The sequence below is a fragment of the Rhodothermales bacterium genome, assembly GCA_040221055.1.
Lineage (GTDB): Bacteria > Bacteroidota > Rhodothermia > Rhodothermales > UBA10348 > 1-14-0-65-60-17.
The window spans coordinates 57,672-114,451 of record JAVJVN010000020.1 but is presented as its reverse complement, the minus strand read 5'-3'; the positions used below and the strand labels follow the sequence as shown (position 1 = coordinate 114,451).

Sequence of the window (56,780 nt, the reverse complement as noted above, 5' to 3'; positions counted from 1 at the left end):
ATTGCACATGGTGGCCGATCACATGGCCCGTTACGAATCCCCGGACAGCACATGGATGGTCCTGACCGCCTCCCCGGATTCCGTACGCCGGGTCGAAGTCACCTTGTTCAATGAGGCCGGCGAGTCCACGGCCGTGGTACAGGCCAATGAAGTCACCTGGTACGAAGCCGAGAAGCGGTTCACGGCCCGGGGCGATGTACAGGTGGAGACCACGCAAGGTCGGAATCTGTGGAGCGAACACCTGGACTGGAACGAGGCCACCCAGCGGGTCGGCACCCCGGGTTTTGCCACCATCCGGACACCCACGCAGACCATCCGGGGGTGGGGCCTGGATGCGGACGAGAACCTGGAAGATCTGCACATGAGCCGCGTCAGCGGAACGGTCATTCCCGAGGAAGGAACGCCGTGAGGTCGGGCCAACATACCATCAGGAAGACCGGTTCGGGTGGGCCGTCTGCCGGCCTGTTGGCCTGTATGACGGTATTTCTGTTGGCCATGATGGCCGGGACCGCGGAGGCCCGGCAGGTAGACACCCCGGCCGAAGAGGTGGACATCTCGGCCGACTCGCTGTCGTTCCGCCGGATCGGGGGGTTGGAAATCGTGGACATGATCCGGGCGCGTCTGACCCAGGGCGACACGTCGCTCCGGTCTGATTTTGCCACCGATGAGGGAAACGGATTCGTCACCTTCCGGGGAAACGTGGTCATCACCGAGCCGGGAGACACGGTCCGGGCCGACCATATCCGGTACGAGAAGGCGACCAAGATCGGGGTTGCCCGGGGGAACGTGCGTGTTTCCGACGGTGAGGTCGCTTTGACGGCCCCGTCCGGACGCTGGTATTCGCGGGAAAAGCAGACCCACTTCGAGGAGGGCGTGCGGTTCGCCGACAGCCTCTCGGTCCTCACCGCCGAGCGGGGCGTCTATCACACCGAACTGGAACGGGCGGATTTTGCAGGTACCATCCGCCTGCAGCGGGAGGATACCGATCTCTGGGCCGATTCGGTCCGGTACGAACGGACGACGCAGGAGTCGTGGGCGACGGGACGCGTGGCCGTGGTCACGCGTGACTCCACGGGGGCCGAGACCGCGCGTGTGTTCGGGGATGCCGTCTATCGCCACGAAACGGCCGATTCCACGGTCATTGAGGGCCGCGTGTTCGTGGGGCGGTTCGATGACGCGACTACCGATACATTGTTCGTGACCTCCCGGCGGGCGTGGCTGAAGGGGGACTTCATGGCGGCCATGGACTCGGTTGTGGTCTCGGCGCCGGGGCGGGCGCTCCGCGGCGACTCGCTCGCAGCCGGCGACGGGTGGAGCCGGATCCACGGCGACGTGCGGACCTGGCTGCAGTCCACCCAGGTGACCGCGGACAGCATGGCCGTGATCGAGCAGGCGCACGCATCGGTCGACTCGGTGTTTGCCTGGGGAAGCGTTTTTGTCGCCCGGGAAGACTCGGCGACGGGGCGCATCAATCAAATGAAGGCCGGTCGACTGGCCGCCGGTGTGGCCTCCGATTCGCTCACTTCGCTCTACATGACGCCGAACGCTGAGGTCCTGCTGTACCTCGTGGAGGAGGATACCGGTCGCGAATTGGCGTTCAGTGCGAGCGCCGATGCCGTCAAAACAGGATTTGCCGGCGGGGAGCCGGAGCGGCTGGTGTTCACCGGACAGACGGCCGGGACCGAATACACACGTAACTTGTTCAACCGACTGACGGATCTTGCGGGCTATATTTGGATTCCCGGCGACCGCCCGGACCGGACCCTCCTGACGGCCCGGTTCCATGCCTTGTCGGCCGAGCGAACAGGCTACTGACCCACCACCATGGCACTTTCTGAAATCGAACAGGCCCTGACCCACTTCAAGGAGGGTACGCCGGAAGCCGCCATCGGTATCCTGGAGCAGGTCACGCGGGACGTGCCGACGTTCGTGTTGGCCCATGTCCTGCTGGCACAGGCCTGTGAAGCGGTGGGTCGTGAGGAGGATGCGGCATCGGCGTGGCGGAGTGCCCACCGGATGATCCGGGATGGATCTGTCGTGGCGACGGACGACCCGGCAGCCTCGCCGGCGGCCGTCCGGCCGGATGCGTTGACGCTGTCGGCGACGGGTCTGGTGAAGCGGTACCGGAAACGGACCGTGGTCAACGAGGTGGAACTGACAGTCCGGGAAGGGGAAATCGTGGGCCTTTTGGGCCCCAACGGCGCCGGGAAGACCACCACCTTCCACATGATGGTGGGACTGGTGAAACCGGACCACGGCACGGTCCGGCTCGGGGCGGATCCGATTACGCACCTTCCCATGTACGAACGGGCCCGACGAGGCATTGGCTACCTTGCCCAGGAAGCCTCCATTTTTTCGCAACTCACGGTAGAACAGAATCTGGAGGCGGTCCTGGAGTACCAGGACCTGTCCCGGCAAGAGCGCGCGCGCCGGGTGGATGAACTCATCGGGGAATTCGGGTTGGAACAGGTCCGACGCTCCATGGGCTACATGCTTTCGGGCGGCGAGCGTCGGCGGACCGAGATTGCGCGGGCGCTGGCCATCCGTCCCCGGTTCTTCCTGCTGGATGAACCTTTCGCGGGGGTGGATCCTATTGCGGTCGAGGACATCCAATCCATCGTGAAAGGGTTGAGGGCCAAGGGGATCGGCGTCCTCATCACCGATCACAACGTACACGAGACGCTCGCCATCACCGACCGGGCCTATCTGCTGTACGAGGGCAAGATCCTGAAACAGGGATCGGCCGAGATGCTCGCATCGGACCCGGAAGTGCGCCGGCGCTATCTGGGAGAGAAGTTTACGCTTGAACGTTACATATGATATACGAAGAGTTTGAATGGCGCGGCCTGTTGTACGACAGCACGCCGGAGTTGAAGGATCTATTTGCTTCCGGACCGCAGACCGCTTACATCGGTTTCGATCCGACGGCATCGAGCCTGCACGTGGGTTCGTTGTTGCCCATCATGAGCCTGGCCCGCTTGCAGCGGTTCGGGCACCATCCCATTGCACTCGTGGGCGGTGGGACCGGTCTGATCGGCGATCCGAGTGGGAAAACGGCCGAGCGGCAGTTGCAGTCGGCCGAACAGGTCGCGGAGAACCTGGCCGGTATCCAGCGCCAGTTGGAGCCATTCCTGGATTTCAAGGCCACGGACAACCCGGCCCGCATGGTCAACAACCTGGATTGGCTGGGCTCCCTCGGGCTGATAGACTTCCTGCGCGACGTGGGCAAGTACTTCACGGTCAACTACATGCTGGCCAAGGAGTCCGTCAAGCGCCGCATTGAGTCGGAAGACGGCATTTCGTACACCGAGTTCACGTACATGATGCTGCAGGCATACGACTTCCTGGAACTCAGCGACCGGTATGGATGCCATGTGCAGATGGGCGGGTCGGACCAGTGGGGCAACATCATTGCCGGCACGGACCTCATCCGCCGCGCCCGGAGCCGGCGCGCGCACGGCCTGGTGTTTCCGCTGGTCACGAACGCGGCCGGAACAAAGTTCGGCAAGACCGAAGCGGGTACCATCTGGTTGGACCCCTTGCGCACGAGTCCCTACCGATTTTATCAGTTCTGGCTGAATGCGGACGACCGGGATGTCGTGCCGTACCTGAAGTACTTCACGTGGCTCAGCCGCGAGGAGATTGCCGCGTTGGAGAAGACGCACGAGGCCGACCCCGGGCGCCGGGAAGCCCACCGCGTGCTGGCCCGTGAGGTCACAGCGTTGGTCCATGGGCCGACCGAACTGGCGAATGCGGAGAAGGCATCGGAGGTCCTGTTCGGAGGCGCGCTCGACGATGTGAGCGTGGACAGTCTGCGGGACATCTTCGAGGATGTACCCTCGACCACGCTTGGCAGGACCGTTCTCGAAGGAGAGGGCCTCGGAGTCCTGGACCTGTTCTCGGATACCGGACTTGCGGCGTCGAAAGGCGAGGCCCGGCGGCTGGTCCGGTCGGGCGGTGCGTTTGTCAACAACGCGCGTGTGGCCGATGAAAATGACCGTGTTGGCGTCGAAGCGCTGATTGAAGGGTCGTTGCTCGTGCTCCGCAAGGGCAAACGGAATTATCACCTTGTCCACGTGGAGGGCTGATCATGGTTGTAGTCATGGAGCGCGGCGCGCGCGAAGACCAGATTGAAGCCGTCATCGCCCGGCTGAATGACTTCGGATTCGACGTCCACCGGTCCAGCGGGAGTCAGCAGACGGTGCTCGGGGCCATCGGCGTGAAGCCGGACTTCGATCGCCGCCATATCCAGCTGTTGGACGGGGTGTCCGAAGTCCATCGGGTCACGGAGCCGTACAAATTCGCAAGCCGGTCCTGGAGCCGTGAGAACACCGTCGTGACGTTGCCACATGCCGCCATCGGGGGCCCGGATCTGGTGGTCATGGCCGGCCCGTGCAGCGTCGAATCGGAGGAACAGATCCACGAATCCGCGCGGATAGTAGCGCAGGCGGGTGCGCGGATGCTGCGTGGCGGGGCGTTCAAGCCGCGCTCCTCTCCCTATGCGTTCCAGGGTCACGGCGAGCCCGGGCTCCGGTGGATGCGCGACGCCGCCACCGCGAACGGCCTGGACGTCATCACGGAGGTCATGGATGCGTCGCAGGTCGAATTGGTTGCCCGGTATGCGGACGTGCTGCAGATCGGCGCCCGGAACATGCAGAATCATACCCTGCTGCGGGCCGTCGGCCAGTCCGGCCGTCCGGTCCTGCTGAAGCGCGGGTTGTCGGCGACCATCGAGGAATGGCTCATGAGCGCTGAATACATCCTGGCTGCCGACAACCCGCACGTCATCCTGTGCGAACGGGGCATCCGGACCTTCGAGACGGCCACCCGGAACACGTTGGACCTGTCCGCGGTGCCGGTGGTCAAGTCGAAGAGCCACCTCCCGATCGTAGTCGACCCCAGTCACGGGATCGGTATCCGGAACAAGGTGGAACCGATGGCGCTTGCAGCGGTGGCGGCCGGCGCCGATGGACTCATGATTGAAATGCACCCCGACCCGCCGGCCGCTCTTTCCGACGGTCCCCAGTCCCTCTTCCCTGAGCAATTCAATACGCTCATGGAGCGCGTCCGGGCGGTTGCCCTGGCGGTTTCACGCAGTGTTCCAGCGTGAGCGACAGGCGGGAAGGATAGCGTGTTGAAACACAGGACCAACCATCCGAGTCAGCCGGAGTAATGATTCACCTGCAGCCTGATAATACAAGCGGAATCCCATGTGTGGAATAGTCGGATACATCGGGCAGCGCCAGGCCGCTGAAATCCTGGTCAATGGATTGAAACGATTGGAATACCGCGGATATGATTCCGCGGGCATTGCCATCGTCAATGGAGCCCTCGAGGTCCGGAAGAAGCTGGGCAAGGTGGCCGTGCTCGAGGCGTCTGTCGATGGTGGCATGGCCGGGACGCTCGGCATTGGGCACACCCGCTGGGCCACGCACGGATTCCCCAGCGATATCAACGCCCACCCTCACGTCAGCACGGATGGCTCGTTTGCCCTGGTGCATAACGGCATCATCGAGAACTACGCCACGCTGCGCACGTCGCTCACGGAAAAAGGGTATGTCTTCCACAGTCAGACCGACACCGAGGTCCTGGTCCGCCTGGTGGAGGACGTGCACAAATTGACCGGCCTGGCGCTCGACGAATCCCTGCGCCAGGCGCTGACCCAGGTGGTGGGTACGTACGGGATTGCCATGGTCACGGCTACCGATGACAATGTCCTGATTGCCGCCCGGAAAGGGAGTCCGCTCATCATCGGCGTGGGGGATGACGAGTACTTCCTGGGGTCGGACGCCGCGCCCATCGTGGAGTATACCCGGAGTGTCGTATACCTGAATGACGGCGAGATGGTGGTCATCCGGCGCAACGGGTTCGAGGTGCGCACCATCGACAACAAGACCCTGAACAAGGAAATCCACGAGTTGGAGTGGGATCTGGAAGAGATCGAGAAGGGCGGCTACCCCCATTTCATGCTCAAGGAAATCATGGAGCAGCCCCGCTCACTTGAGGATTGCATGCGGGGACGCGTGGGAACGGATGTCGTGCTGGGGGGACTGATTGACGTCATGGAGGGACTCCGCGGCGCGAAACGCATTGTGATTGCTGCGTGTGGCACGTCCTGGCATGCGGCGCTCGTCGGGGAATACCTGATTGAAGGGTTGGCCCGGATTCCCGTGGAAGTGGAGTATGCGAGCGAATTCCGGTACCGGAATCCCATCATGTCGGAAGGCGATATCCTCCTGGTCATTTCCCAGTCCGGAGAAACAGCCGATACGTTGGCCGCTGTTCGGGAGGCCCAGTCCCGGGATGTCCCGGTGTACGGTATCTGCAACACCGTAGGGTCGACCATCGCGCGTGAAACCGATGCGGGGGTCTATCTGCACGCAGGACCCGAGATCGGCGTTGCCTCCACGAAGGCGTTCACCGCCCAAGTCACCGTCCTGACCATGCTCGCGCTCGCCCTGTCGAAGGACCGGACGCTGTCGGATGAGGACTTCTCGGCGTATCTGAAGGAACTGCAGGCCATACCGAGCAAGATCAAGACCTTCCTGGAATCGGATACGGGCATCGAAGAGTTGGCGCGCATCTACCGGTACGCATCCAACTTCCTGTATCTGGGCCGCGGATTCAATTTCCCGGTGGCCCTGGAAGGTGCCTTGAAGCTCAAGGAAATCTCCTATATCCACGCGGAGGGCTATCCGGCCGCCGAGATGAAGCACGGGCCGATCGCATTGATTGACCGGTTCATGCCGGTGGTGTTCATCGCGCTGCGGGACAGTACCTACGACAAAGTGGTGTCGAATATCCAGGAGGTGGTGGCGCGGGACGGATCGGTCATTGCCATCACGGACGATGAAAACACGGAATTGGATGAGATGTGCGAATACGTCATCCGGATTCCGAAAACCCTGGAATTCCTGAGTCCGTTGCTCACGGTCATTCCGCTGCAGTTGTTGTCCTACCACATTGCCGTCCTGCGGGGTTGTGATGTGGACCAGCCACGGAATCTGGCCAAGAGCGTAACGGTGGAGTAGGCGCTGTCAGGGGCGCATGCCGGCGACTTTCTGGACCGGCTCCAGCACGGCTATCGGCTTCTTCTTCGCATCGTAGGTGATTTCGATGTCGAACGCCGCATACATCCCCGGACTGATGGCGTATTCGCGCGTCGCATCGAATACCAGGTACGGCTGGCGATCGTGGATCCACCAGTAGTTGTCCATGGCTTGGGCTGCTTCCTGCAGGGCCATCGACAGGACGTGCTCATCGGACATGCCGCTCTTGCGGAAGTCCTCCACGTCGATGGCCACGGGGCGGGTGGCCAGGCCATCCATGACCCAGTAGACCATGAAACACATGAGGAACCACATGACAATGCCGCGCACGGTGTGCGACGTGGTAATCCTGTGGTACGGGGATGCGAGCATGAGGGGTTGGGTATTCTCGTTCGATCACACCTTCCGCCAAAAGTGTGCCAAGCTCCGTCCGGCCCGTCCAGCGGGCTGTCCCGGGTGATTTGCGGCCATCCGTGTGGGTCCGAGCCGATTCCCGGACCAGTTCGGGTCTCACTTTGCGAAGCCCGTGTGCCCGCCGGGATCGCTTGAACCAATACCCGGAATCCGCGTACACGCGCCCCCATCCATCCTCTTCGCATCCATGATCAAAACCGAGCTGCTCGACGGTATCCGACGTCGGTACGATGACGTCACGCGCCAGATGGCCCAACCGGAAGTGGCCACGGATCCCCGGAAAATGGCGGTGTTGGGCCGGGAGCACACGTCCCTTCGGGGGATGATCGAAATCGTGGATGCCTACCAGGGCATGCTCACGGAAGCGGCGGACCTGAGGGAGATGCTGGAGGCGGACGATTCGGGCGAGTTGGGAGAAATGGCCGAGGCCGAGTTGGAGGAATTGGAGGAGCGCTTGCCGGGTGTCGAGGAAGAATTGCGCCTCATGCTCATTCCGAAGGATCCGGAGGACTCCAAGAATGCCATCGTCGAGATCCGGGCCGGAACCGGGGGCGACGAAGCCGCACTGTTTGCCGGCGACCTGTTCCGGTTGTACTCCCGCTTCGCTGAGTTGAAAGGCTGGACGGTGGAGATCATGGAAGCATCGGAAGGCACGAAGGGGGGGTACAAGGAAATCATCCTGGCCCTGGCCGGACCTGAAGTGTTCGGCACCATGAAGTACGAGAGCGGTGTGCACCGGGTCCAGCGTGTGCCGGCCACGGAATCGAGCGGTCGCATCCACACGTCGGCGGCCACGGTTGCCGTGTTGCCCGAGGCCGAGGAGGTGGACATCGAGTTGCACGCAAACGATGTGAAAGTGGATGTATACCGGTCCAGTGGACCCGGCGGTCAGAGCGTGAACACGACGGATTCCGCCGTCCGGTTGACCCATATTCCGACGGGCCTGGTTGTGACCTGCCAGGATGAGAAGAGCCAGTTGAAGAACAAGGACAAGGCCATGCGCGTGTTGCGCTCACGCCTGTACGAACTCGAACTGGCCAAACGGAATGCCGAACGCACCGAGGCCCGGCGCAGCATGGTCTCCACGGGGGATCGGTCGGCCAAGATCCGTACCTACAATTGGCCGCAAGGGCGCGTGACGGACCACCGGCTTGAGGGGGACGACAAGAACCACGCCCTGGAGAAGGTCATGGACGGAGATCTGGGTGGCATCATCCGGGCGCTTCGCGTGGCGGAGAATGCCGATCGGTTGTCTGCGCTGTAGGTCGGTCCTGCCTGTATGCCCGCGCTGTAACGTGCAATTTGGGTTAAGGACTGGATATCTGTCCGGATCGTCGTATTTTGCTGGTCTGTGCATAGTGCACAGACGACAAAGTCCCTGCTCCCTGCTGACGGCAGGGGGCTGTGTCAATCCATCATCCAAAGGGATTCCATGGCTACGAAAAACACGTACGAGTTGACCTATATCGTCAACTCCGTCATCAGTGATGACCAGGTCAAGGACCTCGTCACACGCGTGACAGAATACATCTCCGACGCAGGAGGAGAAATCCTTGAAATGGACGAGTGGGGCAGTCGCCGACTGGCCTATCCCATCCAGAAGAAGCGGAACGGGTATTACGTCAACATGCATTTCCGCTCCATCGCACCGCTCATCCAGCGGCTCGAGCGGGCGCTTGAAATCGACGACAACATCCTCCGGTACATGACGCTGCGGCTCGACGCCAAGATGCTGCGTCATTTCGAGGCCAACCGCGGTCGCAAGGCTGCGGACCTCGCCAAGGAGGCCGCCGATGCCCAAGCGGTTGCCGACGACGAAGACGACGACTGAAACCCAATCCCCATACGCACATGTCTACCAACACCAATTTCAAGGAGCCGGAGTACGTCGACTACAAGGATGTCGAAATGCTCAAGCGTTATTTGAACGAGCAAGGCAAGATCCTGCCCCGCCGCATAACGAATGCTTCCGCCAAGTTCCAGCGCCAGCTCACGCGTGCCGTGAAGCGGGCCCGCCACATGGCGCTCATTCCGTTCGTTACCGACTCGCTCAAGTAAGACAGATCAAGGAATACGGTCATGCAAGTAATTCTACTCCAAGACGTCGAAAACCTGGGCGAGAAGGGCGACATCGTCGCTGTGAAGCCCGGTTATGGACGCAATTTCCTCCTCCCTCGCGGGTTGGCACTGCAGGCCACGCCGTCGGTCGTCAAGTCCGTCACGGAAGAACGTCGTCAGCAGTCCCGCAAGCTCAGCAAGAAGAAAGAGGACGCACAGAACCTGGCCAAGGAGCTGGGCAAGATCGAAGTCGTTGTCTTCGCCAAGGTGGGCGAGGAGAACCGCATTTTCGGCAGTGTCACCACGACCAATATTGCTGACGGCCTGGCTGCCCAGGGTGTCACCGTGGACCGTCGCAACATCCATGTCGAGGACGATATCAAGGTCCTTGGCGTGTATACCGCGACCGTCAAACTGCATCCCGAAGTGGAAGCAGAGGTCAAAGTCCGCGTGGAGCCTGAAGTCGCCGCCTGACCGGCTGGCTTTTCTGGCAACATTTCAAAGGGGATGGACGTTTTCCGCGTCCATCCCCTTTTTTTATTCCCTCGATTCGCCGCCCTTGAACGCCTCGCCATCCAGAGCCCACATGGTCCTCCCGGATACGTTTCCCCGCCTGAGCGGATGGCCCCGCTTGCAAACGTGGTTGGTGCTGTTCCTCATGGCGTGTTGGCCCATGGCCGTGGCTGGCCAGGATGCGGTGCCCGACCTCGGGCTGGGCGGAGGGCCGTCCATCGGGGTATCCGCGGATTACGTCACCTGGCGCGCGGAAGCCCGGCCGGACAGCGTATCGCCGGGCCGCTCCACCATCGTGGCCTTCACGGCTACGATAACGGGTCCGGGGGATTGGAAGATGTATGCCTTGGACCAGGCGCTGCCGGATCGTTCAGTGGGAGTGCGCCCCTATGGCATTGACGTTTCCTGGCCCGATTCCATGGATGGCGTCACCGCCCGTGCGTCGCTCGGACAGGATCCTCCCCGTTCGGGGTACGATCCCACGTTCGACATGGAACTGCCGTACTTCAAGAGCGAATCGGTCGTGTACGCGGTGCTGGATGTGGATGCTGAGCTACCGGTCGCCGGCAGCGAGCCGGTCGTATTGACGCCGCGTGTCCAATTCCAGATCTGCTCCGACGAGTTCGGTGTGTGCCTGCGTCCGGAGCGCACGGAGGTGCCGGTTACATTCACGCTCGTGACGGGCGGGCAGGACGCCGGCGCATCGACCGCCCAAATTGCACGGGCCCTGGATGCCGGCACGATCACCGACGGGCCCACCCCGGACGAGCGCCCCGGACAGTCCGGCCTCTTGGCCTTCCTGCTGCTGGCCGTCGGCGCCGGGTTGGCGTCGTTGCTGACCCCGTGTGTCTTCCCGATGCTTCCGCTTACGGTGTCCTATTTCACGAAACACGCCGATGATCGGGTCCAGTCGGTAAAACTGGCCGGTCTGTACGGGGTCTCGATCGTTGCCACGTTCACGGTCATCGGCATTGTCATGGCCGTGGTGGTGGGGGCGGCCGGAGCGCAGACCATTGCGTCGAATCCGTGGGTGAACCTGCTGATTGCGGCCGTATTGGTGGGCTTCGCCCTGTCCCTGCTCGGGCTCTACGAACTGCGACTGCCGTCCGGACTGGTGAATCGGGTCAACGCCCTGGGCGGCGGGTCAGGCGCCATGGGGGTCTGGTTCATGGGTTTGACGCTGACGCTGGTCTCGTTTTCCTGCACGGCTCCGTTCGTGGCCGGTCTGCTGGCGGCTGCAGCCGGAGGTACCTGGGCGTGGCCCGTGGCCGGAATGATGGTCTATTCGGCCACATTTGCCTCGCCGTTTGTCCTGTTCGCCCTGTTTCCGAATGCCTTGCAGCGCCTCCCCAAGTCGGGATCCTGGATGAATGTGGTCAAGGTCGTCCTGGGCTTCGTGGAATTGGCGGCCGCGGTCAAGTTCCTTTCCAATGCTGACCTGGTCTGGGGATGGGGCCTGATTTCGCGACCGTTGGGCATTGCGTTCATCGTGGTGGTGTTCTTCCTGGCCGGTCTGTACCTGATTGGACAGCTCCGGCTGGCACACGAACCGGCGCCGGATGGTATCGGTGCCGGTCGACTCATGCTTGGCTCCCTGTTCTTCGCAGTGTCCCTGTACATGCTGCCGGGACTGTTTGGATCGCCCTTGAACGCCCTGGATGCCTTCCTTCCGCCTCGCCAAGCCGGTGATGTCGGTCTGTTCAATGTGCTGGGCGCCTCGGGTATGGACGCGGTGCCGGGTGCCGATGACGGCTGGCACGTGGACGATATCGACGCCGCCGTCGCCGAGGCTGCCACGCGGAATCTGCCCATCTTCGTTGATTTCACCGGCTATACGTGTACCAATTGCCGGTCCATGGAAGCCAACGTATTTCCACGGGCGCCGGTCGCTTCGCGGCTGGCCAACGACTTCGTCCGGCTGAAACTGTACACCGACGGCCCGGAGAAGGGCGACGAATTCCACCGATACCAGCTCCGGCTCACCGGGATCGTGGCGCTGCCCACATACGCAGTGGTCGACACCGACGGCACGACGTTGCTCCTGCGCGAATTCGGAATGATGGACGTGGACGAGTTCGCAGCATTCCTGGACAAGGGCACGCGCCGCTTTCAGGTCCGGTCCTGATCCGGAATGGGCAGCAACAGTACGGGTTGCGTGGCTTCGTTGGCGACTACTTTGGTGACACTGCCCAGCAGCATGCGCTCCAGTGCGGAGTGGCGGCGCTTTGCCAGGATGATGAGATCGGCCCCCAATTCGGTGGCATCGTGCAGGATGACGCGTGCAGGATCGCCATGATGCAGCGCAGGCCGCACCGGTCGCGTGAATCGTTCCTGGACGAACGCATCGAAATCCCCCTGCTCGGCCTCCACAATGCTCTCCTCGATGGACGGATCGTACAGTGCATAGGATACCTCCCCGAACCCACTCAGCGGATCGATGCCCAGCGGGGTCGTCGGGGTCGGGACATGGACGTGCAACACGTATAGATCCGCATCCAAACGATCCGCGAAGGACTGGATGCGATTGGTGATGGCCGTCGGCTCCTTGAGGTCGGTGGCGAAGAGGATTTTCATGGCGGAGGTCGTTATGTGGTGTCCGGTTCGGGGTCTTTGCCTGAAGAGCAAGTCAAGCCACGAGGTCATGGACAATCGTACTGAACTCATTGTACGACTTTGGAACGATTCCCGTCGATATTTCCGGGCCTGTGCGGAGCGGGAACGTTTGCTGGGGATGCAGGATGTGGAAGATCTGGCGTCGGATGTCATGGTGGCTGTCATTCCCCGACTGGATGGATTGCACGCGCCCGACCGATACGTGCGGCGCATGGCCCGGAACCGGGTCATCCGGGAGCTCAGGCGCAGGCGTGCAGAGCAAGGGGTCCTGTTCCCCATGGACCCGTCGGCGGATGCCGTGACGGATGCAAGCGATGCCTTTGACGACCAGGCCGAGCGGGTCGTTCGAACCGCCCGCCGGCTGCTCCGGGAGGAGGACACGATCACACGGATGATGGTGGCTGCGCGCTGTGCCTCGCCGTCGCGTTCCTTTTCCGAAATCAGCCAGGTCACGGGGGTGAGCAGTTCCGCACTCCGGATGCGCATGAGCCGGTTCACGCGGCGGGTGCGATCGGCGGTGGAGAATCCTGCGCCCAGGGTGGTCGTACACCGGACGAAAACCCGGAAGTACGCCCATGTTCGTTGAAAGCCCGCTGACCATCATCCTGATCCTTCTCAATGTCCTCGTAAGTGGATATGCCCTCTGGTTCGATACGGCATTGTTGGACCGGTTGTCCTTTCGGCCCGCCCAGGTGCTCAAGAACCGGGAGTACTACCGACTGCTGTCCGCAGGATTCGTGCACGCCGGGCCGGGTCACCTGGCCTTCAACATGCTGACCCTGTTCTTTTTCGGGCCCGCTCTGGAGCGACTCCTGGGTCCGGTTGGTTTCCTGGTGGTGTTTTTCGTCTCCGAATTCGCCGCCCACGGTTTGACACTCTGGTGGCAGCGGAATTCGCACGCCTATGCGGCCGTGGGTGCGTCCGGGGCCATTTCGGGCGTACTGTTGTCCTTCTGCCTGTTCCGGCCGTTCGATCAGATCGGGCTGTTCTTTGCCATCTGGATTCCTGCGTGGCTGTTTGCGGTGGGCTTCCTGGGCTTCTCGGTCTATGCCATGAGCCGGCGGGACAATCCGAACATGGGAGGGATTGCCCATGAGGCCCATCTGGGCGGAGCGATCGGCGGACTCATCGCAACGTTGCTCGTGGAACCGGCCGCCTTGTCGATCTTCCTTCGACAGATCATGTGATAACCGTTATTGCAAGGTGAAATAAACGGGCATCTGGGACGGAAAATGGCCGATCAGCCAATGTCACCGTTATTGCACTTGCATTGTCCGGGAGGTATTCGTACGTTTGGTGCATCTCATGCCGCCTGGTGGAAGCCCCGTTCGCGGGGTACTCAGTCGCGCAGTGACTATGGGCAGTGGAAAGCCCGGCCTTGCGGCCGGGCTTTCTGCATTTCCGGGGGTGTGGACAACCCTGTGGAGAACTGTGTGAACTCTTTGTTGAACATTCTGCATTGACTTGACTCTGAAACCGATCTATAATAGTCCCAGTGCCTGACGGCACCGTTCCTTGACGCGACTGAGTCTTTAGGCTGCATGAGGGCAGACCGCCCGATCTTCGGATCGGGAGCTGGACCCCCTCGTTCGGAGTGTTGATCGCAATACCGCTCACAAGGCAGGTTTGCAGGAGTTCCGGATGCGGTACGTAACGTACCGGCCTGGTGAAGATGGCGGACTGGCTTCGGCCGGTTCCGGCGCTGCACAGGCAGGAGACTGCATGGATCGTTCTGGTACCGTCCCGGCAACCAGAGTCCGTTGAAGTGCAGGGCCTTGCATTGATTTGCAAGGCGTGTGCAAGCGAACCTCGAAGCTTTTCGGAGCGGACGAGGGGAGCGGCACAGGCAGGCGGATGTAACGTGGCGCACCCGAAAGGGTGGGCAAACGGGCTGAATCCTGTTGTCCGCGGAATGCTGAAATCCGTTGTATGCCCGTACGGCGGATTGCATCACCCTGGTGGTGATGCCAACCATAAGACGAGAATCTCCCGTAACCGGCTGTTCTGAACAGCTTCGGCTGAACGGACCACCGGGGGAGATTCGCGCGTCAGGAAACTTTTGGAACCATCGTCCTGAAAAGGACGGGGTCCGCAAAAAAGCCACCTGGAGACAGGTGGCTTTTTTTGTTTGGGTCACGCGCGTGCACCGTGCTCAAGAGGCTTCCAGTCGGTCCATCAGTTCACGGTAGTCCTGGAAGGAGAATACGCGTTCGGACGCATGATCGTCCCCCCGGTACCACGCCACGGACCAATCGGCGCCCAGTCCGCCTTCGACGTCCGACCGGGCCGAATCACCAACATAGAGGATATCTTCGGGAGGCACGCCGGCCATTCCGGCTGCGTGATCGAACAGGGCCCGGTGCGGTTTCAACCAGCCGATCTCATCGCTGATGATGATGTGCCGGGCGTTCCGGTCCAGCACAGGGAAGCGGGACAGCTTCGCCCGCTGGATCTCCGAGAATCCGTTCGTCAACAAACCGCAGGGATACGTCGATGATACCGCCTGCCAGGCCTGTTCAGCCCCGTCCACAAAGCTCCAATGGTCGCTGTACCGTTCCAGGTACAGGTCGGCGAGCTCCACGTGCAGGCCATTTCCGCCACGTCCCAGCCGGTCCAGAAGGAGCTCGAACCGGCCATACTTCGTCTGGTCCTTGCTTCGGGACCCCGCTGCATATTCGCTCCAGACCCGTGCATTCACCTCCCGGTACGCCGAAACGATCTCGTCGTGCGTCAGTCCGTCAAATGCATCGGACCGGTCGGCAATGACGTCGTTGAGCGCGTGCCGCTCGGCACGGGTGTGATCCAGTAGGGTGTCGTCGATGTCGAAATAAACGAATGCAGGTCGGGACATGGGCTCAGATGGGTGCATCAAACAAGGCATACTCCTTGTCTTTCACTCCGTTCATGGCCTCCAGGGCATTTCTGAGTTTCATGTTCGTGTCCAGCACCCAACTCATTTCGCATCCCTGTACGCCGATTTCCCGACCCGTGTTGATGGTTTCCGCAATCAGCATGGCATCCAGGCCGCGCCCCTGATGGGAAAGCCGGACACCCATGAGCGGCATCCGGATTTCCCGGATGACACCACTCTTGGCGAGCATCAACAACTTGAACAGGCCGAACGGCAGCAACCGTCCTGTCTTCAGCGTCTTCAATGCATAGTTCAGGTCCGGCAATGAAATGGCGAATGCGACGGGTTCACCCTCGTCTTCCACCATGACCACCAGGCGCGGGTCCACGATCTGCTTCAATTCCGAGGCCAATTGCGTGAACTCGGGATCGGTCATGGGGACATGCCCCCAGTTCCTGGACCAGGCATCGTTGTAGATGTCCAGGATGGTGGCTGCTTCTTCCTCGAAACGGGACATGTCCAGCCGACGCGCGCTCAGGCCGGGATAGCGACGCATGATGAGATCCCGGCCCCGGTTCAACTTGGCATCGTCCAGGTATTTGATGTGGCTGTAATAGGCCCACATGGTCATGGACCGGGAGAACCCGAAACGCGCCAGCATGGCCTCATAGTACGGGAAATTGTACGGCATGAGAATGGATGGCTGGCGGTCGAACCCACCCACAAGCAGACCGGCGGTGTCGTTCAAGGTGGGATTGGCCGGCCCGCGCATGACGGACAGTCCCTGGCTGCGCAACCACCCGGCTGCGGCCTCAAGCAAGGCCCCGGCCACGTCGTCATCGTCCACGGTCTCGAAAAAACCGAAAAACCCGACGGCATCGTCATATTTTTGCAGATGCATGCCATTCCGGATGGCCGCAATCCGCCCGGCTACACGGCCGGAGGCATCCCTGGCAAGAAAGAGTTGCATGTCCCCGTGGCCGAAAAAGGCGTTCTTCCGGGGGTTGATGAGTCGCGCAACGTCCATGCGGAGCGGCGGTACCCACACGTTGCTCTCCCGGTACAGGTCGAACGGGAATTGGATGAACGCCTTCCGGTCCCGTCGGGACGTGACCGGAGAAACCGTAAATCCGGTCATCAGGCTGCCGAACCGTTGGTTCCTATGACGCCGTGCTTGTGGCCCACCCGTTTGAAGGCATCCAGGATGAAGTCGAGGTCCTCATTGGTGTGGGTAGCCATGTAGGACGTGCGCAACACGGATTGTCCCTGCGGTACGGCCGGAGGGACGACGGCGTTCACGAAGACACCGGTGTCCAGGAGGTCGCGCCACATTTCGAAACAGGTGCGCATGTTGCCGGCCACGACCGGAATGATGGGCGTCTGGCTGTTCCAGACATTGAACCCGGCATCCTCGAAACCGGCCCGCATGTAATCGGAGATTTCCCACAGGCGGTCCAGGCGCCAGGGCTCCGTTTCCAGGATCTCCAGGCACTTCAGTACCGTGGCCACATTCGAGGGAGGCATGGACGCCGAGAAGATGTGTGTCGAACTCGTGTGACGGATGTACTCCACGACGTCGGCGTCGCCCACACAGAATCCACCGAGGGATGCAAAGCTCTTCGAGAATGTGCCGGTGGTGAGGTGGACCCGATCCTCGAGCCCGAACTGGGCCGCCGTTCCACGTCCGCCTGGTCCGATGACACCCACGGCATGGGCATCGTCGGCCATCAGGACCGCGTCGAATTCCTCGGCCAGCTCCACAAGTTCGGGAAGCTTGGCTACGATTCCCGACATGGAGAACACCCCATCCGTGACGATCAGTTTGCCTGCTCCAGGGCGTTCAAGTTGCGTCTTCTCCAGGAGCGCCCGGAGATGCTTCATGTCGTTGTGACGGAAGCGGAGGGTATCGGCCATGGCCACCTTCGTCCCCGCCACGATGCATGCGTGGTTGTCCTTGTCCGAGAAGATGACGTCTCCTTTGCCGGCCAGCGACTGGATGACGCCCTCGTTGGTCATGTAACCCGTGGAAAACAGGACGCAGGCTTCACGGTTCATGAAACGCGCCAGCCGTTCTTCCAACTGGATGTGCAGGTCGAGGGTGCCGTTCAGGAACCGGCTGCCTGTGCACCCGGTGCCGTATTTGTGGATGGCTTCCACGGCGGCTTCGCGGACACGCTCGTCGGAGAGGAGCCCCAGATAGTTGTTGGATCCCGCCATGATGACTTCCCGGCCATTCATGATCGCGCGCGTTCCGTCGTTCCGTTCAATGGCCCGGAAATACGGGTAGAGGTCAGCCGCCTTCACCTGCGCATACAGGTTTTCGGAATCAAAAAATGCATGGCATTTCTTGAACAGGCTGGGCTCCGAGGTTCGTGCCGTGGCCGTCACATCGACCACGTCGGTAACGGGATCATTCAATCTGGTACCTTCTCGCATGATGAAGACTCTCGCGGCACACACGGGCCACGTTGGTGGTTGGGCGGTCTCTGAGACGTCCGCCAAAGCAAGAGGTTACAGGATTACCGGGATCCCAGCGGGATCAATACGGTCGTTCGAATGCCGGAAGGGACCGGTGCCACATGCAGCGACAGGTCTGTTCCGTCATCGAAATCAATCAAGTGCGCACTTACATAAGCGTCCAGCACAGCCAGACCATACACTAAGCCGATGCCAATCAGCGAAAGGTCACGCGAACGTCGGAAATTATTTCGCTGCGTTTGGATGGGTCGGGACGAGACGGTTCCGAATTCGGCAGCGATCTCGTCGTATGCAGACTGGAACTCTGCCTTGGGGTTCACCGCCTGCGCTCCGGCGTCCACGAGTTCCTGCCACGCCTTGTACTGGTAGGCGTCGCGGTACAGGGTATAGTCCTGGTGACTCAACACGGCGAGCGTGGCCAACCCGCCGAGTGCGCCATAGACGAACGGGAGCTTGATGTACTGCCGATTGTAGATCTGTCCCCAGCCCGGCACCAGGAGGGCACGTCGAAGCGCATCCTGTGGCGTCCGATTCACGGCGGGAGGCAGGGCGCGACCAATGACCAGGCGCTGTACGTCGTCAGGCCGATTGCCGGACAGCGTCGCCTGGGCCGTCGCCAGGTCCGGAAGTGCGCACAGACCCATGAGCAGCACACAGAGGGCACGCATCAGGATGTGAGCAGGTCCACAATGCGCTCCAGATCCTCGGCGGAATAGAACTCCACCTCAATCCGCCCGGACGTGCCTTTGCCCACAGGTTTGATCCGGACTTTCGTCCCCAGTCGCGAACGCAGATCGTCGGTCATGCGGCGCAATTCCAGATCGGCCTCGTGCGTGGCGGCAGGTGACGCACCTGCCGGTTGTTGTGTCGGGGGTTGCCCGGCCGACAGCATTTTTTTGACCCACTGCTCCGTGTCGCGGACCGAGAGGCCCTTGGCGACGATGGTCTCGAGAGCCGTCTTCTGGTCGGCTTCCGATTCAAGTGCGAGCAACGCCCGGGCATGACCCGTGGACAACTGACCATCCCGGAGACCCGCCTGGATGACGGGTGGCAAGCGAAGCAGGCGCAGGAAATTGGCGACGGCGGAGCGACTTTTTCCCACCTTGTCGGCCACGTGTTCCTGGGTCAGCCCGCACTCATCCATCAAGCGACGATAGCCGAGGGAGATTTCGATGGGGTTCAGCTGCTCCCGCTGGACGTTTTCCACGATGGCCATTTCCAGCATGGCCTCCGTGTCGGCCTCCCGGATGTAGGCCGGTACGCGTTCGAGGCCTGCCTGACGGGCGGCCCGCAATCGCCGCTCACCCGAAATCAATTCGAACCGGTTCGGACCAACGGCCCGGACGGTCAGGGGCTGGATGATGCCCAACGACCGGATGGACTGGGCCAGTTCGGCCAGGGCCGTCCCGTCGAAGTGCTCGCGCGGTTGGTACGGATTGGGTTCAATCCGGTCGACGGCGATGTCCGAAACCGAGCCTGCCGTACGGATCCGGTCTTCGAAATTGTACAAGCGTGGGGAGGCCGGATCCTCGGCCGCCGACGTGCGGGCCTCATTGTCGGGCAGCAAGGCCCCCAGGCCTTTTCCGAGCGCAGACTTTCGTTTTGCCATGGCAGCCTCAGTCGGCAGGTTGGAGATAGGCTTTGTTGTTGGTCAGGATTTCCCGGGCCAGACCGATGTAGTTCCGGGAGCCCGTACTGGCGGCATCGTACAGGATGACGGGCTGCCCGTAGCTGGGGGCTTCCGACAACCGGACGTTGCGTTGGACAATGGTCGAGAAGACCTTGTCCCCGAAATACTTCCGGACTTCGGACGCCACCTGGTTGGCCAGACGGAGTCGGGTATCGAACATGGTCAGGACCACCCCTTCGATTTCAAGGTCCGGATTCAGGTGCTGACGCACGAGTTTGATGGTGTTCAGCAACTGTCCAAGGCCTTCCAGGGCGAAGTATTCCGCCTGGACCGGGATGATGACGGAATCGGCCGCCGTCAGGGAGTTCAGGGTAAGCAGACCGAGCGACGGCGGGCAATCGATGATGATGAAATCGTAGCGGTCACGGATGGGCTGCAAGGCCTTGCGCAGGATGCGCTCCCGGTCGACCACGTCGACCATTTCGATTTCCGCACCCACCAGGTTGATATGGCTCGGCATGACATCCAGGAATTCCATCTCGGTAGGTACGATGACCTCTTCGGCCGTCGCCTCCCCGATGAGCACCTCGTAGGTGGACTTGCCGACCGACCGGACATCAATACCCGAACCGGACGTTCCGTTCGCCTGCGGATCGAAGTCCATGAGCAGGGTACGGTGTTCCATGGCGGCGATGGACGCGGCCACATTGACGGACGTCGTGGTCTTGCCGACTCCGCCTTTCTGGTTCGCAACCGCGATGATTTTTCCCATACAAACCTGCCTGGTAACAGGCGCTCAATCTATGAATTCCGGCCCTGCCAAACCAATTGTCGGCGTCCACGTTCACACGCACATCGCCCAGTCAACCGCCTGCATGCATGGCCCGCCACTTCGTCATCAAGCGTGATCCTGACGCCGATGTGGTGCAGACGGTCATTCCCTATGCCGATGAACTGAACGCCCAACAACTGGATGTGGTCCGTGCACCCGGGGGAGCAACGTTGGTGGTGGCTGGTGCGGGTACCGGAAAGACCCGCACCCTGGTCTATCGGCTGGCCTGGCTGGTCGAACACGGGACACCACCCGAGCAGATTGTACTCCTGACGTTCACGCGCCGCGCGTCCCGGGAAATGCTGGCCCGGGCGTCGTTGCTGCTGGACGGCCGGTGCAACCAGGTCCGGGGCGGCACCTTCCATGCATTCGGGGTATCGATCCTGCGCCAGTACGCGCCCGTCATCGGATGGCCGAAGAACTTCACCATACTCGACGCATCGGATGCCGCGGACGTGATTGATGTCCTGCGGGGAGCGCTTCCCAAATCGCTGTCCCGCAAACGCTTCCCGAAGAAACGAACGCTCCAGGCCATCATCAGCGCCGTCCGGAGTCGCGGCGCATCCCTTTCCGATATCCTCCAGTCCACCTGGCCGCAGTTCGTCTCCTTCGAGGACGAAATCGCCGCACTTGCCAAAGCCTATGGGGTCTACAAGCAGCAGCACGGGCTCATGGACTATGACGACCTGCTCATCCAGACGCTGGTGCTGCTTCGGGACCACGACGAAATCCGCCGGACGGTGGCCGGTCGGTGCCGTCACGTGCTGGTGGATGAATACCAAGATACGAATCCGGCCCAGGCTGCCCTCGTCGCCGCATTTTCATCCGTGCACGGCAATGTGATGGCCGTCGGCGACGATGCACAGAGCATCTATGGTTTCCGGGGCGCGGATCTGCGCAACATCCTGACATTCGACGAGCAATTCCCGGGTGCCTGGCTCCTCAAGCTGGAGCAGAATTACCGTTCCACACAGCCCATCCTGGATCTGGCCAACCACGTCCTGGCGCGTGCCCACCGGAAACATGACAAGCAGCTGTTCACGGAGCGGGACGGCGGGGTGACCCCGGTATTCGTGGCTGCCCAGGACGAGCGCTTCGAAAGCCGGTTCGTCGCCCAGCAGATCCTGGCACTTCGGGAGGAGGGTGTGGAGCTGAACCAGATGGCGGTCCTGTTCCGGAACGGATTCAATTCGTACAATCTGGAAGTGGAACTCAATCGGATGGGCATTCCGTTCGTGAAATATGGTGGCCTGAAATTGTCCGATGCAGCCCACGTAAAAGATGTCCTGGCCCACGTGCGGGTGATGGAGAATCCGCAGGATGCCGTGTCCTGGAACCGGATCCTGCAGCTGCTGGAGGGGATCGGGCCGAAGACCGCCCATCGATTGATGAACGCCATCATGGCCGAGCCCTCCGATGCGCTCTCTCTGGACCATGCTTTCCTGTCGGACCGATACGCGGACCAGTTGACCGCGTTGTTCAACCTGCTGCGGAGCGGACGGAATGCTCCCGGGGCGACGCCGGCCGATGAACTGGAGCGGGTGTTGGCCTATTACGAGCCCATCCTGAAGCGCGTCTATTACGAGGATCATCCCAAACGGCAGCAGGACCTGGATGCGCTGGCGGCACTGGCCGCCTCCTTCACGGACCGCACGCGGATGTTGGAAAGCATGGCGCTTGACCCTGTGGAATTGACGGCCATGGATGTGGAGGAGGAAGGCAATGATGAATTGCCCTTGACCCTGTCGACCATCCACTCCGCGAAGGGACTCGAGTTCAAGGTCGTGTTCATCATCCAGGCGCTGGACGGCGTATTGCCCTCCGCCCGGGCCGTTGGCGACACCCAGGCCGTGGATGAGGAACTCCGCCTGATGTACGTGGCCATTACCCGGGCGGCCGATGAACTGTATGTGAGCTATCCCATGGTCCAGGCCCGTCGATTCGATGGCCAGTATTTCACGAGTCCGACCCGATTCCTGCAGGACGTGCCCCCCGCACTGCTGGAGCCCGGTACCCTGGTGGAGGCGGATTCATGACGGAGTACGGACATGCCGGGATCCGGATTGAGCAGGTGGGCCTCGATGCACTTCCCATCATCCGTCCGATGAACCGGCTCATCTTCGAGGAAGACCGGATCATCAATACGTTCGAGCGGCCTGACGTGGTCATCCTGATTGCCTGGTCGGGTCCGGACCCGGTCGGGTTCAAGATCGGCTACCGGGAAAACCGGTTCACGTTCTACAGTGCAAAGGGGGGCGTCATGCCGGCGTGGCGGCGTCGTGGCGTGGCATCGGCCCTGCTTGCGGACATGATGGCCCGGGTGCAGCAGATGGGGTTCACCCGGTTTGCATTCGATACCTTTCCCAACCTGCACCCGGGAATGACCATCCTGGCGCTTCGTAACGGCTTCCGGCTCGTCAAGTCCGACTTCAACACGACCTACAGGGAGTACCGGTTGCGTTTCGAAGTCCGACTGGACAATCCATCAGAAGAGGGCGTAAATGAACGGGGCGAGGGCTGAGCCCTGTGTGAGCACGATCAGCAAGCTCAACAGAAGCAGGATGAATACGATGGGGGCCAGCCACAGCTTGCGCCTCATTTTCAGGAACGTCCAGAATTCCGCGAGAATGCGTGCCTTGCTCATGTCCGGGAGAGGGTGTGTATTGCAACTACAGGGTGAACGTCGCGTACCCGGATCAGATTCCACGCCCCCAAAACCCTGCCCCACGTGCGTCGATATTTCTTCGAGTTGACCGAGTCGTTCCTGATTGCCGTCCGGGCCGTCGTGAGCAACAAGATGCGAGCCGTACTGACCACGCTTGGCATCATCATCGGAATCGTTTCCGTTACGGGGATGGCCACCATTGTGAACGGCATTGAGCAGGGATTCGAGAATGACATGGCCAGCCTGGGTGCCGATGTCATGTACGTGGAGCGCTGGCCATGGGTCGGCGGACCGGGGTTCAAATGGTGGGAGTACATAAACCGGCCCCGCATTGACGTGGATATTGCGACGGCCATCAATGAGCGTGCATCGCTCGTGGAAGCCGCCACCGCGGTCGTCACGACCGGCCGGGCGGCCGTATCGGAACACCAGAACCTGCCCAACATCACGGTTCGGGGTACATTGGCGAATTATCCGATGGTCCAGACCGTTGATCTGCAGGAGGGATACTTCTATTCGGAAGTGGATGACCTGAGCGCACGCAGCGTGGCGGTGGTGGGTGCCGTCGTGGCCAGCGAGTTGTTTCCCGTCGGAAATGCCCTCGGAAAAACCATCCGGATAGGCGGGCACCGTTACCGGATCATCGGCATCCTGAAGAAGGAAGGACAGGGCGGAGGCGGGAACGATACGTCGGCCTTCGTGCCCTTCTCCTCGTTCCAGAAGCATTTCGGCACGCGTTGGCGGGATGCATCGGTCCGGGCCAAGATCGTGTCCGGCGTGCCTGTTGCCGAGGCCCGGGATGAATTGCGGGGCGTCGTCCGGTTGGCCCGGGGTCTCCAGGCAGGTGAGGAGGACGACTTCGAAATCAATGAACAGGAATCGCTGCGGGCAGCCATCGCTCCCATCAAGAATGCCATCTTCGGCATCGGGATCGGATTGACGGCGCTCGCCCTGTTGGTGGGCGGTATCGGCGTCATGAACATCATGTTCGTGACGGTGAAAGAGCGGACACGGGAAATCGGCATCCGGAAGGCAGTGGGGGCCCGGAGACGTACCATCCTCATGCAGTTCCTCATCGAGGCCATCGTGATTTGCATGGTCGGTGGCGTCGTGGGCGTCCTGCTTTCAATCCCCCTCGCACTCCTGATTTCGCTCGTGCTGCCCGCGCAGATGGGCGTCGGGATTGTGGCCATTGCCTTCGGTATCTGCGTGGCCATCGGTACGACCTTCGGCCTGGCACCGGCCTGGTCGGCTGCCAACGCGACGCCCATTGAAGCCCTCCGCTACGAATAAACGTATTTGACATGGCATTTCTTGAAGCATTCCGGATGGCCTGGGAGTCCCTGCGCGGGCACAAGATGAGATCGGGTCTCACGTTGCTGGGCATGGTGATCGGTGTGTTCGCCATCATCGTGTCCGTGACGGCCGTCGAAGTGATTGATGTGTACTTCAAGGAACGGCTCCAATTCCTGGGGTCGTCCACCTTCTCGGTGACCCGGACGCCGCCCATCCAGATGGGCAATACGAGCGCGGCTGTTCGCAACCGGCCAAGCATTACCTACGATCAGGTGGAACGTCTGGAATCCCTCATGACCGTTCCGGTCACGGTGTCGCCCATGGAGGACTTCAAGATGACGAAGGTCTCCTATTCCGACCGGGAAACGGAGCCGAATGTGATGATCATGGGCACCGACGAGGATATGCTGGGCAACTTCAGCCACGAGGTCGAATACGGAAGGTTCTTCACGGCAGAAGACATCCAGTACGCCCGTCCGGTGTGCGTGACCGGCTCCATTATTGCCGAGGAGCTGTTTCCCAACGAATCACCCCTTGGGAAGCAATTGACCATGGATGGCATGCGATGCTCGGTCATCGGGGTGTTGAAGGAAAAGGGCAGTTTCCTCGGGTTCTCGGAAGACAACCGGGTTTTCGTGCCCATCAGTCGGGGTTTCACGGTCTACGGACAGCCCCAGCGCAATATCGCCAATGTGTCCATCCGCGTCCATGATCCGGCCATGATCAATGCGGCAAAGGACGAGGTCATCGGTCGCATGCGGGTCATCCGGAAGGTGCAACCGGGCGACCCGAACAATTTTGACCTGTCCACCAACGACTCCATGCAGGCTGTATTTGAAGCCTTCACGGGAACGTTGACCATGGGAGGAGCCGGCATCGGATTGATATCGCTCCTGGCCGCCGGGATCGGCATCATGAACATCATGCTCGTGTCCGTCATTGAGCGTACCCGTGAAATCGGAATCCGGAAGTCCATCGGTGCCCGGCGCAAGGACATCCTCCGTCAGTTCCTGCTGGAAGCCTTTTTCCTGTGCCAGATCGGGGGTGCCATCGGAATCCTTCTTGGAGCGCTGGCCGGGAATGGCGTCGCCCTGTATTTTGACATCTCGGCGGCGTTCCCGGTTGGATGGGCCATTGCCGCCGTCGTCATGGTCACATTCATTGCGCTGGTCTTCGGCGGATATCCGGCCTTCAAGGCGGCCCGGTTGAATCCGATCGATGCGCTCCGATTCGAATAGGATGGCACGGACACAGAACGACGCCAAACGGTTGGTAGGACAGACCGTTGCGGACATGATCACGGCCGGAATGGTGCTGGGGCTGGGTACCGGCTCCACGGCAGCCATGGCCATCAAGGCGCTGGGTGAGCGCATTTCCCGGGAGGGATTGGAGGTCAAGGGCATACCGACCTCGTTCGCTTCCGAGCGCCTGGCGCGCGAGAACGGGATTCCGCTCACCACGTTGGATGAGCATCCGGCTGTAGATCTGGCATTCGACGGGGCCGACGAATTCGATCCCGGATTGGCACTCATCAAGGGCCGGGGTGCGGCGCATACCCGGGAGAAGATCGTGGCGGCCCAGGCGCGATCGTTCGTGGTGCTGGTCGACGAGTCGAAGCGGGTGTCGCGTTTGGGTGAACGTATGCCCCTGCCGGTGGAAGTCGTTCCCATGGCCGTGGCTCCCGTCATGACTGTGCTCCGGAAACTGGGGGGTGATCCGGTCCTCCGGATGGGCGTCAAGAAGGATGGGCCCGTCGTTACGGATCAGGGGCTGTGGATCCTGGACGCGGCATTCGATCACGGCATGGGGGATCTCGATGCTGTAAACATGACGTTGCTGCAGACGCCGGGTGTGCTGGACCACGGTCTGTTCCTGGATATGGCGACGACCGTGCTCGTAGGGCGCGATGACGGCACGGTGGAGCGCCTGGACCGGCGCTGACCCCCACTATCAGAACAGTCGGTCAACGAGGGCTTCCAGGGAGGCCACACCCGTCAATTTCGCCGTCGATGCGCCGGCTCCCGCCCGGGCACTTTCCGGCACGAAGATATCCGTGAATCCCAGCTTGGAGGCCTCACGGATGCGCGCATCGAGTTGCGGGACTGAGCGGATTTCCCCTCCCAGACCGACTTCCCCGATCAGTACGGACGTGGCCGGAATGGCGCGATTCCGGAATGAGGACACGATGGCGGCGACCATTCCCAGGTCAACCGCGGGCTCGGACAGCTTCAGGCCACCCGTGACGTTCACGAACACATCCGATCCGGAAAGGCGCAGGCCGACCCGCTTTTCGAGCACGGCCAACAACATCTGAAGCCGGCGTGGATCGAATCCCGTCGCTGTTCGCTGGGGCGTCGAATAGGAGGTGTCCGTAACGAGTGCCTGGATTTCGGCGAGCAACGGGCGCGTCCCCTCCACGGAGCACACGACCGCCGTGCCTGAAGCATGCACGGCCCGTTCCGACAGGAACAGGGCACTCGGATTGCCGACGGCCGACAGTCCGTCCGATTGCATCTCGAACACCCCGATTTCGTTCGTCGAGCCGAACCGGTTCTTGACGGCCCGCAGGATCCGGAACGCATGGTGCCGATCCCCTTCCAGATACAGAACCGTATCCACCATGTGCTCCAGCACCCGTGGGCCGGCTATCGACCCCTGCTTGGTGACGTGCCCCACAATGAAGGCTGCCGTTCCGGTCGCCTTGGCCATCTGGATGAGGGCCGCAGCGCTTTCCCGGACCTGGGCAACCGATCCCGGGGCGCTGTTCAGGTCGGTGCGGTACACGGTCTGGATGGAATCCACCACCAGCAGGTCGGGCTGCTCATCATGCACGCATGAAATAATGCCCTCCACATCGGTTTCCGCCAGCAACAGGAAGGTGTCGGAGTCCACACCCAGCCGCTCGGCGCGCATCTTCACCTGGGCTGGGGATTCCTCGCCCGTCACGTACAGGATTTTCAGATTCTTGAGCAAGGCCCCGAGTTCGGTCATCAGGGTACTCTTGCCGATTCCGGGGTCGCCCGCCACCAGGACGGCTGAGCCACGGACGATGCCGCCCCCCAGTACCCGATCCAGCTCCGCGTTCCGGGTGACAATCCGTGATTCCTGACCGCTCTGTACATCTTCCAGACGAAGTGCGGCCGAGACTCCGGCGGTCCGCGATGGTCGCGCTCCTCCGAGTGCGTGCCGGGACGTCGGCTCCACCCGTTCTTCCACGAGGGTGTTCCACTCTCCGCAGGACGGGCATTGACCCAGCCATCGGGGCGATTCGCCCCCACACTGCTGGCACGTGAAGATTGATCTGGTTTTGGCCATACCTGGAAGATACGTGGTGCCTGCCACATTACGGGATGGGCACCTATTGGAACGGTCAACGTACCTTGAAGCCGATTACCCTTCCGACCCGAATGCCGCAACTGCATAACTCCATACGCGAACCGGTCCAGGCCCTGGGCCGGTACAGCCTGCTGATGTTCCATGCATTCGGCGCCCTGCCGGAATTTCCGAGGTATCGGAAGAACCTCTGGGAGCAGATGATGCGCGTCGGGGTGGACTCGCTTCCCATCGTCATGTTGGCGGCCGCCTTTTCGGGCGCCGTCACCACCGTACAGACCGCCTACCAGCTGGTTTCCCCGCTCATTCCCAAGAGCATCATCGGCTCCATCGTGGCGCCGTCCATGGTCCTCGAACTGGGTGCGGTCGTCACGGGATTCATCCTGGCGGGTCGGGTCGGCGCCCGGATTGCGGCTGAACTGGGCACCATGCGCGTCACGGAGCAGATCGATGCACTGGAGGCCATGGGGCTCAATTCCATCGGCTACCTCATTGTACCCCGCGTGATTGCCGGTGTCGTGATGTTTCCGGTCCTGTACATTGCGGCGACCTTCGTGGGGATTACCGGAGGCATGTTGGTCGGGCACTTCGGAGGATTCGTCCCCATCGGCGTGTTCGTGGACGGGGCCCGGGAGTTCTTCCAGCCGTTCGACCCCATTTTCGGCATGATCAAGTCGTTCGTTTTCGGTTTTGCCATCACATCCATCTCGTGTTTCAAGGGATACTACACGGCCGGCGGCGCGGAAGGCGTGGGCCGTGCCACGACCCAGGCCGCCGTGGCCAGTTGTGTCTATATCCTCCTCGCCGACCTCGTGCTGGCCGCCACACTGCTATGATCCGCATTGAACGACTGAACAAGAGCTTCGAGGAAAGGCAGGTCCTCTTTGACGTATCGTTGGATATTGTCGAGGGGGAGACCATTGCCATCATCGGTCGCTCCGGATCGGGTAAAAGTGTGCTCATGAAGCATATCATCGGACTGCTGAAGCCCGATTCCGGTCGCATTACCGTGGATGGTGTTGACATCAATGCCATCAGCTATGGAGAGCTCCGGGAAATCCGTCGCAATTTCGGAATCCTGTTCCAGGGCGGCGCCCTGTTCGACTCCATGAGTGCCTTTGAGAACGTGGCATTCCCCCTGCGGACGTTCACCCGGAAGACCGAAGATGAAATCCGATACGAAGTAGAGAACTGCCTGAACATGGTGGAATTGCCGCATGTGGGTGAACAGATGCCTTCCGAATTGTCCGGCGGGCAGCAAAAAAGGGTAGCCCTGGCCCGGGCCGTGGCCTTGCGGCCACGGTACGTGTTGTATGATGAGCCCACGAGCGGGTTGGATCCGGAAACGTCCAACACCATTGATGCGCTCATCGAGGGCCTGTCCGAACAACTGAACGTGACCAGTATTGTCGTCACGCACGACATGCATTCCGTGCTGAACATCGCAGACCGCGCCGCTTTCATCTATCAGGGGCGCATGCATTGGGCCGGTACCATCGACGAGCTGCATGACGCAGACGATCCGGTCCTGAAAGCGTTCGTCAAAGCCAATGAATACCAGATCGGCCACTCATGAAGTATTCCAATGAATTGAAAGTCGGAGCCTCGCTCCTGATTGCCACCGCCATCTTCATCCTGGGTGTCCGGTATTTCGAAGATCTGCCCCTCTTCCGGCCAACGCTGTCGCTGACGGCGGAATTCGACGATGCCGGTGGTCTCATTGCAGGCAACGTCGTGCGCGTGAATGGGGTAAACGTGGGATCGGTGAACGGCGTCCGGATTTCCCCGTCCACGGGCAATGTGATCGTTGATTTCCATGTGGACAGCTCGCTTCCCGTGACCGAAGGCACGACCGGGGCCATTGCCGGGTTCGATGCACTCGGGGTCGTCCGGATGGATTTGATGCTTGGACCACCCGATGCGCCACGCATTCCCGAAGGCGGCCGGATTGCCACGCAGCCAATGTCCGATGCCATTGCTTCGCTGACGGCGCGGGCTCCGGGCATGGTGGACCGCGTCGACTCGGTTCTTGTTGGCCTGGACCGGGTCCTCGGGGGAACCGATCAGATGCTGAACTCCCCCGATTCAGACCTCCGATCCGCCATCGGGTCCGTGGATCGTTCGGTGCAACAACTCGAAGCCTTGCTGCTGGCCGAACGGGAGAGGATTGGGCGCGTCATGGCCAATGTGGAGTCCGCGACCGCCGATCTGGATACGGCTGCCGGAGAAGATGGCGAACGCCTGGCCGCGCTCATGGACAGTTTGCAATCCACGCTGGATGGCGTGGACCGGACGCTTGTGGATGTCCGGAGCGTATCGGTTGAACTGACGGCTGTGCTCGCGGCCCTGAACAATGGCGAGGGCACGCTGGGTATGCTGTTGAAGGACCCCTCCATGTATCACAAAATGGACTCCACCCTGACCGGACTGAACGCCCTGATGGCCGATTTCCAGGCCAATCCCGGTCGATATCTCAAGGAAATGCGAATCGTGGACCTGTTTTGATCATGCCTGAATACAAGGATGCCCTGGCCCTTTTCCATGACTGGACCCATACGGACAGTCTCCGCCGCCATGCCTACGGCGTGGAGGCGGCCATGGCTTTCTACGCCCGTCACTTCGGGGAGGACGAGCAGCTGTGGCGGATGACGGGCCTGTTGCACGACATGGACTACGAGAAGCACCAGACGGCCAGTGAGCACCCGTACGTGGGCGTGGGCGTGCTGCGGGAACTGGGTTACCCCGAAGTCATGCTGGACGCCATCATGGGCCATGCGGACCACACCGGAACCCCGCGCACGACGTTGCTCTCGAAGGCGCTCTATGCGGTCGATGAACTGTCGGGCTTCATTACCGCCGTCGCGTGGGTACGACCGACCCGGTTGGAAGGCATGAGCGTGAAGTCCGTGACCAAGAAGCTCAAGGACAAGGCCTTCGCCGCGGCGGTGGGGCGTGACGATATCCGCAACGGAGCCGCCGATCTGGGAATTGAACTGAACGAACACATCGGGAATGTGATCGCCGGCATGCAGGCGGACGCAACCCGCCTGGGCCTCTCTGCGTCCCAAGGGTGAATTGACCCGGAACGGAGTGGACCCCGAACAGAACACATCGAAGGAAGACGAATCGGGCAGCCGGGGACTATCGGTCCAGGAAGCCCGGGATGTGACACGCGCCACGGCGGGCGATTTCCGGGATCTGCTCAGCCGTTACATCCGCCGGCATCGCCCGGTCTCTCCGCCCCCTGTTGCGGCCGCGTCCGAACCGCCTCGTCTGGCGGGGTCGCATGCGGCCATCCTGCCCCTCCTGCAGGTCATACCCTGGTCGCTCGGCATCATGTTCGCGGCGTCGTTCCTGTGGGATTTCCCCGGAATGACGCTCACACTCCCCTGGGTTTCCTATCCGTTGGACGGCCTCATGCGCATTGTGGCCGTGAGCGGTCTCATCGGCTTCCTGACGAACTGGGTGGCCATCACCATGCTGTTCAATCCCCGTGATTCCCGGCCACTCTTCGGGCAGGGGCTCATACCCGCCCAGCGGGAACGGGTCATTTACCGACTTGCGACGGCCGTTTCCGAGGAATTGATCAACGAAGAGATCATCAAGCAGAAAATCGAGGAAAACCAGATCATCCCGAAGTACCGGGAAATGGCCCTGGGCGTTACCCGGAGCGTCATTGAGGATGAAGAATTCAGGACGGAATTGAAGGGGCTGACGTCATCCTACATGACCGCCGTGCTCACATCCGAGGAAGTCCGCAACCGGGTGGTTGCCTTCGCCATCGACAAGATCGAGTCATGGGTGGGACAGGGCGTGGGCGGATTTGCCCTGAAGGCCTATCGGTTCATCAACGAGGAAGACTTCACGCGGCGTGTGGAAACCGCGATTGAAGGACTTCCGGCTCAACTGGATGTGGTCCTGGATGAGATGGATGCCCTGCTGGACCGGATACCGGAGAAGATCGAGAGTCGGGCGGAGGACATCGAAGCCTGGGCCACCAAGGTGGTACTCGGATTCGTCGAGAACCTGGACGTCTACGGCATGGTCATGGACAACATGATGGCGTACGATGAGCACCGGTTGGAAGACCTTATCAAGCGCAGCACCAACGAGCAGCTCAACTACATCAAGTACCTGGGTGGTGCACTCGGCGCGCTCGGCGGCTTCGTCATCTGGCAGCCCGTTCCCGCCCTGGTCGCGTTTATCGTGCTCGGGGGCGGATTGTACGCGGCCGATGAGGTCATTTTCCGTCTGCGGAAGGCGCCCTGACCAGGCCCGGGTCGAAGCAATTCCGGCACCGGGGCTCGTACGATTCCGTGGCGCCCAGCAGGACCCGCTCGTCCCCGGCCGTAAGACGCTGTGAATGGTTCGCGGGCGCCCCGCACTGCATGCAGATGGCGTGCAGCTTCGTCACGTATTCGGCCACGGCCATGAGCGCAGGCATGGGGCCGAAGGGCTTGCCCAGGTAATCCTGGTCCAACCCGGCAATGATGACCCGTTTCCCGGTTCGCGAAAGCTCCTGGACGACGTCCACAAGATCTGAATCGAAGAACTGTCCCTCATCGATACCGATGACATCGGCATCGGATGCCAGCAGAAGGATCTGGGAGGCGGCAGCGACCGGTGTGGAACGAAGGCTCGATGCGTCGTGTGACACCACCTCTTCTTCGGAATACCGGGTATCGATGGTGGGTTGGTACACCTCGACCCGCTGCCGGGCAAACCGGGCGCGCTTCATCCTGCGGATGAGCTCCTCGGTCTTCCCGCTGAACATGGATCCGCAGATGACTTCAATCCATCCGGCGGAGCGGGCGCGATGCAGGACGTGTGGTTCCACGGCGGATTAGGATGGACTGGGATTCGCTCAGGTTGGACAGGAGCCACTGAAGATACGTCTCAGACGGACTCGATGGCGTCGTCGGGAAGCCATCCACCGACCCCGTTCGTCAGACGCACGAAAACCCAGCCGTCTCCCCGGGCCTGTACATGCACGGTCGTTCCCGCATGGAGCTGTTCGACAGGTGTGCTTTCCGGTGCTGCCTGTTCCGTGAGGGCGACGGATTCGACCAGAACGATGGCGCGGTCGGGCCACGGAGGGAAGGCCGACGAATAGAGGGCAAGCGCCAGCACGGGCAGTCCGATGATCAGCGCCCATCGCTCCAAACGTCGGCCCTGAGGCAGGGTGCGCTGGGCCAGCAACCGGGCGCCGGCGACGCCGCCCCACAGGAGCAGCAGGCCGGCGCCGAACCCGAACCATACACCCGGCCCCGCACGATCCAGGATCCAACGATGCGCCCGCATCCAGAACGGAGTGGGCAGCGTGGAGAAGGTGTCTTGCTGCAGCCGCTGTACAATGGAAAGACTGTGCAGAATCCGCTCATCCTCCGGAGCCTGCAGACGGGCACGTTCCAGGAACAGGGTAGCCCGACCCACATCATCCAGCCGATACCAAGCGACGCCGGTATTGTGCAGCAGTTCGGCACTCGTGTAGCCTTCCGATCGGGCCTCGTCGTAGGCGGCGATGGCGTCCCGGAATCGTCCTTCATGCAGGGCCTGGGTTCCCCGGTCGAAATGGGCAACGGCCGATTCCTGTGCCTGCACGTCGAACGAGCAGAACATCAGGAGAGCCACGATGGCCAAAAGACCCATGCGCTGAAGGTTGGTCATGCTGAAAGGTGCTCGTCAATGTCCGGAATGAGGGCCGATGCGTCGTCCAGCGCCCCTTCCCTCCGTTCATGGTTCATTCCCGAGGGCGCGTACCGGCCCAGGTCACACGTGTCCAGGAAGGCCCTGAGTCGCTCGCGCGTCCCGGTTGGAATGCCTTTTTCAGCCAGGATGGCGTCGAGACGGGCCCGGGTCAATCCGCGTTCCGGGATGTCCAGCCGGTTGCCGATGAACCCGAGGACGGCGCGGTCCAATTCCTCGAAATACCCGGCCGTGTCATCGGTATGCATGAGTTCCGTAGCGCGTTTGAGGTGCTGACGGGATAGCGGGTGGGCACGTCGGCCCCGGGACAGGGATGGCGCATCCGCATGTCGCCGCCGCTGGCGATCCACGATCAACCCGGCCCCGAACGCCAGTACCGGAAGGAGCAGGATGATCCACGTCGCTGTCCGCCGGTGGAGGGGAGGGGAGGACGTCCGTACCCACTTCGCTGCATGGACGAATGGAGGCGCCACGTCGTCCACGGGCAGACCGTTCGTGGTGGCACTTACGACATCCGGGACGGTGGCCGTTCCCGTGACCGTCACGGGGAAGGGATCGGATTGCGTCGTCCGGTAGACATTGGCGTCGGGGTCGAACCACGAGAATTCGACGGGAGGGATCTCATAGGATCCATTGGCCCGCGGAATCAGCACATACGTGAACGTCTTGCTGCCGGTCAGGCGATTCCCCGATCGATCAATGGCCAGGGACGACTCGGGCTCATAGGTATCGAACACGGCCGGCACATGGATGCGCGGAGCGGAAAGGGTGGCCAGGTTGCCATCACCCCGTACCGTCACCGTGAGGCGGATGGACGATCCGACCTCTACTTGCTGGCGATCGGTCCGGGCCGACAGGACAAAATTGCCGACCACGCCCTGGAAGCTCTCGGGGGCACCGCCTGGAAGCGGACGGGCGGCAACCCGGACTTCCCCCGAAGCCAATTCGACCGGGGTATACCGGGATCGCATGGAAAACAGACTCTGGAACGGGTCACGCCGTTCGGTCGGCAACATGGCCTCACTTTCAATGCGCAGGGGGTCAACGCTCAGGTCACCTGCCCGTGCCGGAAATACGGCCGCCCGCTTCAGGGTGATCACATTGTACCGGAGGCCGTTCTCGACGACGGTCTGGGGGATCGGGCGTGTTTCGACGTCCATTTCTTCGCGCCAGAAGCCCTCGGCTTCCCAGCTGTCTGTCAGTCGGCTCTGCCGGAGTTGGATTCCTTCCCGGAAGTACAGCCGGTACTGGATAACGAGCTGCTCATTCTGCCATACCGTGGACGAAGCGGGTGTGGCACGGATGAAAATATCCCGGTCGGACGGCGGCTCCGGCTCCGGTTCGGGATCGGCAGGTGCCATCAGGGAGGAGAACGGATCGCGGCGTTGCGGGCGGGCGGGGCGTTGGGACTGGGGGACGATCTCGATTTCAATGGGGTCGGTATGGTAGGTCCGGTCGCCGACCGTGATGGTCATGGCTTCAATGCGGGCCTGGCCTTCTCCGATCGGGCGGAAGGCCCACGTATAGCCGAAACTCTGGGAAACGCGCCCATTGACAATGGATACGTTCCGCTGGGTACCGGGCGTGGACTGTGCCAGGGCAAGGCCGCGCGATTCGGGTGCCGCCGGTGGTTGCACGTCCGAACCGTCAGAGCCTTGCACGGACAACGTATAGGTGACGACTTCTTCCGTGCCGATTACGGTCGCATTCACCGATGCCTGCACGGAAACCTCCTGGGCATGGGACGGGCGAACCTGCATCGCCGCGAGCAGGCACAGGAGAATGGACAGACGAATCATGGGCATCGTTCGGGTCATCCCGGCGGCTACCAATCCTTTTCCACGCGCCGGGGGCGCGCATCCATTTTCTGGACCTGGCGAAGCAGCTGCTCCTCCTCGTTTTCCAGGGCTTCCAGAATGCGCTGGGCCTCTTCCGGGCTCATCTGGGTCGGATCCTGTTGTTGTTGCTGCTGCTGGTCCTGTGGTTGATCCTGGTTCTGCTGATCGGCGTTCTCCGAATCCTGCTGTTGTTGCTGGTCCTCGTTCTGTTCGTCGGTCTGCTCCTGGTTCTCGTCACCCTCGCCTTCGTTTTCCTGTTGTTCCTTGTCGTCCTGGTTCTGGTCCTGGTTCTGCTGCTGTTGTTGCTGCTGTTCCTGCAGCTTTCGCTTCACGAACTCATAGTTGAACTTGGCATCCAGGTTGGACGGGTCCTGGAGGAGGGCCTGACGATACATTTCGAGCGCTGACTCCAATTCCTCGGCCTTGGTCAGCGCGTTTCCGGCATTATAGAAGGCGCGCACACGAGATGCGTCATCGGTACTCATATGGGTCGACCCGGTGAACGACGCGACAGCACTTCCGAAATCTCCCTGCCTGAACAGTGCGGCACCCAGGTTGTTGAGCAGGCCCGCATGCACGGGACCGGGTCCGTCGGCCTGGATGGCCGCGATTCCGGCCCGGTAGGCGTCGGCCGCGGCCGTAAGTTCACCGGCCGCGTAGAGAATGTTGCCCTCCCGGCCCTTCTTCTTCGGATCATCGCCGGAGAAGGCCGTCAGGAAGGCGAGCACTACGATCAGGATTCTCATGGGGATGGGGTCTCTCGGGGTTTCCTGCTCTCGGGTATCATTCGCTCCAGGAAAAGAAGGAACAGGCCCAGGAAGAGGGGCCACTGGAATTTTTCGTCGTACTCCTCGAACTCCTCCGAGCCGTAGGAGGTCCGCTCGAGTCCCTGCAGCGCCGTCGTGAACCGGGCGAGCGAGCTGGACGTGCGGGCAATACGGAAGTACCCCCCGTCCCTGGACAGGTCCTGCAGGACCGATTCCTCAAGGCGCGTGGTGACCACGGTGCCCGTCCGGTCTTTCTTGAAGTCAACCTGACGGCCATTCCGGTATTCCGGAATGGGAACGCCCTCGGTTTCGCCGACGCCTGCAGCGAACAGGATGACGTTCTGTTCTCGCGCCTGCGCAATGATTTCGTCGAGATCGGCCACGTGGTTCTCGCCGTCCGATACAAACAGGACCGCCCGCGTCCGGGGTCCGTCGTCAGCCATCCGGGTCGGTGCTTCAAATGCGCGAAGAGCCATCTGAAGGGCATTTCCGAAATCCGTCCCGGGTGTGGGTATGAGTGACGGGTCAGCCACATCCAGGAACAGGCGCAGGGCACCATAATCCGTGGTCAACGGACTCTGGATGAACGCATCGCCGGCAAAGATGACCAGGCCGACGCGATCTCCGGTGAGGGTCCCGAGCAGGCGTTTGATTTCATTCCGGGAACGTTCCAGTCTGTTGGGCGCCACATCCTCGGCCATCATGGACGCCGATACGTCGAGGGCGATGACCAGATCAATGCCTTCACGCTGCACCTCCTTTATCTGCGTCCCGAACCGCGGGCCGATGAGCGCCAGGACCAACAGTGCGAATCCAGCGGAAAGCAGCGCGGCTTTCCAGCGACGCCGACGGGTACTCAGGCCGGACGTCAGCCGCTCAAGCAGCTGGCGATTGCCGAACGCAGCGACCAGCGAACGTCGCTTCCACGCAGCAAAGCCAAAAAGTCCGGCTGCCACCGGCACGAAGACCAGGGTCCAGAACCATTCAGGATGCAGCCATTCCATCATCAGGGAAACCTCCTGAGCACGGTGTTGGACAAGAGGATTTCCATGAAGAGCAGCAGCAGTCCAGGCAACAGGAAGGCGGCATAACGCTCCTGGAAATCGGTATATGTGCGCTCTTCCACGCGGGTCTTCTCCAGTTCGCCGATCTCCTCATAGATCTGTCGCAATCCTTCGTTGTTCGTGGCCCGGAAATACTGTCCACCCGTGCGCTCCGATATGGCGCGCAACATGTCCTCATCGATATCGACGGGCACCATGCGCCGTTGCCGCCCGGCAAACGGATGGTCGACAACGAACGGAGCCTCGCCATGGGTTCCGACCCCGATGGCATAGACCCGGATCCCGAACGTTTCCGCCAGTTCCGCCGCGGTCTCCGGGCTGAGTTCGCCCCGGTTGTTCTGTCCGTCCGTCAGCAGGATGACGACCTTGCTTTCCGCTTCACTCTCCTTGAGCCGGTTCACCGCCATGGCAAGTGCGGTCCCTATGGCCGTACCATCCTCGATGACGCCCATTTCGACCTCGGCGAGCATGCTCAGCAGGAAATCATAGTCCAGGGTCAGCGGCGCTTGCGTAAATGCCTTGGCCGCGAACACGACCAGTCCAACCCGGTCGGATATGCGGTTGGAGATGAACTCCGACCCGACCTGGCGTGCCGCCTCGAAGCGGTTCGGACGAAAGTCCTCGGCCCGCATGGAGGTGGACGTGTCGAGCACCATCATGATGTCGACGCCCTCTGCATAGCGCTCCTGCACGGTATTGCGGTCCTGGGGTCGGGCCAAGGCCAGGATTCCGAACGTCACCGCGGCCATGCGCAGGAGGACCGGAAGGTTACGGAGGCGGTTCTTGAGCGTGGGAGGGGCGGCGCCGGCCGCCGCCGTGGCGCTGAAACGCAACCGCGCCCGGCGCCGCCCCAGGAAGGGGATCAGCGGCACGAGGACCAACAGGACAAGCCACAGGGGTTGGGCGAATTCCATCAGGCGTGCGGGTTTTTTGGAGCGTACGGGTTGGCAGAGTCGGTGGGCTTCACAGGACTTTCGGTGGGGAAGGCACCTGAGGAATCCGCGGATTCAGCGTCCAGGGAAGTGCCTGGGGACGTTGCGGAGTCGGAGACAGCCGGTGTATTGGCGTGTTCGGCGGCGCGGATCCGCTCGGCCTGCGCGACCTGTTCAGCGGCCCGGTACGCCGCTTCCGTTTTCTCGACGGTCTCCCGTGTCTGCTGTAAGATGGCGCGCGTCCGGTCAACGACGGGCTGGATATCGGCGAACTTGACCAGGTCAGACTGGTCCAGGATGTCGTGCAGGTCGCGGATAAGGGCCCGCGGAACCGGGCGATCGGCCCGGAGCCGGGTCAGTTTATCAACCAGTTCCCGCGTGGTGGCCTCGAGCGCCGGCACATTCGCGCGCTGCCCGAAATAGGTGCGCAGGATATCGGCCAATTCCACGTAATACGATTTTACATCCGGCAGCGCCCGCAGGTCGATGGCTTCAAGCCGCGTCAGGCGCTCCAGAGCGACATCCACGGGTGGCACCGGGGGGGGAGCGGGAGCGGCTTCCACGTCATCGGCCTGCCGGAGCCGGTACCAGAACCAGGCTGCGATAGCGGCTGCCAGAACCAGGCCCAGCAGGACCCACGGCCACCATGATCGAGGGAATTCCGCGACCTCCGTAATGTCGCGGATGTCCTCAGTGGTTGGCTCCAGGAGAGAAACGACCGGAAGGAAGAGCGGCTGGCTGGCGAATCGGAGCGTATCGGCCGGTGTCGCAAGCCCGTCTGACGGCGTATCGGTCGAACGCGCGAGTCCCACCGGAATACCCGACACCCGAGCCGTATCGATCGCAAACGTGGTGGCCTCATACACCACACTGTCCAGGCGACCGGAGTTTCCGTATGGACGGCCGCCCTCTTTCCGCACGTCCAGGATCTCGAAGTCCCCGAGCGCGAAATGGGCCATCGACCGGAGGGAATCGGGAATCAGATGATGCGGGAAGACCGGAGATCGCGAACCGTCATGGCCAATGACCACGGTGAGTTCGAAGCGGTCACCAATACGCGTCGAATCGACCGATACGTAGGCTTCGGTTTGTTGGGCCCTTACCGCATTCGGCAGCAGGAGCCCGGCCAGCAGGGCGAGTCGGGATATGGTGGATCGAATCATCCTGCCCGATGCCTTTTCTTGAAGAATCGTACCAGGGGATCGACATACCCCTCGTCGGTGTGGATGGGAATACGATCCACTTTCACCCGGCGGAGCAGTTGCCCGGTGGTGCGATCGGATTGGAGTCCCGCAGTGAAAAAGGCATCCCGGACCGATGTGTTGCCGGAGTCGATGGTCACGGTCTGTCCGGATTCCGGATCCACGAAATCGACCAGGCCCACATCCGGGAGATCCCGCTCGAGCGGATCAATCATATGGACGGCGATGGTGTCGTGGCGCCGCGCCAGGGCACGCAAGGCCTGTTCGTATCCGTCATCCATGAAGTCGCTGACCAGCATGACGATGGAACGACGATGCAGGACGTGTAGCAGGTGGTTCAAGGCCACGGAAATGCCGGTGCCCCGCGACAGGGGCTGGTGGGCGAACAGGTCCCGGATAATCCGCAATACGTGCTTGCGGCCCTTCTTCGGTGGAACGAACAATTCGACCGTATCCGAGAACAAGAGCAGGCCCACCTTGTCGTTGTTCTGGATGGCACTGAACGCGACGACGGCGCATATTTCCGCCGCCATCTCCCGTTTGAGCAGGTCCGCCGACCCGAAATCACCCGAGCCGGACACGTCCACCGCGAGCATGACCGTCTGCTCACGCTCCTCCTCGAAGATCTTGACGAAGGTCTCGTCGTAGCGGGCGCTCACGTTCCAGTCAATGCTCCGGATGTCATCACCGAACTGGTATGGTCTGACCTCGGCGAACTCCATGCCCTGTCCCTTGAATGCGGAATGGTACTCCCCGCCGAAGATGTTGCTCACAAGACCCTTCGTACGGATTTCGATCTGTCTGATTTTTCGGAAGAGTTCCTTGGGGATCATGTCGCGGATACAACGGATTGGAACGTTCGTTCATTGTGCGAGGTACGCCGGGGACGCCCGGACGTTCGCGCTCACACGCAACAAATACGGGACACCCGCTGCCCGGATTCGCAAGATCGCTTTCGCCATCCGTGTGACCTATTTTATAGTCCGCCAACCCTGTATGCCATGTCCGCGAACATAGGAATCCTCGTATTTCCCGGCTCCAATTGTGACCACGATGCCTACCACGTGGCCAAACATGTCATGGGGCAGGACGCACGGTTCATCTGGCACAAGGAGGCGTCCATCGGAGACGTCGACCTGGTCATCGTGCCCGGTGGTTTTTCTTACGGGGACTACCTGAGAAGCGGATCAATTGCCCGGTTTTCGCCCGTCATGAAGGATGTAATCCGGTTTGCGAACGATGGCGGCCTGGTCATGGGCATCTGCAACGGCTTCCAGATCCTGTGTGAAGCCCATTTGCTGCCGGGCGCACTCACCCGGAATGCCTCGCTTCGTTTTGCCTGCAAGGACGTGTACGTGCGGACGGAAAACCCGGGCACGCCATTTACGTCGGCGCTGGCGGAAGGGGAGGTGCTGCGTGTACCCATTGCACACGGCGAAGGCAACTACATTGCCCATCCGGATGTGCTGGCGGAATTGGAAGCCAACGGACAGGTCGTTTTCCGCTACGCCTCTCCCGACGGGGTTGTCGGAGGCGATGCCAATCCGAACGGCAGCATGAATGACATTGCCGGCATTGTCAACCGGGAAGGAAACGTGCTGGGCATGATGCCGCATCCCGAGCGCAGCTCGGAAGCCATCCTGGGCACACCGGATGGCGCACGCATCTTCCAGTCCATCCTGCAGTCCCTGTCCGCCGTCGAGACGGGCTGAGCGGAACCTGCACAGCCGACGCTAACGGCCCAGCGCCTTCACGTACTCACGCCGCATCCGGGCGATGGCCGAAATCGAAATGCCCTTCGGACAGACGGCCTCGCACTCGGCGTGGTTGGAGCAATCCCCGAACCCCTCTGCGGCCATCTGGTCAACCATGGCACGCGTACGTGTGGCCCGCTCCGGATCGCCCTGGGGCAGCAGGGCCAGGTGGGAAATCTTGGCCGCCGTGAACAGCGACGCCGAGGCATTCGGGCACGCCGCCACACACGCGCCACATCCAATGCAGGTGGCGTAGTCCATGGCCAGGTCGGCGTCATGCTTGTCGACGAGGATGGCGTTGGCATCGGGGGCGTTGCCGGTATTCACCGATACGTACCCGCCTGCCTGGATAATCCGGTCGAACGCCGCGCGGTCCACGACCAGGTCCTTGATGATGGGAAACGCATCGGCGCGCCATGGTTCGACCACGATCGTGTCGCCGTCCTGGTAGTGGCGCATGTGCAACTGGCAACAAGCCGTTCGCTGCTGGGGGCCGTGGGCCGTTCCGTCGACGACTACGCCACAGGAGCCGCAGATGCCCTCCCGGCAGTCGTAGTCGAACTCCACGGGATCCTTGCCTTCCTTCATGAGCTGCTCGTTCAACACGTCCAGCAGTTCCAGGAACGACATGTGCGGGTTCGCATCCGGGACTTCATAGGTCTCGAACTGTCCCGGAGCGGTGGGACCCGTCTGGCGCCATACCTTCAGTTTGATCTTCATGATGCTACTTGTAACTGCGAGTGGTCAGATGGACGTTTTCGAACTCGAGCGGCTCGGTGTGGCGGACATGGTTCCCATCGGGCTTCCATTCCCACGATGCGACGTGCGTGAACTGATCGTCATCGCGCATGGCCTCCCCTTCCGGAGACTGGTACTCCTCGCGGAAGTGGCCGCCGCAGGATTCTTCCCGCTCCAGCGCATCGCGGGCCATGAGTTCGCCGAGCTCCATGAAATCGGCTACCCGTCCCGCGAATTCGAGATACTTGTTGTACATGTTGGCCTCCCCGGGTACGAGCAGGTTCTGCCAGAATTCGTCCCGGAGTGACTGGATTTCCGTGATGGCGGTCTGCAATCCTTCCTTCGTCCGCGACATGCCCACGTGATCCCACATGATGCGACCCAGCTCGCGGTGGAATTCGACCACGGTCTTGGTACCCTTCGGTTTGAAGAGACGTTCGATGCGCTCGCGGGAGGCCGCTTCGGCTTCCTTGAAGGCCTCGTGCTCAATCGTGATGGATGCGACGGACTCGCCGGCCAGATAATTGCCGAGCGTGTAGGGAATGACGAAGTAGCCGTCAGACAGGCCCTGCATGAGGGCCGATGCGCCGAGCCGGTTTGCGCCATGGTCGGAGAAGTTGGCCTCGCCGAGTACGAACAGCCCCGGGATGGTGCTCTGGAGTTCGTAGTCGACCCACAGGCCGCCCATGGTGTAATGCACGGCAGGATAAATCCGCATGGGCGTTTCGTACGGGTTGTCCCCCGTAATCCGCTCGTACATTTCAAACAGGTTGCCGTAGCGGGCCTCGATGGCATCGCGGCCGAGCCGGTTGATGGCATCGGCGAAGTCCAGGTAGACGGCCAACTTGGTCTCACCGACCCCGCGACCGTCATCGCAGACCGCCTTGGCATTCCGCGATGCTACATCCCGCGGCACGAGGTTGCCGAAGCTCGGGTAACGACGTTCCAGGTAGTAGTCCCGCTCGGACTCCGGAATGTCCTTCGGTTTCCTTGTGTCACCGGGCGTCTTGGGAACCCATACCCGGCCGTCGTTCCGCAAGCTCTCACTCATGAGCGTGAGCTTGGACTGATAGTCGCCGGAAACCGGGATGCACGTTGGGTGGATCTGCGTGTAGCAGGGGTTGGCGAACTGGGCGCCCCGTTTGTGGGCACGCCAGGCCGCCGTCACATTGGAGTTCTTGGCATTCGTGGAGAGGTAGTACACGTTGCCGTAGCCGCCCGTACACAGCAAGACCGCATCCGCCATGTGGCGCTCCAATTGCCCGGTGACCAGGTTGCGGGTGATGATACCACGCGCCTTGCCGTCGACAACGACGAGGTCCAGCATTTCCTGGCGGGGAAACATTTCGATGTTGCCCAGACCGATCTGGCGGCTCATGGCCTGGTACGCGCCCAACAGCAACTGCTGTCCGGTCTGTCCCCGGGCGTAGAAGGTCCGGGATACCTGGGCGCCACCGAAGGAACGGTTCGAAAGCAGCCCGCCGTATTCCCGTGCGAAGGGTACGCCCTGGGCGACGGCCTGGTCAATGATGTTGTTGGCCACCTGGGCGAGCCGGTACACATTCGCTTCCCGGGACCGATAGTCGCCTCCCTTGATGGTGTCGTAGAAAAGGCGCCAGACGGTGTCACCGTCGTTGGGGTAGTTCTTGGCAGCGTTTATTCCACCCTGTGCGGCAATCGAGTGGGCGCGGCGCGGAGAATCCTGGATGCAGAAGCTCTTCACGTTGTATCCGAGCTCCGCCAGCGACGCGGCGGCCGATCCCCCGGCCAGACCCGTGCCGACCACCAGGACCGTGTGCTTCCGCTTGTTGGCCGGGTTGACCAGCTTGCAGCTGTTCTTGTAATTGTCCCACTTTTCCGTCAGTGGGCCGGCAGGAATCTTGGAATCAAGCATGGTGGAACGGTTTTATATCAACCCGAAGTAAAGAGCGAGCGGCATGACCACGAATCCCACGGCAATGCCGGCTCCGATGAGGCCCCCGATGGTATAGATGAGGGGCGACGCCGACGGTCGAATGGCTCCCAGGGACTGGAGCGCGCTCCAGACCCCGTGGCGCAGGTGGACCAGAAGGAGCAGCATGATGGCCGTGTAGCCGAAGGTGTAGAGCGGGGAGGCGAACTTCTCGCGGACCAGCTTCGCAAGGTCGCGCATTTCGACGCCACCAATGATGGTCAGGTAGGCCTCACTGGCATTACCCGGGCCTCCGGGGCCGAACTTGAACGTGATGACGTGGAAAATCAGGAAGACGAACAGGATGATCCCGGTCACGATCATGGATCGGGAGGATACCGACTGCATGCTGGGCCGTCCGGCACTCTTGTAGACCGCGTATCCTTTCGACCGGGCGCGTCGCTTGCCGAGGGCAATCCGGACGCCGACCACGATGTGGAAACCGAAAAACAGGACCAGGCCCAGTTCGACGGCATAGAGCAGCGGACCGAGTGAGGTCAGTTTGTACGTGTACAGATTGTAGGCGTCGTTACCCGCGAACATGGACAGGTTGCCGATCATGTGCAGAAGCACGAAGATCGTCAGCCCCAGGCCGGTTACGCCCGTTACCACTTTCTTGAGGACAGGGGATGTCAGCCAGGAAGAATTGGAGCTCATGATAATGGGTCGGTTGATCGCACGTCAATGTACAAACGGATGTGCAAGCCGCCCAACGCCCCGGGCGAAGTCAACGGGTGTTCACGAAGATCCGACCGTTGCGCGTCCCGTCGTGAGTCCCCGGGGCCCGGTGTAGGCCGCCCGCGGCCGGATGAGCCGGTTGTCATGCCATTGTTCCAGCAGATGCGCCGTCCACCCGGTAATCCGGGCCATGGCGAACACGGGCGTAAAGAGATCGGTCGGGATGTCCAGGGTGCCGTAAACCGATGCGCTGAAAAAGTCCACATTCGGGTACAGGCCCTTTTCCTCCGCCATGACGTCCATGATGGCGACGCTCATGTCGAACCATTTGCGCGTTCCGCGCTCGGCACTCATCTCGTCCACCATGGCCTTGAGGATGGTCGCTCGGGGGTCGACCGTTTTGTACACGCGGTGTCCAAAGCCCATGATCCGTTCCTTCCGGGCGAGGCGCGCACGGACGTCGGTCGCGGGGTCGGCCCCCGAGCGGTCCATGTCCTCCAGCATTTCCATGACCTTGATGTTGGCTCCGCCGTGGAGGGGCCCTTTGAGGCCGCCGATGGCACCGGAAATCGCGGAGTAGATGTCCGACAGGGTGGCGGCAATCACCCGTCCCGCGAAGGTGGATGCATTCAAGCCGTGCTCGGCATGCAGGATGAGGCACGCGTCGAACGTGCGCTCGGCGGCCGCACCGGGCTCGGCCCCCGACAGCATGTACAGGAAGTTCGCGGCCGTGGAACCGGTGGACAACGGACGAATGGGCATGCGGCCGTTCCGCCGCCGGTCGAAAGCGGCAAGGATGGTCGGGATGCGTGCCGTCAACCGGATGGACTTGCGCAGGTTGGCCTCCCTGGACATGTCCTCCGCTTCGCCATCGAACAGGGCGAGCATGGAGACCGCCGTCCGGAGCACGGCCATCGGGTTGGCGTCCTCGGGCGTGGCGGCCAGCAATTCCAGGACCATCGGCGGGAGGGCCCGCTCAGCGCACAGCTGCCGGTTCAGGTCGGCCAGCTGGGCCGGCGTGGGCAGAGCCCCGGTCCAAAGCAGCCAAGCGACCTCCTCGAACGTGCAATTCGCGGCAAGGTCGGCAATGTCATATCCCGCGTAAACGAGCTCGCCTTGCTGTCCGTCAATGTGGCATATGGACGACTCCAGGGCAATGACGCCCTCGAGTCCGCGGGCGGTGGAAGGTTCCGGCATGGTTCAGGATGGCATGGTGATGTCCCTGAATTTTAATGACCGGAGAGCGGCCGTGCCGGGATCATTCCGGGGGTGTGACGATTTACATGCCGACCAGTTGTTTCGGAGACGTTCGTTTTGTCTCCAACCACTCGCCCCATCCATTTCGGGGTAAGGCTTATATGAAGGCCCCCATCCCACATCGCATCTCCATCGGTCGGTTCCTGACACCGATGATCCTGCTCGGCATGTTCTGCCGCGTGGTCCGGAGTGCTGTGTCCACATGGATGACGAGTGCGCGTCGATCCGAGCCGTCGCTTGACCGGCAGGATGCTTCGCGGCCTTTCACGGAGTTTATCACGTATGCCGGACGGCGCGTATCCCCTGCAGTTATTCCAGGCGACCGCGGTCCGTACACCGACCATTCATGTCCAAGGAAATCATCATCAACAGCGGGAAACAGACCCGAATCGCCATTGTGGAGAATGGCGATCTTGCGGAGCTGTTTATCGAAAACCAGGAGCATGAGCGAACCATTGGCAACATCTTTCTTGCCCGCGTTCGCCGCATCATGCCCAGCATCCAGGCCGCCTTTGTGGATATCGGCCAGAAACAGGATGCCTTCCTCCACTTCTCTGATCTTGTAGAGAACGTCACCGATTGGCTCGAGTTTGTCGAGAGCGACACTCCGGCCATCGGGCAGTTCAAAGTCGACTACGTCACGCGTCCGACACGGAAGAACCGTCGTCGTCCGAGTGGACACCAGGGCGGATCGCGGGGAGAAGGCGAGGCCAGCCGCCACAAGCACGTTGCCGACAAGGACCGGACCGACAAGCGACGTTCTGCCATGAAACGGCAGCACGCGAAAGGACGCGGACGGGACCAGGGTCAGGATGAACGGGATGCTCCTCCGGTGGATCCGACCACCTATCTGAAAAAGGATCAGAAGATCCTGGTCAAGATCAGCAAGGAGCCCATTGCCAACAAAGGCAGTCGTGTGACGACGGACATTTCGTTGGCGGGACGATTCCTGGTGCTGGTTCCCATGGCCGACTATGTGGCGGTGTCCAAGAAAATCCAGTCCTTCAAGGAGCGTCGTCGTCTTCGGGCACTGGCCAACAGCCTGCTGCCGGAAGGATTCGGAGTCATTGTCCGTACCGTCGCGTCCGGCAAGAATGCGAAGTCGCTCGATACCGATCTGAACCTGCTGCTCGACAAGTGGCGGAAAATCGAATCCAAACTTTCCAAGAAGCCGAAAGCACCGGCTGAACTCCATGTTGACGTGAACATGGCGTCCTCCATCATGCGTGACCTGTTCACCGATGATTACGATCGCATTCTGATCGATGATCACCGCACGTTCAAGAACATCAAAGGTTACGTACAGGCGATAGCGCCACAAATGGCAGATGCCGTGCACGAATATACTGGCAGCGATCCCGTCTTCAAGTCGGCGGGGATAGACAAACAAGTGGAGGAGGCGTTCGAGAGCAGGGTGAACCTGCCTTCCGGTGGGTACCTGTTCATTGAGCAGACCGAAGCCATGCACGTCGTGGACGTGAACTCCGGTCGCTCGGGGCGCGGCATGTCGCAGGAGGACAGCTCGCTGAAGGTGAACGTCGAGGCCGCGCATGTCATTGCACAACAGGTCCGGCTGCGGGATCTCGGCGGGATCATCGTGGTCGATTTCATCGACATGCGCCATGAGCGCAACCGGAAGAAGGTCTACGACGAAATCCGGAATGAATTCCGCAAGGATCGGGCCGTCACGAAGGTCCTGCCCATGAGTGATTTCGGGCTCATGCAGATTACGCGTCAGCGTTTGCGACCCAGCATCACCAAGACATTTTCGCTTCCGGAGGATGACAACTCGGCTCCGGGACAACGCAGGGAATACCGTCCGGCAGAACGTACGGAGTCTCCGTCTTCGTCGACTTCGTCCCAATCGCGGACTCCCGTTGCTTCGAGCGCGGGTATGACACCGGACGATCTCCTCGCCCAGATGGAAAAATGGATTGAGGCGTATCTGTCGTCGGGACGCCGGGCCGGCCTGAAATTGGTGGTCCATCCCTTTACGGCCGCATTCCTGAACAAGCGCATTCCCAATCAGACGACCCGGTGGTTCCTGCGTCATCTCTTGCGCGTCCGTGTCGTTGCCGATTCCGGAATGGATCCATTGGACTTCCGCTTCCTGGACGCCGCATCGGGAGAAGAAGCGTCCACGGAGGCGAAGGAAAAGAAGGCGCCCCCGACAAAATCATCCGCTTCCAGCAGAGATACGGAATCGAAGCGGGACGACCAACCAAAGCGGGATGCCCGGTCGAAACGGGATGCCCAATCGAGTCGGGAGCCGTCAAAGGAACGCCGTGATGGAAAAGAGGAGGCGTCGGATTCTGATGCGTCTTCCGCATCCGAAGGCCGTGGCCGGGGAGGCTCCCGCTCCGGTTCACGCGGTGGCGGTCGTGGACGCGGGCGCTCAGGCGACGACGAAAACCGTGGACGCGGGCGCTCAGGCGATGACGAAAACCGCGGTCGTGGGCGCTCCGGCGACGACGAAAACCGTGGACGCGGGCGCTCAGGCGATGACGAAAACCGTGGACGTGGACGCTCCGGCAACGACGAAAACCGTGGACGTGGACGCTCCGGCAATGACAGCAACGGTCGGGGACGGTCCACCGAGGAAGAGACCCCTGAACGGGGACGTTCGTCCGAGAACGGGAATCGCGGTCGGGGTCGTGGACGCTCCGGCGATGACGACAATCGTGGCCGTGGACGCTCCCGTTCCGATGCATCAGAGGGGACCGTGACGTCGGAAACGCCCGATGCCCCGCGCCCAAGCTCCCGTCGTGCACCGAAGAAACAGGAGCAGGCAGCGCCGGAACAGGCAGCGCCGGAACAGGCAGCGCCGGTATCTGCGGAAAAAGATATCCGGACGGACACGCCGCAGCAACCGGCAGAGCGGAAACGTCCAACGGAACGGAAGGACACCGGTACGGAGACGCCCGTTGAGCAGGAAGCCGATGCGTCGTCCGATGCATCCAAGTCCCGTGGCCGGGGACGTGGTCGCGGAGGACGCGGCCGTGGCCGTGGTGGTCGCGGACGGAGCACAGGGGCCTGAATGCATCCAGTAAAGTGACATGCGCTACCTCCTGCTTCTCGTAGCCTTCGGATGGCTGGGGCAAACGAATGCGTGGGCACAACTCTCGTATGGGGGTGGGCGCTCGGCATCGCAGGCAGCAGGAGTGGGCGTGGCTTTCGTGTCGTTCGAGTACACGGGTTCTTCCGCACAGGAGGCCAACTTCAGTTTCACCAATCCGGCGTATGGCGTGGTGCTGTCCCGGCCGGGGTTCCTTGCCGGGTTCCATCGGGGCACGCAAGATTCGCCTGGAGGGGAGGAGCTCACCTTCACGGAGTTCGGATTATTGGCGTATGGATCGTTCCGGCCTTTTTCGTCCGGCCGTGGAGGGTCGCCGCGTTCGCTGGAGCCCTTGGTTCCTCTCGGGGTACAGACTTCCTACCGGCGGGTCTCGCGTGATCTCGACACCGGTACCTTCAATGCGTTCGAGTTTACCGTGGCCGCGATTGGCGCGGGATTGGGCGTCCAACGGGAGACACGCTCGTCGCTGTTCGTCGTTCGGGCCATGCCCATGTTCGGCATTGCCGCACGATCCTTCGGTGGAGATACAGGTACCAGTCGCATCCTGGACGTGGATGCCGAGCTCCAACTGGGGCCTTGGTCGGACGGATTCGGTCTCATGGTGGGATGGGGCTTCCGGTGGCAGGATTGGAATCTGAGTTCGTCCCGTCTGTTGACCGATGCGACCCAGGATACTTTTGACTATGCGGGCATTGTGCACAGCATCCGTCTGGGACTGATATTCTGACCATGAAGACCGCGCAGATCGTCAAAGAACTGGAAACCGTCGTGGAGCAGCTGGGGCTTCGCGTCCGCCGGGAAAAAGGAAATTTCCGAGGCGGGCCCTGCATCCGCAACGATGAGCCCTTCCTCATGTTGAACCGGCGGCATCCGCCTGAAGTGCACTTGGCCATCCTGGCCCAGGCCCTTCGCGATCTGGATGTCGACTCCGTCTATCTCCGTCCGGTCGTCCGCCAGGCACTGGAAGATGCCTGGACGCGTAACGACGTGGTTGAAATCGAAACGGAAGACGAGTGAGCGACGACAGCGTACAGGTCACCCTGCTCGGTACCGGCACCTCGACCGGCATACCCGTCATTGGATGTGCCTGTGCGACGTGCCGATCCGACGATCCGAGGGATCGGCGACTCCGGTGCAGTTGTCTGGTTGAAGCCAACGGATTGCGGATCCTGATCGATGCGGGACCGGATTTGCGGACACAGGCCCTTCGTTACGGGATCCATGACTTGGACGCGGTGCTCATCACACATCACCATTTCGATCATGTCGCCGGGCTTGACGATCTCCGCCCCCTGCTTTTCCGGAATCGTGCTGCCATACCCTGCTTCGCCGTCGAGAATACCGTGCAAACGTTGACGGACATGTATCCCTACATCTTTCGGGACGGCTCCTATCCGGGCGTGGCACGGTTGTCCCTGCACGCCGTCCAAGGCCCCTTTTCGGTCACGTCACGCAGCGGTACGGAGGCGTCCGTGGATATCATCCCCATTCCGGCCATGCACGGTACGCTGCCCGTCCTCGGCTACCGGATCGGGTCGTTCGCCTATCTGACGGATGTAAGCGATGTGCCGTTCGCCAGCCGGCATCTGCTGGAAGACCTGGATCTGTTGGTGCTCGATGCCCTTCGAGAACATCCGCACCCCATGCACCTGAGTTTCTCCGAGGCCATCGCGCTGGCGTCCAGCATCGAGGCCCGGGAGACGTGGTTCATCCACATGACCCACGGCACCCTGCATGCGGACATCGACGCGGACCTGCCCGAGGGCATGTCGCTTGGATGGGACGGTCGGGTCAAACAGTCGCCCCTGACCAGCCGTTCCACGTCATCGATACCGGTCTGAGGACACGGCATCGGCCGGTTCCAGACCAAGCGTTCGTCCTTTTTCCACGGCCGGAATGCCCCGCTCCAACCAGACCGGAGCAGGCGCATCCATCAGATAGTGGTCGAAGAACTGCTGCATCCGGATGGACCAGTCACGCTGATCGTGGAGATTCGAGAGCCCGTGCCCCTGGTCGTTGTAGTTCAGCATCCAGACCGGTTTGCCAAGACGACGCAGCGCCACGAAATACTCGATACCCTGGTACCATGGGACGGCGCCGTCCGCATCGTTGTGCATCATCAGGAGCGGGGTTTCCACCTTGTCGGCCTCGAAAAGCGGTGAGTTGGCAATGTAACGGTGGTGGGCATTCCAGAGTGTGCCGCCAATGCGGCTCTGCGTCCGTTCGTACTGGAACATCCGGGACATGCCCGAGGCCCACCGGATGCCGCCATATGCGCTCGTCATGTTCACGACCGGAGCACCGGCCTCGGCGGCGGCAAACAAGTTCGTCTGAGTTACCATATAGGCAATCTGGTACCCTCCCCAGGAGTGGCCCTGTACACCGATCCGGTCCCGATCCACGAAACCGGCCTCAATCAACGATGTGACACCCGGCATGACGGCATTCATGGCACTCTCTCCCGGGTAGCCCAACTTGTAGGGAATGTCCGGTACGAAGAGCAGGTATCCGCGCGATACGTAGAAGGCCCGGTCAATGCTGGCGCGCGAAGCGCTGGGGGTAAAGTAATTGAACAGTCCGGAAGAGCTCTTCTCGTAGAAATACACCATCATGGGATACGTCTTCGACGCATCGAAGCCTTCCGGGGTGTACAGGATGCCGTCCAGCGATTGCCCATCCAGGGAGGTCCACTCGACCAGTCGGGCGGAGCCCCACGTGAAGTCTGCCTGCTGCGGATTCGTCGTGCTGAGTTGACGGGTTCCAGTAAGTGTGGCCCGGGAGAGGTCGAGACGGGCCGTCCAGACTTCCGGGTATTCCTCGAAGGATTCACGGGAATAGGTCACGACCGCCGGGTTGTCATCCGCCCGGTCGAGTCGGTTGTATCCGTAGGGTCCGAAAACAAGTTCGCGGGGTGGCGCTTCGCCTGCCAATCGGTCGGTGAACCAGCCGTTTTCCTTGGTGTCGTAGTTGAAGGCAGACAGGACCAATTCGGGCTCGACGAACGGGTTCTCGGAATCCAGGTCAACCACCCGGAAGCGGATGGAGCGGTCGCGCCCCGTGCCTTCGGTGAGGTTGCGGGGGGCGGCGGGTTGGGCGGGGTCGACCGCCCAGATGTCGTACGGGTCATAGATGAGGAATGCGCGGTCGCCCTCCGTCCAGCCGGCCGCCCCCTCGGAGCTGGGCAACATGGGCCAGTCGTGCTGGAAATCCGATACGTCATGGGGAATGGATTCCGTCAGATTCGTGACGGATCCGTCGGCGGAGTTGAAGGCCATCCAATGCTTGGAATTCCCGTCCCACCAGTAGACCCAGGCACCGGTTGGACTCAGGGATGTATTGCCCTGGAGGCCCGACACCACGGTGCGCCGATCTCCGGTTTCCACGTCGACTATCCAGGCATCCCGGAAATCCGGTGATTCCCACGAAATTTCCTGCCGGTACGGGAGATTGCTCTCGCCCAGCGCCCAACGGCCGTCGCCACGATCCGAAACCGTCACGTCGGGCATGTCTTCACGGGCCAGCTGTACCACTTGGTCGGCGTCCAGATGATACACGGCATCCCAGGTCCGCTCCCGCTCGCTTTTGGCCTGTACGAGTTGCATGGGCTGCAGCAGGGGATCGGTCCAGGCCCACACGTCCACTTCCACCTTTTCACTGTCCAACAGGTGGGATTGGTCGGGTGCGGGCTCTGGCCGGGGGGCAGTTCCGAAGAACAACCGCTCCCCGGAATGGGAGAACCGGACATTTCCGTGTTCGCTGATGCCCCAGCCCTCCGGAAGCGCATGGCCGGGCACCGTTCGGAGTGCACCGTCCACAACTACGTACAACGCCTGTACCGGGAGTTCGGCAGGCCACGAGTCCCGATCGCTCAGGAAGGCGAACCGATCGCTGCGTTCCCCGAAGGTAATGGAGGTATAGCGCCCCGCACCGTCCAGGAGGGTCTCAGGGGCCGTTGCACCGGCTTCCCAGACATGCAGGCCGTCTCCGGCCCCGTCGTTGGTCTGCGTGGCCAGGACCAGTCGGGTGCCGTCCGGCGCGAATTCATACCCGGTCACGTGATCCACACGCGTCTCGGTGTTGGTCTCGAGGTCCCGGATGACAAGGGTGCCGCCCTCCGGCTTCTTCGGGAGTTTGTCGCGCAGTTCTTTTGCCAGTGTGGAATCGGCCTTGCTGGAATCCTCCACGGCATGGGCCGCCGCCACTTTCCAGGCAACCAGACTGCTGGCATCGGCCGGCACCTTGAATTCCGATGCGGAGCCGAGAGCGGCAACCGCCAACGTACGCAGGTTGACGGCGACGATCGAATCCGGTGGCATCTCATCGTCCTTCTTTTTATCGAGTCGTGCTTGGCGTGTGGAATCGAAGGGTGCCTCCACACGGACCACGAGCCAGTTCAGATCGCCGCTGAACCGGGGCGTCGTGCCCCGGGGAATCTGCAGCGTGCGCCGTCCATCGACCGAAGAGAGGTGCACGGTCTGGTCGCCCTCGGCTGGACCGGCGACCCATGCCATCCATTGCCCGTCATCGGAAAGGGTCCGCGTGGTAATCCGGTTCCATGCATTCACGTCGTCGTGATCGAGGGCGCGTTTCTGTTGGGCGTGGGCAAGCGGGGTGATGGTCGAACCGACCATGGTGGCCAGCAACAGCATGGCCAGCACGTGAGGCGTGGAGCGGAGGGACATGGCGGGACAGGAAAGCAGGTGATTGGGAAGAGATGCCGGACAATATGCGGGTCAGGGCAACAAGATGGAAGCGATTCAACGTGAACGGGCAAAAGGCCCTGGCTGCGAAAAACGTTCGGTGATCGTTCCCGTATTGCATGTGACGCGGGATTTCTGCTACATTCGGCGACACCCAACCAACCCCTTTTCACCCATGAAAGCACTCAAATTGACGTTACGCATCCTCGGCGTACTCGTCATTCTGCTGCTGATTGCGGGCGTGGCGCTGTTCATGCGCGGATCGTCGGCCGTCAGCAAGACCTATGAGGCCCCGGTCGATACGATTGCCCTGTCCGGCGATTCCGCGACGCTTGCACTCGGGGAATACATTGTCCGAAGCCACGGATGCCAGGACTGCCACGGGGCCAACCTGAGCGGAACCGTCATGGTCGATGCCCCTCCCTTCCTGGTGGCGGCATCGAACCTGACGCCGGGTGCCGGAGGCATTGGCACGACCTACACGGACGCCGACTGGATCCGAACCATACGCCACGGCGTGAAGCCGAACGGAGCGGGCACCTGGGTCATGCCGTCGGAGGCCTATTATTACTTGAACGACCGGGAGCTTGGTGCCCTGGTTTCCTACTTGAAACAGCTTCCTGCGGTCGACAACACGCTTCCGGCCACGGAAATCCGACCCATGGGCCGCGTCATTGCGGGCATGGATGCCAAGTTCCGGCCGACGTCCGAACTGATTACGGGGGCTCCCCGTCTGGAAGGCCGAGAGCCCGGCCCGACCGCTGAGTGGGGCGAATACCGGGCTTCCGTCATGTGCGTGGTGTGCCACGGGCAGGGCCTGACCGGCGCCCAGCCACCAAATCCGGATGCCCCGTTTGCTCCGGACCTGCGTATGGCGGCCTCGTGGTCGCTTGATGATTTCAAGTCGGCCCTTCGCACGGGGGTAACGCCGGACGGGCGTGAATTGGACCCCGAATTCATGCCCTGGACGGCGCTCGGTCAGTTGTCGGAGGATGAAATGACCGCCATCCATCTGTACCTGCAGACGCTGTAGCCGATTTACAATCCCACCGTTTCGCCCGTCTCGGCGATATGGAATCCGGCGCTGATCACCGATTGCCATTCAGGCGAACCGGCGATCAGCGCCGGATTCGTATGGTTCAGGTGGATGAAGCGGACCTTTCCGCGGGTCGTGTCTGCGGCTGTCGCCAGTCGCTCCATGGTCGTGGTGATGAACGGATGCGGGAAGCCGCTCATGTCACGCCCCGGAATTTCCCCGTCGGCGAAGAAGGTGGCGTCGAGATACGCGATGTCCACCGATGCCAGCATGTCCTCCAGGAGAACGCCCCAGGAATCCCACTCCGCCCAGGAATCGATGTCCGGAATGAACAGGGCGCTGCGGGACGGACCATCAATCCGGTAACCCACAACCTCTGAGAATTCGGGACGGTGGGGGACCAGGAACGGTGTGACGCGGAGCCGTTCGTTGAGTACGATGGTCGAATCGGCGACCAGCGGAGAGAGCCGGATATTGCCGTACCTCACCAGTTGGCTCCATGGACCATGTTCGGACAGGTACGTGGCCATGCGGGGCATAGCGTGAACGGGCACACTGTCGGCGCCCATCGATTCGTGTCCGAGGAACATGAGTCCGGTGTAGTGGCCCATGTGCGCGTGGGTCAGGAAAATGCCATCGGGGGCGCGCCGGGGCGTCCGCGTAGCCGAATCCGCGGAAAACTGTGTAGCGGCAGCGGCAGCGAACTGGTCAAGGGCATACCACTGGTGCCTGAAATCCGGCGTCGCCTCGAACATCCAGGTTTCTCCGGAGACCGGGTCGACGAGTCCCAGCGAGACCACGCGTTCAGCACGGGACGGATCGGTCCATCCGGGGTGGGCGTGGCTGCCGGTCTGCGGGACACCACCGTCCTGCCCCACGCCCAGAACAAGTAGCATGGGGGCATTCTCTGCGCTGGCAGAAGCCGGAGCCGCACCTGGAGTTGGAGGCTCGACGCATCCCTGGGGCAGGAGGCCGGCAATCAACGCGCCAATGAAAAGGACGAGCGGCGAGCTTCGCATCGTTCAGAAAAGAGAAAGAAGAGGTGAGATGGGATGTCCTACAGAAGGGACTTGATGGCGCCGCCGTCCACGGGGAGCGCCACGCCGGTAATGTATCCTGCCGGTCGGCTTACCAGGAATGCAGCCGCGGCAGCAAATTCCTGTTCGGTGCCAATCCGGCGCAGCGCAGCCATCGCGGCCCACCCGTCTTCCACCTCAGCCATGGTGACCTGCCGGCGTTCCGACAGGGAGGTCGCCAGATCGGTCAAACGGTCGGTCCGGGTGTATCCGGGCAGGATGGTGTTGACGGTGATTCCCTCCGGACCGAGTTCTTCGGACAGGCTCTTGGCAAACCCCTGGACCCCGGCGCGCGAAACGTTCGAGAGGTAGAGTCCGGCAACGGGCTGCTTTGCCGACAGGGAGGTGATCATGAGGATGCGCGCGAGTCCATCCGGCCGGGCAGCGGCCGCTCGCAGGTGCGGAAGGGCGGCCCGGGTCAGGTTGATGGTGCTCACGAGATTCAGTTCGAGGGCCATTCGCCAGTCGTCCGCATTGAAGTCATCCACGGTACCAGCCGGAGGACCGCCAGCGTTACAGACCAGGATGTCCAGGCCTCCGTACGTGCTAACGACCTCATCCACGGCGGTGTGGATGGCCGCCTCGTCGGTAACATCGCACACGAGGGGCAATACGCGGTCCCGGGAGACGCCCGCTGCATCGGCCACGCTCACGGCGGCGGTATGGATGCGCACCGAATTCCGGGAGCAGATGCCCACCCGGACCCCTTCACGGGCCAATGCGATGGCCGTGGCACGACCCAGTCCGCTGCTGGCGCCGGTGACGAGTGCTGTACGATCCTGGAGTCCGAGGTTCATGGTTCTGGCGGATGGTTCTGGGATGTTGGCGTGTGGGTCTGGCAAGGGTATTGGGCAAGTGAGGCCGGCGGAGGATGCCGGCAGGCGCGCCCTGCCCGGAAGTTAAAGAATAATTCGCTTGTCCAAAGAGCTGGAATCACGGAATTTGCGAGTATCCATAACCTACAGGGACACGCATGCGGAAGAAAGAACTGGTTACTGAACGATCCCGGGTAAAGACCAAGCTGGCACCAGCGGCCATTGGTCCGTACAGCCAGGCCGTTTTTGTCGGGGATACCCTGTATTGCTCCGGTCAGATAGCCATTGACCCCACCAGCGGGCATATGGTGACGGAGGGCATTGAAGCCGAAACGGAACGGGTACTGGAAAATCTCCGCGGCGTATTGACGGCGGCTGGATTGTCCATGAACCATGTGGTGGCGTGCCGGGTCTACATGACCGACATCAACGATTACGCGCAGGTAAACGAAGTGTAC

55 protein-coding genes (2 of these 55 cut by a window edge) are annotated in these 56,780 nt (G+C 61.6%); 30 read left to right on the top strand and 25 right to left on the bottom strand.

What is annotated here, in order from left to right; genetic code table 11:
* From lptC to glmS, 6 genes are all read left to right on the top strand, one after another.
* On the top strand, positions 1–409 hold the 3' portion of the coding sequence (lptC, locus tag RIE53_13050; protein MEQ9105612.1) for an LPS export ABC transporter periplasmic protein LptC. It extends 248 nt beyond the left edge of the window; only the last 409 of its 657 coding nucleotides appear in the window; the start codon falls outside the window, past its left edge; its stop codon occupies positions 407–409.
* Positions 406–1,815, top strand: a complete 1,410-nt coding sequence (locus RIE53_13045; GenBank protein ID MEQ9105611.1) for an OstA-like protein — start codon at positions 406–408, stop codon at positions 1,813–1,815. Before lptC ends, RIE53_13045 begins: the two co-directional genes overlap by 4 nt.
* A gap of 273 nt (positions 1,816–2,088) precedes the next feature.
* Positions 2,089–2,820, top strand: a complete 732-nt coding sequence (gene lptB, locus RIE53_13040) for an LPS export ABC transporter ATP-binding protein (protein ID MEQ9105610.1) — start codon at positions 2,089–2,091, stop codon at positions 2,818–2,820.
* On the top strand, positions 2,817–4,088 hold the full coding sequence (gene tyrS, locus RIE53_13035) for a tyrosine--tRNA ligase (GenBank protein ID MEQ9105609.1): 1,272 nt from the start codon (positions 2,817–2,819) through the stop codon (positions 4,086–4,088). The genes lptB and tyrS overlap by 4 nt, the downstream gene beginning before the upstream one ends.
* A 2-nt stretch (positions 4,089–4,090) precedes the next feature.
* Positions 4,091–5,110 carry a 3-deoxy-7-phosphoheptulonate synthase gene (gene aroF, locus RIE53_13030; GenBank protein ID MEQ9105608.1) on the top strand — a complete coding sequence of 340 codons (1,020 nt, stop codon included), beginning with the start codon at positions 4,091–4,093 and terminating at the stop codon, positions 5,108–5,110.
* 100 nt (positions 5,111–5,210) lie between these two features.
* Positions 5,211–7,031: a glutamine--fructose-6-phosphate transaminase (isomerizing) gene (gene glmS / locus RIE53_13025; GenBank protein MEQ9105607.1), complete on the top strand. Its 1,821-nt coding sequence runs from the start codon at positions 5,211–5,213 to the stop codon at positions 7,029–7,031.
* A gap of 6 nt (positions 7,032–7,037) precedes the next feature.
* Here glmS and RIE53_13020 read toward each other — a convergent pair whose 3' ends face one another.
* Positions 7,038–7,421: a hypothetical protein gene (locus RIE53_13020; GenBank protein ID MEQ9105606.1), complete on the bottom strand. Its 384-nt coding sequence runs from the start codon at positions 7,419–7,421 to the stop codon at positions 7,038–7,040.
* A gap of 229 nt (positions 7,422–7,650) precedes the next feature.
* On the opposite strand from RIE53_13020, the gene prfA reads away from it, so the two are divergent.
* The 5 genes from prfA to RIE53_12995 all read left to right on the top strand — a co-directional run bounded on the left by prfA (position 7,651) and on the right by RIE53_12995 (position 12,159).
* Positions 7,651–8,727 (top strand): peptide chain release factor 1, encoded by a 1,077-nt coding sequence (prfA, locus tag RIE53_13015; GenBank protein MEQ9105605.1) that lies wholly within the window; start codon positions 7,651–7,653, stop codon positions 8,725–8,727.
* A gap of 168 nt (positions 8,728–8,895) precedes the next feature.
* Positions 8,896–9,294, top strand: coding sequence for a 30S ribosomal protein S6 (gene rpsF / locus RIE53_13010; GenBank protein MEQ9105604.1), 399 nt, complete (start codon positions 8,896–8,898; stop codon positions 9,292–9,294).
* Between the two features lie 20 nt (positions 9,295–9,314).
* Complete coding sequence (rpsR, locus tag RIE53_13005) at positions 9,315–9,521, top strand: 30S ribosomal protein S18 (GenBank protein MEQ9105603.1); 207 nt, start codon at positions 9,315–9,317, stop codon at positions 9,519–9,521.
* A 21-nt stretch (positions 9,522–9,542) separates the two neighbouring features.
* The gene (gene rplI, locus RIE53_13000; GenBank protein ID MEQ9105602.1) at positions 9,543–9,995 is read left to right on the top strand and encodes a 50S ribosomal protein L9; all 453 of its coding nucleotides are present in this window, start codon (positions 9,543–9,545) and stop codon (positions 9,993–9,995) included.
* 112 nt (positions 9,996–10,107) lie between these two features.
* Positions 10,108–12,159 (top strand): cytochrome c biogenesis protein CcdA, encoded by a 2,052-nt coding sequence (locus tag RIE53_12995; protein ID MEQ9105601.1) that lies wholly within the window; start codon positions 10,108–10,110, stop codon positions 12,157–12,159.
* Here the strand turns inward: RIE53_12995 and RIE53_12990 are convergent.
* On the bottom strand, positions 12,144–12,608 hold the full coding sequence (locus RIE53_12990) for a universal stress protein (GenBank protein MEQ9105600.1): 465 nt from the start codon (positions 12,606–12,608) through the stop codon (positions 12,144–12,146). The genes RIE53_12995 and RIE53_12990 overlap by 16 nt on opposite strands.
* Before the next feature lie 67 nt (positions 12,609–12,675).
* On the opposite strand from RIE53_12990, the gene RIE53_12985 reads away from it, so the two are divergent.
* Positions 12,676–13,233, top strand: coding sequence for a sigma factor (locus RIE53_12985; protein ID MEQ9105599.1), 558 nt, complete (start codon positions 12,676–12,678; stop codon positions 13,231–13,233).
* Complete coding sequence (locus RIE53_12980; GenBank protein ID MEQ9105598.1) at positions 13,223–13,834, top strand: rhomboid family intramembrane serine protease; 612 nt, start codon at positions 13,223–13,225, stop codon at positions 13,832–13,834. The genes RIE53_12985 and RIE53_12980 overlap by 11 nt, the downstream gene beginning before the upstream one ends.
* A 965-nt stretch (positions 13,835–14,799) precedes the next feature.
* On the opposite strand, the gene RIE53_12975 is transcribed toward RIE53_12980, so the two are convergent.
* From RIE53_12975 to RIE53_12950, 6 genes are all read right to left on the bottom strand, one after another.
* Positions 14,800–15,498: an HAD-IA family hydrolase gene (locus RIE53_12975; GenBank protein ID MEQ9105597.1), complete on the bottom strand. Its 699-nt coding sequence runs from the start codon at positions 15,496–15,498 to the stop codon at positions 14,800–14,802.
* A 4-nt stretch (positions 15,499–15,502) separates the two neighbouring features.
* Positions 15,503–16,636: a hypothetical protein gene (locus tag RIE53_12970; protein ID MEQ9105596.1), complete on the bottom strand. Its 1,134-nt coding sequence runs from the start codon at positions 16,634–16,636 to the stop codon at positions 15,503–15,505.
* Positions 16,636–17,934 carry a pyridoxal phosphate-dependent aminotransferase family protein gene (locus RIE53_12965; protein MEQ9105595.1) on the bottom strand — a complete coding sequence of 433 codons (1,299 nt, stop codon included), beginning with the start codon at positions 17,932–17,934 and terminating at the stop codon, positions 16,636–16,638. Before RIE53_12965 ends, RIE53_12970 begins: the two co-directional genes overlap by 1 nt.
* Before the next feature lie 83 nt (positions 17,935–18,017).
* A complete protein-coding gene (locus RIE53_12960) occupies positions 18,018–18,644 on the bottom strand; it encodes a DUF5683 domain-containing protein (protein ID MEQ9105594.1) in 627 nt (208 codons plus the stop codon).
* Positions 18,644–19,585, bottom strand: a complete 942-nt coding sequence (locus tag RIE53_12955) for a ParB/RepB/Spo0J family partition protein (GenBank protein ID MEQ9105593.1) — start codon at positions 19,583–19,585, stop codon at positions 18,644–18,646. The genes RIE53_12960 and RIE53_12955 overlap by 1 nt, the downstream gene beginning before the upstream one ends.
* Before the next feature lie 7 nt (positions 19,586–19,592).
* Positions 19,593–20,378 carry an AAA family ATPase gene (locus RIE53_12950; GenBank protein ID MEQ9105592.1) on the bottom strand — a complete coding sequence of 262 codons (786 nt, stop codon included), beginning with the start codon at positions 20,376–20,378 and terminating at the stop codon, positions 19,593–19,595.
* Positions 20,379–20,485: 107 nt separating this feature from the next.
* Here RIE53_12950 and RIE53_12945 point away from each other — a divergent pair, with 107 nt between their 5' ends.
* Both RIE53_12945 and RIE53_12940 read left to right on the top strand, forming a co-directional pair.
* Entirely contained in the window at positions 20,486–22,474 is a 1,989-nt protein-coding gene (locus RIE53_12945; GenBank protein ID MEQ9105591.1) for an ATP-dependent helicase, read from the top strand.
* Positions 22,471–22,959 (top strand): GNAT family N-acetyltransferase, encoded by a 489-nt coding sequence (locus tag RIE53_12940; GenBank protein ID MEQ9105590.1) that lies wholly within the window; start codon positions 22,471–22,473, stop codon positions 22,957–22,959. The genes RIE53_12945 and RIE53_12940 overlap by 4 nt, the downstream gene beginning before the upstream one ends.
* Here the strand turns inward: RIE53_12940 and RIE53_12935 are convergent.
* Positions 22,924–23,082 carry a DUF5989 family protein gene (locus tag RIE53_12935; protein MEQ9105589.1) on the bottom strand — a complete coding sequence of 53 codons (159 nt, stop codon included), beginning with the start codon at positions 23,080–23,082 and terminating at the stop codon, positions 22,924–22,926. The two genes, RIE53_12940 and RIE53_12935, sit on opposite strands and share 36 nt — an antisense overlap.
* A gap of 84 nt (positions 23,083–23,166) precedes the next feature.
* Here RIE53_12935 and RIE53_12930 point away from each other — a divergent pair, with 84 nt between their 5' ends.
* From RIE53_12930 to rpiA, 3 genes are read left to right on the top strand one after another with little or no spacing between them, the layout of a single operon-like run.
* Positions 23,167–24,396, top strand: a complete 1,230-nt coding sequence (locus RIE53_12930; protein MEQ9105588.1) for an ABC transporter permease — start codon at positions 23,167–23,169, stop codon at positions 24,394–24,396.
* Between the two features lie 11 nt (positions 24,397–24,407).
* On the top strand, positions 24,408–25,637 hold the full coding sequence (locus RIE53_12925; GenBank protein MEQ9105587.1) for an ABC transporter permease: 1,230 nt from the start codon (positions 24,408–24,410) through the stop codon (positions 25,635–25,637).
* A gap of 1 nt (position 25,638) precedes the next feature.
* Entirely contained in the window at positions 25,639–26,340 is a 702-nt protein-coding gene (rpiA, locus tag RIE53_12920; GenBank protein ID MEQ9105586.1) for a ribose 5-phosphate isomerase A, read from the top strand.
* 9 nt (positions 26,341–26,349) lie between these two features.
* On the opposite strand, the gene radA is transcribed toward rpiA, so the two are convergent.
* Positions 26,350–27,714, bottom strand: coding sequence for a DNA repair protein RadA (gene radA / locus RIE53_12915; protein ID MEQ9105585.1), 1,365 nt, complete (start codon positions 27,712–27,714; stop codon positions 26,350–26,352).
* Between the two features lie 92 nt (positions 27,715–27,806).
* On the opposite strand from radA, the gene RIE53_12910 reads away from it, so the two are divergent.
* From RIE53_12910 to RIE53_12890, 5 genes are read left to right on the top strand one after another with little or no spacing between them, the layout of a single operon-like run.
* Positions 27,807–28,568 (top strand): ABC transporter permease, encoded by a 762-nt coding sequence (locus tag RIE53_12910; GenBank protein ID MEQ9105584.1) that lies wholly within the window; start codon positions 27,807–27,809, stop codon positions 28,566–28,568.
* On the top strand, positions 28,565–29,308 hold the full coding sequence (locus tag RIE53_12905; GenBank protein ID MEQ9105583.1) for an ABC transporter ATP-binding protein: 744 nt from the start codon (positions 28,565–28,567) through the stop codon (positions 29,306–29,308). The genes RIE53_12910 and RIE53_12905 overlap by 4 nt, the downstream gene beginning before the upstream one ends.
* Positions 29,305–30,237, top strand: coding sequence for an MlaD family protein (locus RIE53_12900; protein MEQ9105582.1), 933 nt, complete (start codon positions 29,305–29,307; stop codon positions 30,235–30,237). The genes RIE53_12905 and RIE53_12900 overlap by 4 nt, the downstream gene beginning before the upstream one ends.
* Positions 30,238–30,239: 2 nt before the next feature.
* The gene (locus RIE53_12895; GenBank protein ID MEQ9105581.1) at positions 30,240–30,806 is read left to right on the top strand and encodes an HDIG domain-containing protein; all 567 of its coding nucleotides are present in this window, start codon (positions 30,240–30,242) and stop codon (positions 30,804–30,806) included.
* Position 30,807: 1 nt separating this feature from the next.
* A complete protein-coding gene (locus RIE53_12890) occupies positions 30,808–32,001 on the top strand; it encodes a DUF445 family protein (GenBank protein ID MEQ9105580.1) in 1,194 nt (397 codons plus the stop codon).
* Here the strand turns inward: RIE53_12890 and RIE53_12885 are convergent.
* From RIE53_12885 to RIE53_12850, 8 genes are read right to left on the bottom strand one after another with little or no spacing between them, the layout of a single operon-like run.
* Complete coding sequence (locus RIE53_12885) at positions 31,973–32,569, bottom strand: thymidine kinase (GenBank protein ID MEQ9105579.1); 597 nt, start codon at positions 32,567–32,569, stop codon at positions 31,973–31,975. The genes RIE53_12890 and RIE53_12885 overlap by 29 nt on opposite strands.
* Positions 32,570–32,628: 59 nt before the next feature.
* Positions 32,629–33,399 (bottom strand): hypothetical protein, encoded by a 771-nt coding sequence (locus RIE53_12880; protein ID MEQ9105578.1) that lies wholly within the window; start codon positions 33,397–33,399, stop codon positions 32,629–32,631.
* Entirely contained in the window at positions 33,396–35,237 is a 1,842-nt protein-coding gene (locus RIE53_12875) for a BatD family protein (protein MEQ9105577.1), read from the bottom strand. Before RIE53_12875 ends, RIE53_12880 begins: the two co-directional genes overlap by 4 nt.
* A 26-nt stretch (positions 35,238–35,263) precedes the next feature.
* Positions 35,264–36,022: a hypothetical protein gene (locus tag RIE53_12870; protein MEQ9105576.1), complete on the bottom strand. Its 759-nt coding sequence runs from the start codon at positions 36,020–36,022 to the stop codon at positions 35,264–35,266.
* Entirely contained in the window at positions 36,019–37,050 is a 1,032-nt protein-coding gene (locus RIE53_12865; protein ID MEQ9105575.1) for a VWA domain-containing protein, read from the bottom strand. Before RIE53_12865 ends, RIE53_12870 begins: the two co-directional genes overlap by 4 nt.
* Positions 37,050–38,021 (bottom strand): VWA domain-containing protein, encoded by a 972-nt coding sequence (locus RIE53_12860; protein ID MEQ9105574.1) that lies wholly within the window; start codon positions 38,019–38,021, stop codon positions 37,050–37,052. The genes RIE53_12865 and RIE53_12860 overlap by 1 nt, the downstream gene beginning before the upstream one ends.
* A complete protein-coding gene (locus tag RIE53_12855; protein ID MEQ9105573.1) occupies positions 38,021–39,202 on the bottom strand; it encodes a hypothetical protein in 1,182 nt (393 codons plus the stop codon). The genes RIE53_12860 and RIE53_12855 overlap by 1 nt, the downstream gene beginning before the upstream one ends.
* Positions 39,199–40,074 carry a DUF58 domain-containing protein gene (locus tag RIE53_12850; GenBank protein ID MEQ9105572.1) on the bottom strand — a complete coding sequence of 292 codons (876 nt, stop codon included), beginning with the start codon at positions 40,072–40,074 and terminating at the stop codon, positions 39,199–39,201. The genes RIE53_12855 and RIE53_12850 overlap by 4 nt, the downstream gene beginning before the upstream one ends.
* 168 nt (positions 40,075–40,242) lie before the next feature.
* On the opposite strand from RIE53_12850, the gene purQ reads away from it, so the two are divergent.
* Positions 40,243–40,953: a phosphoribosylformylglycinamidine synthase subunit PurQ gene (gene purQ / locus RIE53_12845; protein MEQ9105571.1), complete on the top strand. Its 711-nt coding sequence runs from the start codon at positions 40,243–40,245 to the stop codon at positions 40,951–40,953.
* A 21-nt stretch (positions 40,954–40,974) separates the two neighbouring features.
* Here purQ and RIE53_12840 read toward each other — a convergent pair whose 3' ends face one another.
* The 4 genes from RIE53_12840 to RIE53_12825 all read right to left on the bottom strand — a co-directional run bounded on the left by RIE53_12840 (position 40,975) and on the right by RIE53_12825 (position 45,559).
* Entirely contained in the window at positions 40,975–41,715 is a 741-nt protein-coding gene (locus tag RIE53_12840) for a succinate dehydrogenase/fumarate reductase iron-sulfur subunit (protein MEQ9105570.1), read from the bottom strand.
* A gap of 4 nt (positions 41,716–41,719) precedes the next feature.
* Positions 41,720–43,627, bottom strand: a complete 1,908-nt coding sequence (locus RIE53_12835) for a fumarate reductase/succinate dehydrogenase flavoprotein subunit (protein MEQ9105569.1) — start codon at positions 43,625–43,627, stop codon at positions 41,720–41,722.
* Between the two features lie 12 nt (positions 43,628–43,639).
* Positions 43,640–44,341 carry a succinate dehydrogenase cytochrome b subunit gene (locus RIE53_12830; protein ID MEQ9105568.1) on the bottom strand — a complete coding sequence of 234 codons (702 nt, stop codon included), beginning with the start codon at positions 44,339–44,341 and terminating at the stop codon, positions 43,640–43,642.
* Between the two features lie 81 nt (positions 44,342–44,422).
* Positions 44,423–45,559 (bottom strand): citrate synthase, encoded by a 1,137-nt coding sequence (locus RIE53_12825; GenBank protein MEQ9105567.1) that lies wholly within the window; start codon positions 45,557–45,559, stop codon positions 44,423–44,425.
* A 406-nt stretch (positions 45,560–45,965) separates the two neighbouring features.
* On the opposite strand from RIE53_12825, the gene RIE53_12820 reads away from it, so the two are divergent.
* From RIE53_12820 to RIE53_12805, 4 genes are read left to right on the top strand one after another with little or no spacing between them, the layout of a single operon-like run.
* Positions 45,966–48,656, top strand: a complete 2,691-nt coding sequence (locus RIE53_12820) for an Rne/Rng family ribonuclease (GenBank protein ID MEQ9105566.1) — start codon at positions 45,966–45,968, stop codon at positions 48,654–48,656.
* A gap of 19 nt (positions 48,657–48,675) precedes the next feature.
* Complete coding sequence (locus RIE53_12815) at positions 48,676–49,422, top strand: hypothetical protein (GenBank protein ID MEQ9105565.1); 747 nt, start codon at positions 48,676–48,678, stop codon at positions 49,420–49,422.
* Between the two features lie 2 nt (positions 49,423–49,424).
* Positions 49,425–49,712: a hypothetical protein gene (locus RIE53_12810; protein MEQ9105564.1), complete on the top strand. Its 288-nt coding sequence runs from the start codon at positions 49,425–49,427 to the stop codon at positions 49,710–49,712.
* Entirely contained in the window at positions 49,709–50,536 is an 828-nt protein-coding gene (locus RIE53_12805) for an MBL fold metallo-hydrolase (GenBank protein ID MEQ9105563.1), read from the top strand. Before RIE53_12810 ends, RIE53_12805 begins: the two co-directional genes overlap by 4 nt.
* Here RIE53_12805 and RIE53_12800 read toward each other — a convergent pair.
* Complete coding sequence (locus RIE53_12800; GenBank protein ID MEQ9105562.1) at positions 50,519–53,377, bottom strand: prolyl oligopeptidase family serine peptidase; 2,859 nt, start codon at positions 53,375–53,377, stop codon at positions 50,519–50,521. The genes RIE53_12805 and RIE53_12800 overlap by 18 nt on opposite strands.
* A 193-nt stretch (positions 53,378–53,570) precedes the next feature.
* Between RIE53_12800 and RIE53_12795 the strand changes: the two genes are divergently transcribed.
* On the top strand, positions 53,571–54,428 hold the full coding sequence (locus RIE53_12795) for a c-type cytochrome (protein MEQ9105561.1): 858 nt from the start codon (positions 53,571–53,573) through the stop codon (positions 54,426–54,428).
* A 5-nt stretch (positions 54,429–54,433) separates the two neighbouring features.
* On the opposite strand, the gene RIE53_12790 is transcribed toward RIE53_12795, so the two are convergent.
* Together RIE53_12790 and RIE53_12785 are read right to left on the bottom strand one after the other, a co-directional pair.
* On the bottom strand, positions 54,434–55,327 hold the full coding sequence (locus tag RIE53_12790) for an MBL fold metallo-hydrolase (GenBank protein ID MEQ9105560.1): 894 nt from the start codon (positions 55,325–55,327) through the stop codon (positions 54,434–54,436).
* 161 nt (positions 55,328–55,488) lie between these two features.
* Positions 55,489–56,304, bottom strand: a complete 816-nt coding sequence (locus tag RIE53_12785; GenBank protein ID MEQ9105559.1) for an SDR family oxidoreductase — start codon at positions 56,302–56,304, stop codon at positions 55,489–55,491.
* A 176-nt stretch (positions 56,305–56,480) separates the two neighbouring features.
* Between RIE53_12785 and RIE53_12780 the strand changes: the two genes are divergently transcribed.
* Positions 56,481–56,780: the 5' portion of a RidA family protein gene (locus tag RIE53_12780; GenBank protein ID MEQ9105558.1), read on the top strand. Its footprint extends 102 nt past the window's final position; 300 of the gene's 402 nt are visible here — the first part of the coding sequence; its start codon is at positions 56,481–56,483; its stop codon lies beyond the right edge, outside the window.

What these genes read in the sequence shown, in the direction of transcription:
- RIE53_12825 (MEQ9105567.1), bottom strand. Translation starts at nt 45,559, where the DNA reads ATGCCGGAACCTTCCACCGCCCGCGGACTCGAGGGCGTCATTGCCCTG.
- RIE53_12940 (MEQ9105590.1), top strand. Translation starts at nt 22,471, where the DNA reads ATGACGGAGTACGGACATGCCGGGATCCGGATTGAGCAGGTGGGCCTC.
- RIE53_12835 (MEQ9105569.1), bottom strand. Translation starts at nt 43,627, where the DNA reads ATGCTTGATTCCAAGATTCCTGCCGGCCCACTGACGGAAAAGTGGGAC.
- RIE53_12935 (MEQ9105589.1), bottom strand. Translation starts at nt 23,082, where the DNA reads ATGAGCAAGGCACGCATTCTCGCGGAATTCTGGACGTTCCTGAAAATG.
- rpsR (MEQ9105603.1), top strand. Translation starts at nt 9,315, where the DNA reads ATGTCTACCAACACCAATTTCAAGGAGCCGGAGTACGTCGACTACAAG.
- RIE53_12850 (MEQ9105572.1), bottom strand. Translation starts at nt 40,074, where the DNA reads ATGATCCCCAAGGAACTCTTCCGAAAAATCAGACAGATCGAAATCCGT.
- RIE53_12985 (MEQ9105599.1), top strand. Translation starts at nt 12,676, where the DNA reads ATGGACAATCGTACTGAACTCATTGTACGACTTTGGAACGATTCCCGT.
- RIE53_12840 (MEQ9105570.1), bottom strand. Translation starts at nt 41,715, where the DNA reads ATGAAGATCAAACTGAAGGTATGGCGCCAGACGGGTCCCACCGCTCCG.
- RIE53_12880 (MEQ9105578.1), bottom strand. Translation starts at nt 33,399, where the DNA reads ATGACCAACCTTCAGCGCATGGGTCTTTTGGCCATCGTGGCTCTCCTG.
- rplI (MEQ9105602.1), top strand. Translation starts at nt 9,543, where the DNA reads ATGCAAGTAATTCTACTCCAAGACGTCGAAAACCTGGGCGAGAAGGGC.
- RIE53_12820 (MEQ9105566.1), top strand. Translation starts at nt 45,966, where the DNA reads ATGTCCAAGGAAATCATCATCAACAGCGGGAAACAGACCCGAATCGCC.
- RIE53_12795 (MEQ9105561.1), top strand. Translation starts at nt 53,571, where the DNA reads ATGAAAGCACTCAAATTGACGTTACGCATCCTCGGCGTACTCGTCATT.
- RIE53_12980 (MEQ9105598.1), top strand. Translation starts at nt 13,223, where the DNA reads ATGTTCGTTGAAAGCCCGCTGACCATCATCCTGATCCTTCTCAATGTC.
- rpiA (MEQ9105586.1), top strand. Translation starts at nt 25,639, where the DNA reads ATGGCACGGACACAGAACGACGCCAAACGGTTGGTAGGACAGACCGTT.
- RIE53_12950 (MEQ9105592.1), bottom strand. Translation starts at nt 20,378, where the DNA reads ATGGGAAAAATCATCGCGGTTGCGAACCAGAAAGGCGGAGTCGGCAAG.
- prfA (MEQ9105605.1), top strand. Translation starts at nt 7,651, where the DNA reads ATGATCAAAACCGAGCTGCTCGACGGTATCCGACGTCGGTACGATGAC.
- glmS (MEQ9105607.1), top strand. Translation starts at nt 5,211, where the DNA reads ATGTGTGGAATAGTCGGATACATCGGGCAGCGCCAGGCCGCTGAAATC.
- RIE53_12875 (MEQ9105577.1), bottom strand. Translation starts at nt 35,237, where the DNA reads ATGATTCGTCTGTCCATTCTCCTGTGCCTGCTCGCGGCGATGCAGGTT.
- RIE53_12870 (MEQ9105576.1), bottom strand. Translation starts at nt 36,022, where the DNA reads ATGAGAATCCTGATCGTAGTGCTCGCCTTCCTGACGGCCTTCTCCGGC.
- RIE53_12975 (MEQ9105597.1), bottom strand. Translation starts at nt 15,498, where the DNA reads ATGTCCCGACCTGCATTCGTTTATTTCGACATCGACGACACCCTACTG.
- RIE53_12900 (MEQ9105582.1), top strand. Translation starts at nt 29,305, where the DNA reads ATGAAGTATTCCAATGAATTGAAAGTCGGAGCCTCGCTCCTGATTGCC.
- aroF (MEQ9105608.1), top strand. Translation starts at nt 4,091, where the DNA reads ATGGTTGTAGTCATGGAGCGCGGCGCGCGCGAAGACCAGATTGAAGCC.
- RIE53_12895 (MEQ9105581.1), top strand. Translation starts at nt 30,240, where the DNA reads ATGCCTGAATACAAGGATGCCCTGGCCCTTTTCCATGACTGGACCCAT.
- RIE53_13020 (MEQ9105606.1), bottom strand. Translation starts at nt 7,421, where the DNA reads ATGCTCGCATCCCCGTACCACAGGATTACCACGTCGCACACCGTGCGC.
- RIE53_12785 (MEQ9105559.1), bottom strand. Translation starts at nt 56,304, where the DNA reads ATGAACCTCGGACTCCAGGATCGTACAGCACTCGTCACCGGCGCCAGC.
- RIE53_12810 (MEQ9105564.1), top strand. Translation starts at nt 49,425, where the DNA reads ATGAAGACCGCGCAGATCGTCAAAGAACTGGAAACCGTCGTGGAGCAG.
- RIE53_12800 (MEQ9105562.1), bottom strand. Translation starts at nt 53,377, where the DNA reads ATGTCCCTCCGCTCCACGCCTCACGTGCTGGCCATGCTGTTGCTGGCC.
- rpsF (MEQ9105604.1), top strand. Translation starts at nt 8,896, where the DNA reads ATGGCTACGAAAAACACGTACGAGTTGACCTATATCGTCAACTCCGTC.
- RIE53_12970 (MEQ9105596.1), bottom strand. Translation starts at nt 16,636, where the DNA reads ATGACCGGATTTACGGTTTCTCCGGTCACGTCCCGACGGGACCGGAAG.
- RIE53_12995 (MEQ9105601.1), top strand. Translation starts at nt 10,108, where the DNA reads ATGGTCCTCCCGGATACGTTTCCCCGCCTGAGCGGATGGCCCCGCTTG.
- RIE53_12965 (MEQ9105595.1), bottom strand. Translation starts at nt 17,934, where the DNA reads ATGCGAGAAGGTACCAGATTGAATGATCCCGTTACCGACGTGGTCGAT.
- RIE53_12830 (MEQ9105568.1), bottom strand. Translation starts at nt 44,341, where the DNA reads ATGAGCTCCAATTCTTCCTGGCTGACATCCCCTGTCCTCAAGAAAGTG.
- RIE53_12860 (MEQ9105574.1), bottom strand. Translation starts at nt 38,021, where the DNA reads ATGGAATTCGCCCAACCCCTGTGGCTTGTCCTGTTGGTCCTCGTGCCG.
- tyrS (MEQ9105609.1), top strand. Translation starts at nt 2,817, where the DNA reads ATGATATACGAAGAGTTTGAATGGCGCGGCCTGTTGTACGACAGCACG.
- RIE53_12905 (MEQ9105583.1), top strand. Translation starts at nt 28,565, where the DNA reads ATGATCCGCATTGAACGACTGAACAAGAGCTTCGAGGAAAGGCAGGTC.
- RIE53_12815 (MEQ9105565.1), top strand. Translation starts at nt 48,676, where the DNA reads ATGCGCTACCTCCTGCTTCTCGTAGCCTTCGGATGGCTGGGGCAAACG.
- RIE53_12990 (MEQ9105600.1), bottom strand. Translation starts at nt 12,608, where the DNA reads ATGAAAATCCTCTTCGCCACCGACCTCAAGGAGCCGACGGCCATCACC.
- RIE53_12955 (MEQ9105593.1), bottom strand. Translation starts at nt 19,585, where the DNA reads ATGGCAAAACGAAAGTCTGCGCTCGGAAAAGGCCTGGGGGCCTTGCTG.
- purQ (MEQ9105571.1), top strand. Translation starts at nt 40,243, where the DNA reads ATGTCCGCGAACATAGGAATCCTCGTATTTCCCGGCTCCAATTGTGAC.
- RIE53_12855 (MEQ9105573.1), bottom strand. Translation starts at nt 39,202, where the DNA reads ATGATTCGATCCACCATATCCCGACTCGCCCTGCTGGCCGGGCTCCTG.
- RIE53_12910 (MEQ9105584.1), top strand. Translation starts at nt 27,807, where the DNA reads ATGCCGCAACTGCATAACTCCATACGCGAACCGGTCCAGGCCCTGGGC.
- RIE53_12945 (MEQ9105591.1), top strand. Translation starts at nt 20,486, where the DNA reads ATGGCCCGCCACTTCGTCATCAAGCGTGATCCTGACGCCGATGTGGTG.
- RIE53_12865 (MEQ9105575.1), bottom strand. Translation starts at nt 37,050, where the DNA reads ATGATGGAATGGCTGCATCCTGAATGGTTCTGGACCCTGGTCTTCGTG.
- RIE53_12790 (MEQ9105560.1), bottom strand. Translation starts at nt 55,327, where the DNA reads ATGCTACTTGTTCTGGGCGTGGGGCAGGACGGTGGTGTCCCGCAGACC.
- RIE53_12925 (MEQ9105587.1), top strand. Translation starts at nt 24,408, where the DNA reads ATGGCATTTCTTGAAGCATTCCGGATGGCCTGGGAGTCCCTGCGCGGG.
- radA (MEQ9105585.1), bottom strand. Translation starts at nt 27,714, where the DNA reads ATGGCCAAAACCAGATCAATCTTCACGTGCCAGCAGTGTGGGGGCGAA.
- RIE53_12960 (MEQ9105594.1), bottom strand. Translation starts at nt 18,644, where the DNA reads ATGCGTGCCCTCTGTGTGCTGCTCATGGGTCTGTGCGCACTTCCGGAC.